The sequence below is a fragment of the Synechococcus sp. CS-1333 genome (genome assembly GCF_025128015.1).
Lineage (GTDB): Bacteria > Cyanobacteriota > Cyanobacteriia > PCC-6307 > Cyanobiaceae > MW101C3.
The window spans coordinates 109897-163055 of the sequence record NZ_JAHLYO010000027.1; the positions used below are offsets into that span (position 1 = coordinate 109897).

Below are 53159 nucleotides of genomic sequence, written 5' to 3' on the forward strand. Positions count from 1 at the left end.
GCTCCCGTCAGTGTGATGGCTCAGAACTTGCCCCGCAGCAGCAGCAGCGCGCCGAGGAAGAGCGGCACGTTGATCACCGCCGCGATCACCAACACGGCACTGGCCCAGCCTGGCTGGTGAATGGCGGCGGCAGCCAGCAGGAAGCTGCCGTCCACCACCACCAGCGAGCCCATCCAGGCGAGCGGAAACCGAATCGACCCCTGACGCTGCTGGGGCTCGGCGCCCATAGGAGGGGGCGTGAGCGGGGACAAAGGTGGAGATGGGGATGGAGCCAGCGGATCCTTGAACGAGGGGTTGTTGGAGGAAGCAGGAGCGGCCATGACGTTCCGGGGAAACTCCCAACTTCGAGAAAAACAATGGCAACGCTGGTCAAGTCTGGGCAGCCCGCCCAGCCGGCCCGCCCCAGGCGCCCCTACCCGATAGCGTCGGACGCGCCAAGGAGCGTTGGCTAACGATGCCGCTTCCAATCCTGCCGGGGCTGCAGCCGGCCCCAGGCCATCTCTCCGCTCATGCCTTCGCCCGCCGTTTCTCCCGCGGCTGCCGCTGATGGCGAACGGCTCCGGTGTGATGGTCAAACTGCAGCAGACCTTCTGGCTGCCGCTGTTGGTGGTGGCGGTGCCCTGGGGCCAGGAGCTGATCGACCAGATCTTCTTCGGCGGCCAGTGGAACCTGCCGATGCAGCCCGGTGGCTCGTTTATGGGCGTGCTCACGGCGCCGTTCAGCCACGGCGGCTTCGGCCACCTGATCGGCAACACCCTCTGGTTCCTGCCGCTGTCCTGGCTGGTGCTGCTGAAGAGCTGGCGCGACTACCTGGCGGTGTGGCTCGGGGTGTACGCCACCGCCATTCCGGTGTGGCTGCTCTGGCCCAATGGCAGCCATGGCCTTTCGGGGGTGGTGTTCGGCCTGCTGGGCTATCTGCTGGTGATCGGTTTTCTGGAGAAGCGCCCGCTGGTGTTGGCCCTGTCGCTGTTCAGCCTGGTGAGCTACGGCGGCCTGCTGCCGAGCCTGATACCCCTCTTCTCCCCACCGGGAGTGAGCTGGATCGGCCATGCGTCCGGATTCGCAGGCGGCATACTGGCGGCTGGGGCGATCTACCGGGAGCCCGCACCAGGACCGAGGCTTTAGGGCCTGTCCTTCGCAATGCCCTTTCCCCTTCGACTCTGCGCTTGTTCTGATGTCCTGCCCCCGCTGCGGCAGTTGGAGTGTGCGAAGGGACCGCAGCCTGGCCGGACGCATGGTGTGCGGTAACTGCAGCCTGCCGCTGGGCCCGAACGCCAGCCGCGGCGGTGCTCCCCGCTCCGGTCTGCCACGCCTGGGCGGGCTCTCCCGGCTGCGGTCGTGGCGCTGGACGCTGCCGCTCGGCCTGCTGCTGGTGAGTGCCTACCTGGCACAGGTGAGCGCCGATCGCCCCCAGGAGTGGCCACCCGCCACTCAGGTCCGCTGACCGTTCGTTGAACCGCTTACCCGCCCCAACCCGGCGCAGCCGCGACGTGCCAGCAGCTCTGGTTCGTGAGCGGCCGCTTAGCCGAGGATGAAGCTGCGCAGGCGGCGGGCATCGGCGCCAGCCCGCTGCTGCAGTTCAGCGGCGCTGCATTGCGACTCATCGCGTTCGCGCGCGGCGAGCACGTCGCGCTCCTCCACCGCGTAACCCTCCTGAGAGGCCAGGGCGAGGAACGCCTCCAGCTCCAGCGGTTCAGCCAGGCGCGCCTGCAGGGCCGGAGTGCGGCGGGCGTGAGCCAGGAAGGCATCGAGTTGGGCGAGGCTCACGGTGTCCGGGCGGATCGGCTCTGTCCTAACGGATCGCTGCCAAAAGAATCGGCCGACCGAGGCACTCAGGCCTCCGGCAAGCGGCCAGCCGGGAACCTTCAGTTCGATGGCGAGCGGCAAGCCCGCAACCCTCAGGGCGACGGCGGGCGACCGGCCTTGAGCTGCCTGAGCGCTTCCGCCACCTCCTGCGCCTCGGCGGAATTGGAGGGGTTGATCAGCAAGCCCAGCACCAGGACCATGTAGGTGGGGCCGATCACGCAGAAGCTGATCGTGAGCATCTGCGCCTGCGGGGTTTGGGGGGCGATGTCCCCGAAGCCCACGGTGGTGAGGCAGACGAAGGCGAAATAGTTGAGCCGCACGAAATCGAGCTGCCAGATGAGCTTCTGCATCTCGGCCGAGGTGATCGGCCCGAGCAGCTCCGTCGAGGCATCCAGCGCCGTGAAGCTGCCGGGCACGATCGTCTCGAGGATCGTCATCAGCAGACCGGCGGTGAGGCCCAGCAGCAGGTAGCCGGCCACGGCGCCCATCAGCACCCGCCGCTCCACCGTGGGCTCCAGTGCCAGCAGCGCCAGCAGCCGCAGCACGCTCCAGGTGATGAACACCGTGACCATCACCAGCAGCGGCAGCCCGCTGCGCTGCTCGCCGGCGGGGGCAAACGACCACAGCCCCTGCACCATCAGGACCGAGAGGCCCAGCAGGCGGTAAAGCAGATTGCTGAGGCAGGGCCGCCCCGCGAGCCGGATCGGTCCGCCCAGGGCCACCACGAGCAGCAGCAGGGTGAGGCCGTAGCCGAGGGCGCCGAGCGGGCGCCATTCCATCGGCAGGGCGAAGCTCGCCATCACCAGCACGGTGAGCAGCAGCAAGGCGGGGTAGAAGCGCAGGCGACGTTCCAGGCGCAGCAGCGCGCTGGGGTCATGCCGGAAGGCCGGAGCGAACAAGGGCGCAACCGCAGCGGGCCACCCATTGTGTCGACGGCAGCAGCGAAACCAGCAGCAGCAGCCCCGGCCAGCGCTCAGCCGAACAGATCCAGCTGCGCTGCCGCTCTGCCGGTCTCCCTGGTGTCAGTCCCGAGCGGATCCGCCTGCCAGGCCTCCGGCTCCCAGCCGCGCAGCAGCGGCTCCAGGGCCCGCAGCCCCGCGCCATCGCTGGGCGCCAGCCACGCTTCCTCCAGGCCGTCGGGAAGGATCACCGGCATGCGGTCGTGGATCGGCGCCATCAGCGCATTGGGCGCGGTGGTGAGCACGCAGCAGCTCTCCACCTCGCTGCCGTCAGGGCCGATCCAGCGGTCCCACACCCCCGCCAGCCAGAACAGCTGCTGATCGCGGCGGTGGATCCGCCAGGGCCGGCGCCGTCCCTTCGGGCCGCTCCATTCGTAGAACGCGTCGGCGGGCAACAGGCAGCGGCGGTGGCGCCAGGCGCCGCGGAAGGAGGCCTTCTCCGCCACCGTCTCGGCGCGGGCGTTGATCGGCCGCGGCGCCCCGAGCGGGTCCTTGGCCCATTCCGGCAGCAGGCCCCAGAGCAGCAGGGCGGCGCCGATCACGCCGTGCTCCTGTCGCAGGGCCAGCACCGGCTCGCCCGGGCGCACCTCGGGCCGGGCGGCGTGATGGGCCGCCAGATCCGCCGGCAGGCGACCGCCGAGCCTTGGCAGCAGGCGGTCGAGATCGCTGGTGAGGGAGTAGCGGCCACACATGGCGTTACACGTCGAGGCGGGTCAGGTCACGTTCGGTTGTCACCCCCCGGTGCAGGGGCCGTTGCCTCAGGAGGGCCGCTTAGCTTGGCTCCACTGCATCTTCAGGCGATGGCCCTCCGTCAGGACGAGAACAAGCCGAACCGCCGTTTCAGCATCATCAACCTGGTGCTGATCGGCTTCGGCATGTTGCTGCTGTTCAGCAACTTCCTGCCGAACCCGGCCACCCAGGTGCCGCGCGTCCCCTATTCCCTGTTCATCGACCAGGTCAATGACGGCAATGTCAAACGTGCCTTCATCACCCAGGATCAGATCCGCTATGAGCTGAGCAACGCCCCTGAGGGATCGCCGTCGGTGCTGGCCACCACGCCGATCTTCGACATGGACCTGCCCCAGCGCCTGGAGCAGAAAGGGGTGGAATTCGCCGCTGCGCCACCCAAGCGCCCCAGCTTCTTCACCACCCTGTTGAGCTGGGTGGTGCCGCCATTGATCTTCATCGTGGTGCTGCAGTTCTTTGCCCGCCGTTCGATGGGCGGTGGCGGTGCCCAGGGCGCGCTCAGCTTCACAAAATCCAAGGCCCGCGTTTACGTGCCGGATGAGGAATCCCGCGTCACTTTCGCGGATGTGGCCGGCGTGGATGAAGCCAAGGCCGAGCTCTCCGAGATCGTCGACTTCCTCAAGACCCCTGAGCGCTATGTGGAGATCGGCGCCCGCATCCCCAAAGGGGTGCTGCTGGTGGGCCCTCCGGGTACCGGCAAAACCCTCCTGGCCAAGGCAGTGGCGGGTGAATCCGGCGTGCCGTTCTTCATCATCTCCGGCTCGGAATTCGTGGAGCTGTTCGTGGGTGCCGGTGCCGCCCGCGTGCGTGATCTGTTCGAGCAGGCCAAGCAGAAGGCGCCCTGCATCATCTTCATCGACGAACTCGATGCCATCGGCAAGAGCCGGGGTGGCTCGATGGGCGTGGTGGGGGGCAACGACGAACGCGAGCAGACCCTCAACCAGCTGCTCACCGAAATGGATGGCTTCACCTCCAAGGACAAGCCGGTGATCGTGGTGGGAGCCACCAACCAGCCGGAAACTCTGGATGCGGCCCTGCTGCGGCCCGGCCGCTTCGACCGCCAGGTGCTGGTCGACCGCCCCGACCTCTCCGGCCGCAAGACGATCCTGGAGATCTACGCCGACAAGGTGAAGCTGGCCCCTGGCGTCGATCTCGACAAGATCGCCCAGGCCACCAGCGGCTTCGCCGGTGCCGACCTGGCCAACCTGGTGAATGAAGCGGCCCTGCTGGCGGCACGGGTCAAGCGGACCTCGGTGGAACAGGGCGACCTCAACGAAGCCATCGAACGGGTGGTGGCGGGCCTCGAGAAGCGCAGCCGCGTCCTGCAGGACGACGAGAAGCGGGTGGTGGCCTACCACGAAGTGGGCCACGCCATCGTGGGGCACCTGATGCCCGGCGGCGCCAAGGTGGCCAAGATCTCGATCGTGCCGCGCGGCATGTCGGCACTCGGCTACACCCTGCAGCTGCCGCAGGAAGAGCGCTTCCTCAATTCCAAGGAAGACCTCGAAGGCCAGATCGCCACCCTGCTGGGCGGCCGTTCCGCCGAGGAGGTGGTGTTCGGTGAAATCACCACCGGCGCCGCCAACGACCTGCAGCGCGCCACCGATATCGCCGAGCAGATGGTGGGCACCTACGGCATGAGCGACACGCTCGGCCCCCTGGCCTACGACAAGCAGGGCGGCAACCGCTTCCTCGGCAACGGCAGCAACCCCCGCCGGGTGGTGAGCGATTCCACGGCGGTGGCGATCGACCGCGAGGTGCGCAGCCTGGTGGACCGGGCCCATGAACGGGCGCTGGCGATCCTCAAGGGGAACCGCGGCCTGCTGGAGGACATCGCCGCCAAGATCCTCGAGAAAGAGGTGATCGAAGGCGACGAGCTCAAGCAGCTGCTTTCCTCCAGCGTGATGCCTGAGGACGCCGCCTTCGCCGAGCCGGTGCCGGTTCCCGCCTGAGCCCGGCCAGTAGCCGCACCAGCACCGGCGCACCCACCACCAGCGGGATCTCCCCCCTTGACGTCAGGGGGGTTGATCTCGCATAAGTGTTGTTTGCCGTGGGCCGATGGCGTTCTCCTTCGCCGCCCTGAACCCGCTCCAAGGCCACGACCTGCTCTCCTCAGCCGACCTCAACGGGGACCAGACGCTGGAGCTGCTGCGGCTGGCGGCGGCGCTCAAGCGCGGTGAGCAACGCATCGATCTCGGCGGCAAAGTGCTGGGGCTGATCTTCCAGAAGGCCTCCACCCGCACGCGGGTGAGTTTTTCAGTGGCGATGGCCCGCCTCGGCGGCCAGACCCTCGACCTCAACCCGGCTGTCACCCAGGTGGGGCGCGGCGAACCGATCGCCGACACCGCCCGCGTGCTGAGCCGCTACGTGGACGCCCTGGCCATCCGCACCTTTGCCCAGAGCGAGCTGGAGGAGTACGCGCACTGGGCCTCGATTCCGGTGATCAATGCCCTCACCGATCTGGAGCACCCCTGCCAGGCCCTCGCCGACTACCTGACGCTGCAGGAGGCCTTCTGCGGCAGTGGCTCTAGCAGCCGTGCGGCGGCGGATGGCCTTGCCGGCCTCACCCTGGCCTACGTGGGCGATGGCAACAACGTGGCCCACTCGCTGCTGCTCTGCGGCGCGCTGCTGGGGGTGAACGTGCGGATCGGCTGCCCGCCGGGCTTCGAGCCGTCGGCGCAGGTGCTCGACCATGCCCGGCAGCTGGCGGGCAGCCGCAGCAGCATTGAGGTGAGCCACGATCCGGTGGCGGCGGTACGCGGCGCCCATGGCCTCTACACCGATGTGTGGGCCTCGATGGGGCAGGAGCAGGAGCAGCGCCAGCGCGAGCAGGCCTTCGCCGGCTTCTGCCTTGATGAAAACCTGCTGGCGGAAGCCGATCCGCGCGCGATCGTGCTCCACTGCCTGCCGGCCCACCGGGGCGAGGAGATCAGCGCCGGTGTGATTGAAGGCAGCGCCAGCCGCGTGTTCGACCAGGCGGAGAACCGCCTGCATGTGCAGCAGGCGCTGCTGGCGGCGCTGCTGGGGGGCGTGGCGGGCTGATCGCAGGCCGGCGAACCGCACCAAAACCAGGCCAGGGACTGGACAAGTGCGCCGATCGATGGCACAAATGTACTGACCGGCAACTGTGACCTTGCCCATGGTGCCCCGCTCCGCCCCGTCCCGTTCTGGCCCATCGCGCTCCAACCCCTCGCGCGCCCCGTTCGGCGCCCCGCTGCCGCTGGCCCCTGCCGGCTCCGGCGGCGAGAACGGCCCCCAGGGCGAGCTCACCAGCGCCCAGCAGGAACTGTTCGACTGGCTCGCCGGCTACATCGGTGAACACCGCCACAGCCCCTCGATCCGCCAGATGATGGAGGCCATGGGGCTGCGCTCCCCGGCGCCGATCCAGAGCCGCCTGCGGCACCTGCAGCAGAAAGGCTGGATCACCTGGCAGGAGGGCCAGGCCCGCACCCTGCAGTTGCTGGGCGGCCAGCGTCCGGGGATTCCGGTGCTGGGCTCGGTGGCGGCGGGCGGGCTGGTGGAGCCCTTCCACGACAACGAGGAGCGGCTCGACCTGCAGCCCGTGCTCGACACCCGCGGCCTGTTCGCCCTCACCGTGAACGGCGACAGCATGGTGGACGCCCACATCGACCACGGCGATGTGGTGCTGATGGAGCCGGTGGCCGACCCGGCCCGGCTGAAGCCGGGCACGATCGTGGCGGCGCTGGTGCCAGGCAGCGGCACCACCCTCAAGCACTTCCAGCGGGTGGGGCACCAGGTGCGGCTGGAGGCGGCCAACCCGGCCTACGCTCCGATCGTGCTGGACGCCGATCAGGTCACGGTTCAGGGCCGGCTGGTGGCCGTCTGGCGCCAGGTGTGAGGCCGCTGCCGGGGGCCAGTCAGCCTGCGGTGTAAGCTTTTCGAGGCAAAACGGCGGGGCTTTCGAGCATCGGCGTGAGCCCAATGGGGCCATAGCTCAGCTGGTAGAGCACCTGCATGGCATGCAGGGGGTCAGCGGTTCGAGTCCGCTTGGCTCCATCCCCTGAAAACCCCGGCCTAGTCTGGGGTTTTCTTGTTTCTAGAGCTGCCCAGCGAAGGGCGCTGAAGCCACAACGTGTGTAAAAGCGTGTGTAAAGCGCACCCGGTCGTCGCGCCATCACCAGCAGCTACACGCCAAGTACCAGATCCTTCAGCCGAACTAGGCCATGGGGCTCAGGCTTGCCCTCAATGCCAGCAGCTACAGGCGGGTATCAGAGGCCACTACTTCAGCACTCTATTCAGCCTTTGCCCGCTGATCGCCAACAAAATGCCCCGGCGGAACGGTGACTTTCAGGGAAGATGTCACTCCTTGGCTGCCACTCAGGCGGCCTGAATTAAGGATAGAGCCTGGATTGGTTTCGGCTCTTCTGGTGGCTTGTTGATCCACACTTCCTCGGTTTGGTGCCAGCAGCGCGTGTTTCGGCCCCAGCATGTTGGATTTGCTCGCCGGGCTTTCTCGTAGACCTCGACTCGCTGCTGGCAAATGTCCTTGGCGGCTCCACTGTGGCGCTGGTGGGGCGGCACGAATTTGATGCCGCTTGGCGGTGCCGGAGGCTGTACCAGTCGACAAACGCCGCTACCCACTCGCATGCCTCGTCTTTGCTGGCGAATGGCCGGCCTGGATTGTCGGGCCGGTATTTGACCGTTCGGAACAGGGACTCTGAGTAGGTGTTGTCGTTGGAGACCCTTGGCCTGGAAAACGACCGGAGGACTCCCATCTCCTCCAACCGTGATTCCAAGGTGCCTCCACGCATGGCATTGCCGTTGTAGGCATGGAGGATCACTGGCGCCTGTTGGCACTGCCGGCTGCCAAAGCCGCTGCAGCGTGCGCAGATGCGGCGTCCAGTCCTGTGCAGGCCTCTGCTCCTGGGGATGCTCCAGCAGCGTGGTCGGTGTCAGGGATGGATGGCGTTCCAGCAACGGCAGCAGCAACGCCTTCCACACCGGCTTGAAGGGATCAGGTCGGCGCCAGCCGCGCGGTGACGCAGCCCTGGTTTGGAGATCGCCACGCTCGATCCGGCGGCCACTGCTCACCGAGATGCCCGCCGTCGCGGCAGCCGCCTGCTGGCGATCGCCTGTTCGTCGTTTGCTCATGTGCAGCGCAATCTGTTGGCTGGTCAAAGGGGCGGGCATCGCCGGGGTGCTGCGCAAGGCACCCGGTTCTGCAGTTCCCCTCAGCGGCGGTCTACCTGCTGGTCGACAAGATCGAGGCGCACGGACTCACCGAGACAGAGCTGGTCAACTTCGTGCATGATGAACTGATCCTGTTCAGAAGTGCGGAGGAGGCTCTGATGGCCGCCAGGCTCCTCGAAGAGGCAATGGCTGAAGGCGGCGGCGCTTCCTTGAAGAGGGTGCCTGTGCTGGCCGAGGCAGGCAGAGGCCGCAGTTGGGTGGAGGCCAAACCGTAATGCCTCCTCGCCGTGTTGACCACACTGGCAAGCACTTTGGCCGGCTTGTCGTGATTGAGTTCGATCGAAGCTCAAACAAGTGGCTCTGCCGCTGTGAGTGCGGCACTAAAAAGCTGATTCGTGCTGATGCTCTGGTCAGTGGAGATACTAAGTCCTGCGGATGTCTTTTCGAAAGCAAGAAGAATAATCTTGAAGGTCAGAGATTCGGCATGCTCGCCGTCGTGGAGCGTGCTCCTGGAAGTTCCTGGATCTGCAAGTGCGACTGCGGAACGCTGACCCGTCCTGTCTATGTAACGGACCTCACCCAAGGCAAGCAGCAATCCTGTGGCTGCGACGCCAGAGCGAAAGCCAGTCGGAGGGCTCGTAAGCACATCGATGGAAAGCGCTTCGGGAGGCTGGTCGCCACTCGGTTCAGTCACATCGACAATAACGGGAAATCTGTCTGGTTCTTTGACTGCGATTGCGGAACTAAGAACTTCACCGCGACAGTCTCTCGCGTAATGCACATCAACGGCCCCACACGCAGCTGCGGGTGTCTGAAGTCTGTTCCTGGTAGTGCCACGATTGTCGAGACAGGGAATGTCCACAACAAGTTGACTGTCCTCCGCGAGTGGGGCAAGGACAAACATGGAAAAGTGAAATGGTTATCTCAGTGTGAGTGCGGTAAAACAGCTATCTGCACAGGCGCACAGCTGCGTAGTGGTGCGGTAAAGAGCTGTGGTTGCCATCGACGAGAAGTTGGTCGGATACTTGGGACCTCGATCGGAAAATATAACCGCCGGCAAGAGGGCCACAAGCACTATGCCGATGACCCACAATACGCACAACGCCCCTCATGCCTGTACCTTGTCGAAGTCCGAGGGGTTTGCGAAAAGATCGGAATCGCGTTCGACATTCCCAACCGAGGACGGAAAGACTACACCGAAGTCTGGTATAGTCGGAAGTTGCCTCGTGCGTGCTGTTGGGCCGTTGAACAAGTAGCTCTTGCTCTGACCAAGGAGTTCGAGCTGCCGAGATTTATCCCTGAACTCGAAGGCATTGACAAGGGTTTCACTGAGATGCGTTTTGAGCTGCCAATCGATGAGACAATCGATCTGCTAAACGAGCTCTCGGAGGAATGCCTTCTCCTTGGTTGGGAAGAGTTCTACGAGAAGTATTCCGTTGCTATCCCATCAGCCTTGTCATCGCTTCCTTAACGTACCCCTCCCTTTCGTAAGGCAGGAGGCTGGAGCTCTGCATGCGGCCAGGGGTCTTGGAGGGATCCATGGCCGCATGCAGAGCTACAGCCTCCTGCCTTCCTGAAGAGGTTGCCTCTGCCGGTCGAGGCAGGTGTTGGCCGCAGCCGGGCGGAGGCAAAGCCCCTGACCTGCTTGGCTGTTGGATCCTCAAACCCGCTGCAGCAACTGGCTTCTGTCGGCTTTGCTACGAATCAAGGACACGCTGAGCACTTGCGGTCGCCCAGCCGTTACGCTTATTTCACTTGCAACAGGCGCTCGTCAGCGCTGCTGGTCCCCCCGGGCCAGTCCCTGTCCTTTCATCACGCCGCAAAGCGGTGGCTTGCCGTGGCCACTCAAACCCCTGCAGAGAAAACTCTTGTCCAAGGCCGAGGCGTTGTTGCTCGGTTCTCCACAACCCCTGAAGAACGGCTTCGACTGGCTGCGTTCTACGTACGACACTTTTCTTTAAGAACGCCAGCTGGCTCGCTTCGTTTAATCGGTCCGACTGGTCAGGCCGAAGAAGTCCCGGCTGAGCTGTATTCAGTGCTCCGGGCAGTCCTGCAACACCTTAAAGAGGGACAAGAGATTTCACTGATCCCCAATGACACCTTGTTGACGACTCAACAAGCCGCTCAACTCCTCAACATCTCTAGGCCATACCTTTATAAACTGATTGATGCCGGTGAGATCCCATTCAGCAAAATTGGATCACACCGTAGGCTTAAACTCTGTGATGTAGAGGATCTTCGCGAGCGCCGTCGTGTCGAGAGCAGAAAAGCTCTGGAAGCGATCGCAGCCCTTGAGGACGACAACTACGACTACTTCGAAGACTACGGAGAAACAACACGAGAGTGACGCCTTCTCTCTTCATCAATGTCGTTGGTGCATCGGGCGTCTTCCCTGTCGTGTTAGACACATGTGCTTTGTTTGGGCCTGTCCTACGTGACGTTCTCCTTGAAGCTGCCTGGGATGGTATGTACCGTCCGCATTGGTCCAATGAGATCTTGGCGGAATTAGGGAGGAACCTTCGAAAGTTGGGAAAAGATGATGCCTACATCAATCACTTGGGAGCAGAGCTGCGTAAAGCCTTTCCCGAGGCCATCATCAGCTTGCCTTCAGGGCTTGAGCTGGGATTGACCTGCGACTACAAAGACCGACATGTTCTCGCAGCCGCGATCGCAGGTCAATGCAGTCTCATAGTGACCCAGAACACGAGAGATTTTCCTGGGGCATCAACAGAGCCCTTCGGAATCACAGTTGTCAGTCCCAGTAGGTTCCTTTGTGAGTTGTTTGACCTTGATCGTGGTCAGATGGTTGAGTGTCTGAATCGAATTGCTGTAAGACGCACATCCACGGTGGAGCAGTTGCTCAACTCCAGAGGCCTCACATCTCAGGCTCCTACTTTCACGCAGGAGTGTCGCACATTCCTGGGACTGCCTAACCCAACCGCGCCATAGCTTCGCTGAGCGACTCGGAGCCAGGGGGCCGATGGCTCGGGCTTGCCGCCGAGGAAGCTTCCGCCGCTGCAGCTCAACCTCGATGCCCTCGCTGAGCTGCTTCTGCGCCCGGGGGCTCCGGGTATGACCTGTGGCCCAGCCTCCCTGGGGGGTCCAGCGGCAAAGCCGATCGATGGCCTGCCGGCCCTGGCGCTCTTCAGGACGCGAACGACCCCGTTGACCTCAGCGCATAGTGAAGTGGTCTGGATTTCTGGACAGGCCCCATCGCTAACCTCTGCGGCGGGGCACCGCCCTTGAGAAGGGACTCCCACCGATGAGCAAACGACGCACCCACAGCCCCTTTTGGGCCGGAACAACCTGGTGGCAATACGCACTTAAGGCTTCGCAGTAGTGGTGAGCGCTCGGGGTCGGACCACCTTCAAGGGAAGCCGCGTCATCCGGCGCCGGGGATAGTGCCAACCCGTCACAGCAGGGCGCAGACGGCCAATTAGGCGGCGGCGGTAGTCGGGAACGGTCAGGGTCTGGAGCTGCATACCCTGATGGAACGCCAGCGGTTTGAAGTTGTGGGTCAGGCGTGACCCGAGCCTGAGCGCTTGGACCAAGCGGAAGCCGTCCTGGGGGCGGGCATCAGCAAACCAACCAAGGTCCACATCCTGCGCCATTCATTCGCCAGCCACCTTCTCGAACGCGGCTAGGACGTCCGCACGATCCAGGAGCTACTTGGGCACAGCGACGGCAATACCACGATTATCGACACACATGTGCTGACTCAGGGCACGCTCGGCGTGCGCAGCCCAGCAGACTTTCTGTAGCCTGAAGGAGAGTTGGTTCACGGACTCACCTAAAAATCCGATCTAGCTGCTCAAGACGCAGTGATCTATTGCCCTGAAATCGATATAGGGTTCCATCAGACAGGGCACTTGGGTCTTATGCGGTTAGATGGTGGACTTGAGAGAGGATTCTCGAACCCGCCGAATCAGCGTTAGCCATGCCATAAAAAATTCATTCAAACCCTTTTTTAACACTCCATGGATGAAGACTGCAAAAGCTTTCGCGATTACTTCTTCAAAAGAGCGGAGGTCTCAGATGGCCTCACGCAGGAAGGGGCAACCACTGATTCATTGATTCTGTCTACAACATCACTTGATGCACTGGGAAAGGTGTGGGCGCATCACTTTGCCGAAGAAGCAAATCAGCTGGCGTCAGCTTTTGGAGGCGGGCTTAGCGATTCTCAGAGACTTGCCTATATGTTAAATGAGTTCACTGGGCCTGAAGGCAATGCGAAAAAAATAGCGGTTGTTTGCTTTGCGGAAGACTGGAAGAGGGCAGCTCCTCAGAGGTCGTCATTTATTGATTCCACATTGCTTTCGAATAGGATATTAGCATGTGAGCCACGCGAATCACCTAGAGAATATCTGGATGTCTCCCTCGATGATCTATTGGAACAACATCCGGAGATCGCAGAGGAGCCAGGCTTGGTGAGAGTAGCTAAAGAGTATCAATATGGTGCGATCCTCTACAGGATGTATAGATGCCCACTGGTGCACAGTTCTTTGCACTCATCTCATACACATGGCTTCGTCCCAAGCTATAAGGTAAGCTACTGGAGGCAATCTGGGGAAGCGACTAGAATAGGCTATTGCTCCCTGCTTGTGACATGTTGGCTAAGACAAGTAGCCGCAGGCCTCACTCAAAAATGCTTCCAGTCTAGTATCAACCCATGCTCTGGGGTAGATCCTGATGCTGAGCAAAGACGCAGGCTTTCAGCCCTCTGGGAGAAAATTGATGACAATATATCTTAGAGTAACCCATGCGAACCAAGTTCGCCCATGAACAAGCGATGCTTCAGCAATATCACTGATCTGCGATGATTTAGTAAGGCAATTGCTCTAAAGGCATTACCTATAAAGTGAGCAGACTCTGTCATATATTGAAGTTGCATCCCAATACGGATTGGCGCAATCGATAGTTGATGACCAAGGCTTCCCGCCGTTCATTGAAGTGACTACACGCTTCAAGGAGGTTCCTGGTACTCCATAAACAGAATGTATGCATAAAAAGTTCCCGCTGGAGTTCGTCATGCAATCATATGCATAGACCGGCTTGAATGATGCCACAAACATGTCAAGACCCGCGGAGAAGGCCGCGACAAGTAAGCCTGTCAATGGCGCAACAACAAGTACACTCGCATAGACGTCATGTTTGTCGTGCATTGGCTTTCTTCGGAAGATCATAGGGGGTTCATCATCGCAGTACTGCTATAGCAGTCCTCGCCAGAATCGTCAACTAAACACAATAGAGAATGGCTAATATCCAGGTACAGAAGACGGGAGTATCGTTTGGATTCTAGACCGTATCCCCCTCCCCGCTTCTGATCTGGGGCGTTAGCCAGACAAGTGCGCCCGTATCTTTTTAGACCGGGGCTGAAGTGGACTTGTTTTTTTGCACAGGCCCCATCGCTAACCATTGCGGCGGGGCACTGCCCAATCAAGCGAGCCTGGCCCAGGTTGCTGGGGCGCCCGACATCGCTGACCGCTAGGTCGACCGTTTCAACGCGAAGGTGTCCGTTTGAACACCTGTTGGCCAGGCAGGTGTGCCGGGTTCGCTGTGCCAGTTGGGCCTGATCACGCGAGGGATTCTCAACAAGCAAAACGCCAATCCAGCCGGACGGACTGGGATGCACTGTCAATTGACGGGGTTCGGCTGTGTCCAATCGAACCGAGGCCTGGCAGGTGTGCAAGTTTGCACTATTGAGAAGGAATGACGCCACGAAAACCAAGTGCTCCATTGCGGGCGGTCTGCTGCGCCATCTCTAGTTGACGGCTGCGCTGCCAATCCTCATCCGGTAGAGGCGTCAACGAACCCCTGCGGCGGTCTGCTGTTCCAGCCGCTCAAGGCCCAAGGTCAACGCATAGCGGGCCAGGGCTGCGCGGCTGCCGTTGATCGATGCGGCCTTGGCCTCCAGCCGCTCCAGCACCGGGGCCGGAACCCGCAGGTTCAGCATCTTGAGCGGGGCGGCGGTGTCGGCCAGGTGGCCGATGGGAACGATGGGATGCGTCATAAGAACAATGCAGTTACAGCTCCAGCTTTCCAACGCGATCGTTTCGGGGAGTGCTCCAGTCACAAGTAGGAGCCAGATTTATGACCGCCTTAAAAGGGCTCAGGCCAAGGTGGCTCAGGCCAGCCCCAGGCGCTGCAATTGCAAGGCGACGGTGCTGGCGCTCAGCGGCTTGCCGTTGCGGGTGGTGGTGCCGGCGCCGGCCAGGGCCTCGGCCATGGTCCGTAGGCTCGCCCCCTGGGCCTTGAGCGCAGCCAGCAGCGGGCGCAGTTGCTCGGCGCCGGCGGTGGCCTTCGCCTTGGCGGAATCGTTGCGGGTGATGGTGCCGGGCCTGATCCCTCCCAGCCGCTTCCCCTGGGCCTTCGCAGCGGCAAGTCCGGCCTTCGTGCGGGCGCCGATGAACTCCCTCTCCTGTTCAGCCAGGGCGGCGTAGATGTGCAACTGGAACTTGTCAGCGTTGGGCATGTTCGCCACCCGGAAACTCAGGCGGCGATCGTCCAGCAGGCCGGCGATGAACGAGACGCGGCGGCTCAGGCGGTCCAGCTTGGCCACCAGCAGCTCGGCCCCTTCCCGCTTGGCGTGCTCGATCGCCTTGGCCAGCTCGGGGCGGTCATCGTCGGCGCCGCTCTGGATCTCGACATAGCTGGCGATCTCGGCGCAGCCGTCCGCTTCGGGACAGAGCTGGCCCAGAAACAGATCCAGGTCCCGGCGCTGGGCGTCTAGGCCGTAGTTGCGACCGCCACGGGATTCCCGACTCAGGCGTTGGTAGGTGACGTACTTGGCCATGGCTTAGGCGCCCCGTAGCTGGCCTGTGTACGAAGAGACTACGCACGTTGTGCTTAGTACGGATGGCAGCGGGACGGTTGGTTACGTGGCGTCACTGCCGTCAGTGGGTGCTGTCAGTGATGGGTCTAGGCCTCACCCGCAGCAAGGGGCCTCGCAGCAGTGACAGCCGGCGTCAGGGATGGGGCATTCCAAGCAACCGGGGCCGAAGCCGACCGATCAGGCGGCGGTGTTGGCGTTCATCGTGGAGGGTCAGCCACAGCCGGCCCAGTGGGACATCATCCATCAGTCACAGGGCGCACCCCTGGGGGATTCCCTGCGACAGTCACCAGCTGGGTCAGGAGGATACAGCTGAGATCATCGTCCAAGCGAGATGCTTAAACTTAAAACTGCTTCGCAGAAATCGTGAATCTGCAATTCACTCAACGACCTCGCTTTTAGTATATATAGACCCTCATCCCCTACCGCTGTGAGGCCGGTTGTATCCAATGTATCAACGATGGTTTGCAGCAGCTCAGCATCGGAGTCATCGAGGCTTGCTTTTATTTTCTCTGGATCTATGCCAACAAGCGCGAGACTAATCTCGAAGAATGCACTGCTTAATGCCTGGTCATACTGCTTGCCATCAGGCAGCATCAGGATGCTTGCAGCCGTATAAAGCTTTTCGCGTGCATATACAGGGTCGAAGGCCATTTGTTTGAAATTGATTGTCGCCTCTCAAGTTTAGCATGTTCATGTAATGTTAGAATAAATCTAGTCGCATTTCGTCGTTCACGACCTGATCTAGGACCATAAAATCAGCGAGGGTATCACTGCCGTCAGTGGATGCCATCACTGCCGGGCCACCTTCCACCAGACCGAGGCGCCATCCTTTCGGCGCTCCAGTTCGAAGCCAGGCCGAGGGCTGTGGCGGGGCTCCCAATTGCGGGGCGTTCCAGCCGCCACCCCCAGCTGGGACGCCAGCTCGGCGGTGCTCAGCCAGGCGCACAGCTCAGCGGCCTCAGCCAGACCAAGGGCGACGACCAGGGGATCGGCTGGGGTCTTCGGCTGGAAGGCAACGGCCAGGGCTGCCAGGGCGGTGAGGGTGTCACAGCTTGCAGCGGGTGCCGTCAGTGCCGACCGCTTGCCCCTGCCACTGCTGGCAGCCGGTGGCAGCACTGATAGGCCGTCACCCCCCGTCACTGCCGTCAGCCGCTGCCGGCACTGATCCGGGGAAGTTGGCGAGCGTGGCCCCCTTTGCTTTCAGGTGCTCCGCCAGCCCATCACCCAGGGGAACGAACTCAGCGGGCCAGACCTTCCAGGTACTCGATTCCTGCACCAGCTCCACCCCCAGGGCAGAGGCGCGGGCCTTGACGCTGTTCCGGCTCGCCACCCCACAGCGGTCGCAGCAGTCGGCCAGAGTCAGATCCGGGGCTGTGTTGGCTGTCACTGCTGGCAGTGGCTGGCGGCACTGACGGGCACCCCAGCTCCAAGCTGGGCCGGCGGGCAGCGATGGACATTCCAGCCGCCTACAGGGTCACCACCACGGGCCTGGGGGTCGGGTGCTCTGCTGTTGGCGGGGTGGGCCAATGTTTTTGCGCACTTAAAAGGGCGGTCGCTGAGGCCGCTGGCAAGGCGATTGGGTCGGCGCCTGGAGGAAAGACTAACTATTGCCCCGCCGCAGCCTTACATGTAGCCAACGCCGGGTAAAAGGGAGTACCACGATCACGCTCGGCCTCAAGACACGTGGTCGATGGCAGTGAGTGGGTCTTTTCTAAAGTCTTCACCGCTTGATCGATGGCCCCTAGTTTGCGAAATTCTTCGGCACCATCCATGGCAATTCTAAGTCGCGCAGTAACATATTCGATTTCACGCTGATATAGTTGACTATCTGGATTAGCTAGTTTCGCTGCAGGGGCTGGGCTGGGCGGTGTTGCCTTGCTTTCAGTGGCTTGCGGTGATGCCCCTCCACTTGTTCGCACCACCACTTCACCTATCATAAGGATTGCAGTAGCAATTACGCCTAGACCGATAAGAAAGATCACCAGCACTCGGTTAGACGGCTTTGACAACTGCCAAGGGGCTCATCCCTATTATGTCAAACATTCGATTCTGCGCATCATATCTATAGAAATCAACGAAGAAATCAGGGCGGTCAGCCCCCCAACCTTGGGGTTATGAACCCCAAGATCTCCCAGGCGGTGGAAGCGGAATCCCCCGGTTGGGGGAGACGGAGCCGATCACAGCTGCCACCCGCTCGAAAGCTGCGACGGGTTGGCCGGTTCCCGATGGGCCGGTTCCGCCCAGCTGCTCCCGCCATGCGGTTTCCAGCTGCTCCAGGCTCCCCGGCACCAGCCCCCGAAGCTCGACGCCGACCACCTCCAGCTGGGCGCGCAGCTCCACCAGGCGGGCAGAGCTGGGAGCCGGTTCGGGCACCGATCAGCCCTTCTCCTCGGCGCGGCTCAGCTGCCACAGGTTGTAGCCCAGCTTCCGGGCCTCGGTCCCGGAGCGGGTGACGCGATCACCCCCAGGGCGGGCACCCAGCAGTAGGCGCACCTGCCGAGTCCGTGAGGGGGGCGCCAAGCGCCACGGCATCGCCTAGGGCCTACAGCTGCAGGGCCAAGGTCTCCAGCTGCTCCCGGTCATCGTCCGCGGAGTCCGCGGAGGACTCTGACGGCTCAGGGGCCGCGGCTGACCAGCGCCACGAGGGCTGAAGCTCACCCCTCCAGCAGCGCCGGGGCGATCGTGGGGCGGGGTTTTGGCACCGCCCATAAAACGGCTTCGCTGAGGACTCAGACCAGCCCCGCCAGCCGCGCCTTGGCGTTGATGCAGTTCAGTGCCACCCGAAGGTTGCCCTTCTCGAATGATTCGAGCTGGAGGGTGCTGAGCTGGGAGAGCAACTCGGCGGTGAAATCAGGCCGCTCGATGTTCCAGTCGGCGCGGATTTGTGCGCGGGCCTTAGCCAGCAGGCGATCAGTCTGCCTGGGGGACAGGGACCAGGTCGTGGCTGCGTGATCGAGAACATCCCGGCGGGTGCTTCCTGTCACCAGCAGCAGCACCACCTCGGCGGTGCGCTGCTCAAGGGTGCCACCGGTCGCTCGGTTGCGGGTCAAGGTTCCTCGCCCTGTTGGATGTATGGGATGCCATGAAACGCGCAGAACCGTCGCAGGAAGTCCGGTTCTCCGGGCCGTGGCTCACCGGGGAGTGGCTCGCGGCCAGTGCCCGATCCAAAGGCCGGTGGACTGGTGAAGCGATCGTCGCGGGCGGGCGTGTCGCGGGTCATCACCTGATGTTGCCGTAAATCGCCCTAGAGGGCACCTCGATCAGTTGGGGGAGTGGATGGCTTCGCTTCGCTCCCTCCGGTGGGGGAGGCTTGATCCCCCGAAAGCGGTCTCGAAGGTCCGCTCAAACTGCTCCCGCTTCAGGTCCAGCAGTGCGGCGCGGAGCAGGGCCAGGAAGGTGGGGTCCGTCTGGCAGGGGGTGGGAATGGTGCTGGGGATGCTGCAGGCGCGGATGCGACGGCGGGCCATGGGGGAGCAGGGCGTATGCCCCCAGGATTCCCAGCTCTGGCGGGGTTGGTCACGCCATAACAGCAGCCTGCAGCTCAACCTTGCGCAGCTTCCTGCGGTTGCCGCCGAGGACCTCGATCACCAGGCGATGAGACATGCCCAGCAGGGCAGATCCCAGGAGGGGCGGTGGGGCAGTCTCAGCGGGAGGGCTCAAGTGCCCATGTGTACCTGTGGAGATGGCAGGGGGGCGGCTACCAAACACTCGGGCAGACCAGGGCCATAGCAGCGGCTTGCCCTGCATCCGTTGCTTGTATGGCAGCCTGGCTATAACCTTGGGCTCTCATTTTTGCCTGTACCCCGGCAACAAAATCCGGGTCCCAAAAGCTCTGCCCAACGGAGTTGACCTTTCTGCCATTAGAGCAGCTCTGCATCAGGAGGTTCCGATATTGCCCCAGATAACTATCCCGGACCGTTTTCCAGTCCGACGATTGAGCCAACCCAGGCCCAGCGGCCAGGGGTAACGCAGCGGCGGCGGCAGCAGTGGTGGTGAGGGTGTGCTTCACGCCTCCAATAATGGCGCAGAGTGAAGCTGGGTTGTCAGCGGTGGCGCTGGCTGGCCAGGTAGGCGGCCAGCAACAGGCGGGCGTACCTGCTCTCCTCAATCAAGAACGCGGATCACATCAGCCAGGGGGCAGCAGTGGCAATGTCACCTACCGCCCGCCCCCGCCTGAGCGGATCATCTACTGAGCCTTTCAGAGGCGCGGCAGCTGCCTTTCCAGCCCATCGGCCAGACAAGGATCAGGAAGGTAGGAAAACCGGGGATCCCCTACCCGGATCCGCTCAATCAATTCGGGGTTTGATGTGCTTCCCGGCAAGGCTAGAGCAGCCATCGGATGCAGATTCTCGAACGAAGTAATGATTTTTGGTGCGTGCTTAAGAAGCTACGGCAGCAGGGAAATCTGCGGCTTAAATTGTGGCTAAACCGTCGACCGGCAAATCCATTGCTACACCTCCCCCACGTGTATGCTTTTCGCCCCGCTGTGGGCTAACCAGGCATAGCTGGGGCTGTTCAGTCGTCGGCGGAGCCCTGGCGGGTGATCAGGCGGCGATGGGAGCAGCTGAGGGGGTGGCGGGCCTGTCTCCGGTGGATCGGGGCTTTTTCTTCCTTACGGGATTCATCCGTAGGGGAACTTCAGCCCCAAGGTGAAGCGCAGGCGATCGGGTGCAAAGGGCCGGCGACGGAGCCGATCACAGCTGCCACCCGCTCGAAGGCTGCGACGGGTTGGGCGGGGCGAACGGGCTCATGCGGCGGCCTGATCCGGAAGGGCCAACAGACCGGTCTTTTGGGTCCCTCGTGCGCGGGGGGGCTTGGTCTGTTGGCCTTTTGGGTCTTTTGGGTCTTTTGGCTCTGCTGCAAGGGAAGTAATGGTGTTGTTCTGCTCTGGGTCCTCATGCGAGAGGGGGCCAACAGACCCAACAGGCCCAAAAGACAACGTTTCTGGCAAGCCCCCCGCGCACGTGCGCGATCCTCCAAGCGGGTCCGTCGGCCAGAACTCGTACAGGCGACCGCCCAGGCCAGGCCTGATCCGGGAGAACGATTGCAGCAGCCCCTTCTTCTCCAGTGCCGCCAGGGTCTTCCGTGCCACCTGCTCTGGGTACTTCCCTTCGAGCCCTAAGGCCTCCACCAGGGCGGCGGCGGTGGTCTTCTCCAGCAGGTCCTCCCAGCGGTCGCGCACCTCGCGGAGCACCTCGAACTGGCGATCGGTCAGCTTCCCTTCTGCGTCGGCGTGTGACTGCTCCTGTTCGAGGATTTCAGCACCACCCAGAAGGCCCCAGGAGATCCCCTCGCGCTGAATCACCAGGGCCTGGGTGGGGCCGCCCCTTCCCTGGGTCGTCAGTAGCCGCCGTGGGTCGGATTCGTTCGCCGAGGCCGGCGCAAGCTTCAGGATCTGTGACGCGGCAGCCGGGAGGGCAGTGCTTCCCCGGCTGGCGGCTGCGGCACCTTCCCCGGCCCGGCCCTTGCTGGCGTGGTGGATCACTACGACGGTGGCGCCGTGAGGCGCGACCTGTTCCATCAGGTCGAGGATCGGATCAACTACCTGGGGGCTTTCCTCTTTCAACCCCAGGGGGGCGATGCAGGCAGAGAGCGAGTCGATCAACACGATCAGCCCTGGGTGCTTCTGTGCGATCTCGGCAATCCTGTCGATCCCCTCTCCGTCGAGATGCAGAGGCTTCCCGGCGTGAGCGAGACCCAACAAGGGGCCGCCGATCGTGCCGGCAGCATCCACCCATCCGATCTCCTGCAACATCCGGCCCCAGTCGGCGGGGCCTTGATCAGTGCCAACGATCAGAACGGGCGGGCAGGGGCCATGGAGGGTGCGGTCAAGGAAGGTCGGTTCGTTCCGATACCAGGCGTCCAGCCAGGCGAGGGCCAGGGACGTTTTCCCGACCTTGGGCAGGGCGATCAGGAGGTTGAACGTGCCGCGAAGGATCAGGCCATCCCAAGCCCATTTCTCGGGCGTGAGGTTCAGTCGATCACCTGGGCTCAGCAGGTCCGGTTCCCCACCGTTCGCCCGTCGGCGCCGTGCGGCCCGTAGGAGGGCTTCAAGCTCCTGATCCCGAACGGTGATCCCCATACCCTCAGCGGAGGCCCGCAGCAGAGGGAGACGCTGGGCGTAGGGGGCCTTGCCGGTCAGCAGATCAGCGGCAATAACCTCTAGGCCCGCAAGCTTTTGTTCAGGCGCCAGGGTGACGGGCTGATCCTTCGCCTTGTTGCTGTCCAGCAGGTCGTGATCCTTGAGCCAGCCCTTGAGCTGGGTTGTATAGGCCCCCTCTCGGGCGGTTGCGGGGCTGTAAGGGGAGTCGCTCGGGATGGCCCCCAGCAGTCCCAGCCGCACCCATGCGTCCTTCTCTGAGCTGACCATCACGCCACCTCAGTCCATAGGGCCTTCTCAGCGGTCAGGGCGGCCTCAAGTGCACCCGGGTCGACGGTGGTGCCGCTAGCGGAGCGGATCGTTGCCAGGTTTCCCGTGCGGGGGTGGACTCCCCCGGCCAGCAGCAGCACCTGCGCTGGCTTCGCCAGGCTGGCGTAGATCGAATACTCCGGGGCCAGGTGCCGGTAGGCGGCGATCACCAGCCTCTGGAACTCGGTGAACCGCTCGGGGGTAATAGGCTCAGCCAGGCGGAAGTAGACGTGCAGCGACTTCCCCCCGGTGGCAACGATGAAGCTCGACGCAGCGCCGAACACTCGCCCCACCAGGGCCGGGTCTGATCCGAGAATCTGCCCAACCGTGGCAAGGTAGTAGCGGTTCCTGGCCCTCATCTCTCCGGGCTGGGCCTTCGGAGGAAACAGGGTCAGATGCACCAGGGCATCGGGCCGATGGGAACCGCGCAGGATTGCGACGTGGCTACGAACCGAAGGCCAGGCCACAGCGGTGGCCAAAAGGTGGGGAATGGTTTCGTTTGCTTCGCTCCGCTCTCCCCTGCCGGGGAGTGTGGGGTTTTTCATGCGCCAGCCCCCGCGCTGATGACAACGGGCAGCCGATCACCAGGGCAGGCTTCAACGTCCCAGCGGGCGGGGCTGTAGCCCTTCAACTGCTGAGCCTCTTCCCGCCTCACCCTGCGGTAATGAAGAATTGCCCGATGCTCAGGACCAATAGCGGATTGCGCCAGCTCGGCGACAAGCTCACGGTCGCCTGGGATTACGTGAGCGGAGACTATGTTGTGTTCTCCCCGCTCGCCCGGGCAAGGGCTCGCGGGGTTTTTCATTGCGCTACCTTCAGGCGCAGCTCGGGCCGGATCTCCTTACGGGCTTGGATGCCACGGTGATGAAGAACTGCTCGACAGGCAGCCACATCCCAGGTGCTTGGTGAGTTGGCGAAGGGACCAGCGGCCCAATGCACTCCAGGAATCAGGAAACCCGAATCAGGATGCCCGTAACGCTTGAGAGTGCGGGGGCTCACGCCAAGGGCACGAGCAGCTGACGTGGTTGGAATCCACTCTCTGGCACTGAGACAAGACGCTTCATTCCACTGCGCCCGGATAGGGCGGGAATTGATGGTGGACATCGCTCAGGGCTCCTGCCGAGCATCCAGAGCCCGCTGCAGAACATCCAGAGCCTGCTGCTGCAGAGCATCCAGATCCCGCAGAAGCTCCTCGGTTCTAGCTTTGCTTTTGGCGAGCATTGCCGTCATCGACTCCGGGGCTTGGCCAAGAGATGCCCAAACGCGGGATTTCCTATAGGGATTGTCCGCCCACCATTTAGGGCCGATGGTGCTGGGATCCACGCCTTTAGGGGCGTACTTTCGGGCTTTTGTGGTGCTGAGGGTCCACTTGGTAAGCGTGACCATGCCACGGCTCATCAAGCGCCCGCGATACCGCACCAGCCCCGTTGCTGCTCCTTTCATGTGAAAGAGGGGGTTATGGGTTGGTTCGCGTTGCCCCGGTCGCAGCAGGCCCCCCGAACAAGGGGATCCAGCCAAAATCACCGTGGGGCGGGTTGGTTAAGCCCGCTTCCTTGAGGCAGGTTTCCTGCCCTGGCGGGAGCCGGAGGTGAGGCCCGACACCCTGGCCCCTAAGGGCTCGCAACTTGAAAAAACCCTACCTGTGGTGCTGCGCAGTGTCAACTCCCCCCCACAACTGGTGGTGTGGCGAAGCTGGCGATCAGATCGGCTTCAGCAGTCCACCGCCCGTAGTGCCGCAGGTGGGTGGCGGGGCTGTGACCCATCACGGCTGCTAGGTCGCGCAACGGGATCTGTGGTTGCCGGTGGGCACCACGCCAGGCGAAGCCATGCCGCAACCCGTAAGGGGTCAAGCCGAGGCACCGACCCACCAGGGCCTGCCAGTAGGGCAGCCGGTCGAGCAGTTGCCGGAAGGCATCGCCCACGGCCTTGTGCTCCCCGGTGTTGATGGCGGTGCGGATCGCCCTCGGCAGCTCCAGCAGCCCCGGCTCCAGCAGCGCCAGGGCGCGGGCACCATCGTCGCGCCCCTCCAGTTCCAGCGGAAGGGCCAGCCGGTCGGGCTTTGAGGTCTGCGCCGTTGCCCTGTTGCGCTTCACGGTGCCTACATACAAACGCCCGTCCCTTGGGTGGAGCACCCCCAACTCGGCGGGCCGCAGCCCGTAGCAACCCACCAGCGCCACCGATAGCCACAGCTCCGGGCGGCTGGCCTCCAGGTGATCGAGCAACCCTGCCAGGGCCTCGGGGCTGATCGGGATGGTGGGTTCAGTATGCGTGGCGCTCACCCCGATCAGTTCTGCCAGGTGGTCAGGGGGTGGCGGCAGCCAACAGACCGGCGCTCCCCTGCGCTCCACCGCCCACCGCAGGAAGCGGGCGCAGTCGAGAATCTGACGCTTCCTGCCCTGGCCTCCCGATGGGCAGCGGTCAAAATGTTGACGGGCGTAAGCCCGCAGCAGCTCGGGGCCATCCCGTGGGGTCGGGCGGGTGGCAAGGGTGACCAGCAACCGCTCCAGGCGCGTCTCCAGATCCCGGCGGGTGGTTGATCGCAGATCACTGCGGGCCTGAAGGTGCTCTGCCACCAGGGCAGGCCAGTTCACCGGGCCAACTGTGGGTGCGGTTGCCAGCAGTTCAGCTGCAGCAGTAAGGCCGATACCCCGCTCTACCATCCGCTCCCGTAATACTGAGACGGTGGTGATCACGGCAGAGACGCAGTCCCCCCGCCACGTGATCGGAAGGGTGAGAGTCGTGCGGGCGCCGTCCTGGTCACGGCGGGTGAGCCGCACCCGCCCGTGGGAAGGAGCCACGCTCCAACCTTGCCCATGTTCATTCTTGAGGGCGTCCCTGAGGGTGCCCACCCATTTGGGCTGGCGGCTGGTGGCGGGCACCTGGGAGTGTGCAAAAACGTGTGCAAAACAGTGTAAAGCGTGTCATGACACCCTGCGTCAAATCAGCACGAAAAGTGTCCAGACCCATTGCTATAGCTAGTATTTCCATAGACGTGTCAACGGCTTCAGAAAACCCGATTGCCCTGCATGGCATGCAGGGGGTCAGCGGTTCGAGTCCGCTTGGCTCCATTCACTTTCTGGATCACCACCAGACACCCTTGTTGCAGAAATGGGCGCACATCTGCTCCCCATCTCAGCACCATTTTTTGTGCGCAGAATCCACGGGTGGGTGACCAGACCGTCACCTTTTCGAGCGATCGAAAGCCAACGATCGGAACCCATTGCAGCCGGGGGCTGACGACACCCACCAATTCGTACTGCAGCCAACAGGGGTGAGACCACCAGGGCGGGGCGCCACTACCCCTGCCATGACCTCACACCGATCGCTGGTAGCTCCCCAATCAGCCTGCAGCGCCTGATGTGTCAGCGCCTCGTCGATGGCGTCCCGCTCCAGACCCTTGCGGAGGGAACCGGGCAGTGCTGCCGAGAAGCCTGACGGCTCACGCCTGGTAGCTCGTCCATGCGGTTGTGGTTGCGTAAGGCGGCGCTGGACCTGGGCTGGACCCGGGTTGGACGAGGGCCTGGGATCGGCGGCAGCCGCTCAGCGGTCTGCATTGAGGTGCTCTCCATTGACGAAGGTGTGGTGACGAAGGTGTGGGGGAGCGCAGGTGCCTCATCGGCCTGGAGGGTTCCCCTGGCAGTGGCCCGCCCAGCTGGGGTTTGAGCAAGCTGGTGGGTAAACACGAGGGACAGGTGCGTCCATCCCCCCATCCCCTCCTCCATCACCTCGCCCAGGGCTCGGCCATGCATCTGGACCGTCAGCGACCCATGCCGCTGTTGCAGGAGATCAGCGCGTGATCAACGTCTCCATGCTGCTGGTGGGCGTGCTGCTGCTGGTGGGCATCGGCTCCAGCAAATTCTCCGCCCGCCTCGGTGTGCCGGTGCTGGTGCTGTTTCTCGGCGTGGGCATGCTGGCGGGTTCGGAGGGCCTCGGGCGCATCCCCTTCGAGGACTACGCCCTGGCCAGCAACGCCGGCAGCGCGGCGCTGGCTTTGATCCTGTTCGACGGCGGCCTGCGCACGTCCCTGAGCGCGGTGCGATCCGTCTGGCGCCAGGCGTTGGCGCTCTCCACCGTGGGGGTGCTGATCACCTCGCTGCTCACGGGCCTGACAGCCGCCTGGGTGCTGCAACTGCCATTGCTGCAGGGGCTGCTGCTGGGCAGCATCGTCGGCTCCACGGATGCGGCGGCGGTGTTTTCGGTGCTGCGCACCAGCGGGCTGAAGTTGCCAGAGCGCCTCACCGACACCCTTGAAGTGGAAAGCGGGTCGAACGACCCGATGGCCATCTTCCTCACCGTTGGGCTGATCAGCCTGATCACCGGCAGCAGCGATTCCTTCCAGGGTCTGGTGGGGTTGTTTTTCAGCCAGTTCGGCGTGGGCAGCCTGGTGGGCATCGCCGTGGGCCGGCTGGCGGCCTGGGCGGTGAACCGGATCCATCTCCATTACCCGGGCCTCTATCCGCTGCTGGCACTGGCCTTTGGGCTGGTGGCCTTCGGGTTGGCGGCGGTGCTGGGGGGCAGCGGCTTTCTGGCGGTGTACGTCGCCGGCATCGTGCTCGGCAACAGTTCGATCGTGTTCCGGCGCGGCATCTTCTCCTTTCACGATGCGCTGGCCTGGCTGGGCCAGATCGTGCTGTTCGTGATGCTCGGCCTGCTCAGCTTTCCCAGTCGGCTGCTGGCCGTTGCCGGCGAGGGGCTGCTGATCGCCCTGGTGCTGATCCTGTTGGCGCGACCCGTGGCGGTGGTGGTGTCCCTGCTGCCGTTCCGTTTTCGACGGCGCGAGCTCACCTTTCTTTCCTGGGTGGGCCTGAAGGGGGCGGTGCCGATCACCCTGGCCACCTTTCCGCTGCTGGCCGGAGTTCCCCAGAGCCAGCTGATCTTCAATGCGGTGTTTTTTGTGGTGCTGATCTCGGCGATCACCCAGGGCTGGTCGTTGCCGTTGGTGGCGCGCTGGCTGCGCATCGGCCGCCCGGCGGATCCGGCACCGGCCCTGTCGGTGGAGATCCACGCCTTGCGCCATGTCGATGGCGAGATCGTGGATTACACCGTGAAACCCGGCGCCCAGGTGGCCGGCCAGCACCTGCGCGATCTGGCCCTGCCCGATGGCGTGCTGGTCACGTTGATCCTGCGGGGCAAGCAGGTGGTGATGCCACGGGGCTCCACGCCGCTGGAGCCGGGCGATCACGTGTTCGTGGCCCTGCGCACCCGGCTGCAACCCCTGATCGATCGGCTGTTCGATCCCCAGCCGGAGCCACCCTCACCGCCGGCGGATCTCTCGCTCAGCTTCAACGCTGCCACCACGGTGGAGCAGCTGCATCGTTTTTTCGGCTTCCCCCTGCCGGCTCCAGGGCCCGCCTCCAGCCCTGGTCAGAGCCTCGCGTCCTTGCTGCCAGAAGACACCCCCAAGGCAATGACTCGCCTTGGCGTCTTCCGCCTGGAGGCTGGAGCGGACGGTGACTACGTCTCTGTCCGGATGGCCCGCAGCGATCACGACTGAACAGGTGCCTGGAAGGCTTGAACCGGTGGCTGACTGCGCCCTGAAATGTCTACCGCTAGGCGAGAGAGGGCAGGAATTGTCTCTCTGTTGAGCCCTGTTGAGCCTCACGGGGCTGCGATGGAAGGCCCAAAACGTTGGCCAGCAGCCTCCTAAGCGTTGCAATCACAGGTAGGCGGTGATCGGCGGCCGGGGGGTCGCGTTCTCGGCAGGGCGGTTCATCTGTCGGCAGCGTTGTGCATCCCCAAGAACTGCTGCATCGCCACCGCCCGGGTTGCGCCATGGCCGCCTGTGCCGGAACGCCTTCATCGTGGGAGCAGCCTTGTGGAGCTGCCGTGTCGCCCTTTCCGCTGCTCGTGATCGTTCATGCCCTGGCGGCCACGGTCTGGACCGGTGGCCATCTGGTGCTGGATCTGGGGGTGCTGCCCAAGGCGCTGCGGGAGCGGGAGGCAGCACAGATCCGCGCGTTTGAGGACACGTTCGAGCCGCTGGGGCTCAGCGCTCTGGCCATTCAGGTGGTCACCGGCGCCTGGATGGGCTGGATCTACCTGCCCGGCTTCCGCGGGCTGCTCAACCCGGCGAACCCGATCGGAATGCTGGTGGGGGTGAAACTGCTGCTGCTGGCCGGTACGGCCGCCCTGGCCCTGCACGCCCGGCTGCAGCTGATCCCCACCCTCAACGATGACAATCTCAACGGCCTGGCCTGGCACATCCGCGCCATCACCGCCCTGGCGATCGCCTTCGTGGTGGTGGGCGCCTTGATCCGTCTGGGCGGGCTGGGGTGATCCGTGGCTAGGCCGTTGCCGCAGGCTGGTCTGGATCGAATGCTCCAGCTCTTGTGATGCCTTCAGCATTGGGATAGCTCCTTGATCACCAACAAGTAGCCATCCCATCACCTTGCCCTCGTGAGCCGTTGGGCATCACAGCAATGATTGACCCACAGCCCTGTGGTCTCGGATTCCAGTAAGCCCGGCCTGCTGGTGCTGGTGCTCAACGCTGCTGAAAGCCCTGCAGATGCGCCGGCACCTGGCGGCTGAACAGCACGCCCAGTGGCGGGGCGGCGAGGCCGGCGTCGCTGAGCCGCTGCAGCGTCCACCAGTTGCAGTTGCGCGTCCAGAGGTAGGCGCCGTGGGCGGGGAGGAAACGGGCGGTGCGGCCCGCGGGCAACGGCAGGGGATCGGGCCGGCCGCCGGCGGGACGGCGGGGGAGCGAACGCTCCAGGCTGGTGAGCAGGGCGTGCAGGGTGGGGGCATCCACCCGGCGCTCATGCACGCGGACGGCTCCCTTCAGCAGCGGCGGATCGGGGTGGCCAGCGAGGAACAGCGCCGCCTCAGTGGGCAGGAACAGAGCGGCCGCCACCGCCTGGGGGCGGCGATCGCCGGCGGCGTAGTAGCGCCGGTCACCCCAAGCGATCTCCAGGAAGGGAGCCGCCTCAGCGCCGGGAGGGCCAAGCCGCCAGCCCGGTGGCTGCTCCACCACGATCGCGGAGTGCAGCCCCCAGTCGGCGACCAGCACCGCATAGCTGCCGGGCGGCGGCAGGGGCAGCGGCGCCGGCAAGCGGGCGCGGGGTTCGGACTGCACCGCAGCGTGCAGCAGCGGCCAACCCACCAGCGCCAGCAGGATCAGGATTTCGATGCCACCCCCACAGAAACGGACCCCGGCCGACAACGGAATGCAGCCCCGGCCCGCGCAGCGCAGCCGCAACAGTGGCGTCAGGGCAGCCGCCTGGAGGGTCGGCGTCACGGACGTGCGCGGATGCTGTTCCTGAAGCCTGGAGGCAGGCAGCGCTCAAGCTGGGGTGCTGAGGGGAAGCCTAGGCATCGGTTCCGGCGGAATGGTCAGGCCTGCAGGGGATGGATTGCAGGCAACGGTGAGGCCATCCCGGCCGAATCGTGCGCCAGATCATGCTCGTGAACCACAGGGAAGGAAACGACAGGCCGTTGGCCCCAGCAGAGGAAAACACCAGTGAAAATGAAGGTCAATCGATGCCGGGCGATGGCCGATCTTTCCACCTTCACCCAGGCGGGACTGGCCGCCGGTGCCGCCGCCACCGAGAAGCTGCGTCATGGCCTGTCTCGCAGCAGCGAGGTGCTGGCCATGGCGAGCGGCGCGGTTGCTGCGTCATTGAGTGAGCTCCACAACATCGCCGTCGATCCCCAGCTGATCAGCCGGATCAGCTCCGCCACCACCAATCACGGCGTGGCAGCGGCGGATCTGCTGGCCAGGTTGCCAGGCGAACTGGAGCACTACGGTACCGCTGCCGTTGACGCGTTCCTCAAAGGCGGTGATGCCCTCGGCAAGCACTGGTCTCACCTGGAGAGCCAGGCCAATGCGCCCCACCGGGCGGCGGAGGCCGCTAATGCCATCTGGGAAGACGGCACGGTCAACATCGCCCGGGGCAGCGCCAACATGACCGGGCTGGAGCGCCTTCGCGCCAGCGGCGACAACCATCTCGATGGTCTGATCGCCGCAGCTCAGACGCCGGAGTTCTGGCAGCGCACCCTCGGCAATGCCGTCGAGGCAGGCGCCTATTCAGCGGCGATCGCCGCCGTGGATCAACTGCTGGTGCACCGCGATCAACTGATCAACGGCAGCGCAGCGGCGCGTCAGGAGCGGCTGCTGCAGATCCTGCAGAACAGCGGCCTGGTGGCGGCAGGCGCCCTGCCGATGTCGGTGGTGCTGGCGGTGGCGCTGATGCTGGTGCCAGGCCTGGCCGTGGTGATGGGCCCTCTGGGGGTGATCGGCAGCGCCGGTCTGGGCCTGCGGCTGCTCCATTCAGCCGTACGCCACCCCAGCCGCCAGGAGCAACAAGCCGTGCAGCAACTGCAGGGGCTGATGCAGCAACAGCTCTACGCCCTGCAACGCGACAGCGACGGCCATATGACCATCACCGTGAAGGCTCAGCCCGCTGGCTGAACACTGCCCTCACTCTCACTGGGGGAGTCAGGGTGAGTCATAGTAACGCCTGTACCACTGCCTCATCTGCTCAATCTCCTGGCTCTGGGCCTTCACCATGGCCTGCTGCAGCAGGCGCAGCTCCTGGTGCTGACTGTTGGCCTGGGCCATCGTGGCCATTCGCACGCCCATCTGGTGGTGGGGAATCATCTGCTCGATGAAGGCACGATCAAAGTCCGTGGCTTTGCTCAGGGCAGTGAGATCCGTGCCCCCGCCCATCTGCCCCATCCCCATGCCGCCACCTGCGCCCCCGGTCCTGCCCAGGCCTGTGCCTTGGTTCCAGTTGGGCACGGGTTGGCCGAACCACTGCCGGTACCAGGCACGCATCTGAGCGTTCTCGCTCGTCTGGCTGTTCTTGATGCTCCGGGCCAGCTCTTTGATTTCGGGACGGGTGGCACGGCTGAGGGCAAGATCGGCCATGGCGATCGCGCCGTCGTGGTGAGGAATCATCATCACGATGAAGTGTTGATCCATCGACTGGGCACCCATCCGGCCCATCCCCCCCGGACCTCCCATCCCTGCTCCCGGCCCTGGCCCCGGTGAGCTGGATGGCGCTGGGGGCTGGGAAAACGCTGGAACTCCCAGCATCAGAACGAACGCCCCCAGCCCTGCTGTGGCAGTGCATCGGAACACCACGGCCCATCGGAACGCCATCGGATGGAAGCGGCCGGTTACGAGTCGGTGCCTCTTCATCAACTCTTCTCCATCGCATCTGCCTCTGCTCAGCATGGAGACGCTGTGAAAAGTTGGCCGCGGCTGCGGGTCATTGCTTCATTGGATCGGTCGACTCGCTCGGTACCGGCTTAGGCGCTCGATCTGACGTCCCAACTGGATGGCGATGTCGCTGCAGGGCAGGGCGCCGGCATCGTGCACGGCCAGGCAGCCCTGGATCACCTCCAGGCTGAGCCCGCGGGTCTTGAGCCGGCGCATGAACTCCAGGCGCTGCAGGCTCTGGTCGGCGAACAGGCGGTAACCGCCTTCGCTGCGGCCGATCGCCGGCAGCAGGCCCAAGTCCTCGTAGTAGCGGAGGGTCTTGACCGGCATGCAACTGCGGCCAGCCAGGGCCACGATCTTCATGCCGACGGCTGCCACGGGGCTTGACTCTCCACCTACGGGGAGACTCTAAGGTGGGGGTCAGTCCTTTCTCTCTCCACCGGAATTCCGTGAACCCCATCGCTCTGGCTCTCCTCCTCTCGGCAGGTGTTGCCCTGGCACCCAGCGCCGCCCGCGCCCAGGCCTACGACATGTTCCCGAGCAAGGCCGCTGCAGAGCAGCGAGCCAAGGAACTCAAGTGCAGCGGCGCCTTTGCGATGGGCAAGGAGTGGATGCCCTGCCAGAACTTCGATGTCTATGAGAGGGCCGTCTCCAAGGAGAAGTGACCCCAACGCCCCCGTTCTTTGACCCTCCCAGCTCTGATTCTTGCTCTCAGCATCGCCGCGAGTACCCGATGATCCCGCACCCCACCAGTCCCCTCCAGCAGCCCTGCCGGTGGGCACTGCTGGCTGCCCTTGCAGCGACGACCTTCTCCCCGCTCTTCATCACTCCGCCCGCCGCCGCGCACATGAAGGGCATGTTCAAAACAAAGCAGGAGGCGGAGCAGCGCGCTGCTGAGCTCAAGTGCAAAGGAACTTTTGCGATGGGCTCCTTGTGGATGCCCTGTGCCAATGAACAGCAACTGCACAAGGCGCTTCAGAACGAGTGAGCCGCCTTCCCCTGCTACGTCGGGTGCACCGCAGCCTGGTGCCCCTGGCCGCCCTGCCACTGCTGCTCACTGCGCTCTCCGGCTCGCTCTACGGCGCCCTCTCGGCCCAGGGGATCGAGGCCTTCTGGCTGATGAAGCTGCACACGGGCAACTTCGGCCTTCTCAATCTGCAGCCCTGGTACTCCTCGATCCTGGCGCTGCTCACCCTGTTCGTCATCGGCTCCGGCCTGGGACTGCTGCTGGGTCGCCGCAGGGGGACGCCCGCCAGCCCACCGTTCTGAGCAGGCGGGCGATCAGCGGGGGACAGGCAACCCGGGGGAGTTCGCGGCCAGAGGCAGGGTCACCGTGAAACGGCTGCCGGAGTGCCCATCCGAGCGCACCGTGATCGCCCCCCGGTGGCGACGCACGATCGCCGCCACGATCGAGAGGCCAAGGCCGGTGCCGCCCTGTCGGCGGGAACGACCGGGATCACTGCGGAAGAAGCGATCGAAGATGCGTTGTTGATCGGCCGGAGTGATGCCGATGCCGCTGTCCTGCACCTCCAGCAGCCCATGACTTCCCTCGCGCTTCAGGCTCAGCACCACCTCCCCTCCTGACGGTGTGTACTGAATCGCGTTCAAGAGCAAGTTGGATACGAGCCGATAGAGCTCTGATTCCACGCCCAACACGTTGAGATCGTCATCACCACCCTGCAGGCGGAGCTGCACCTCGGCAATCGACGCCCCCTCGCTGGTCTCCTCCAGCAGATCGCGCGCGATCTGTGTCAAGGAGCAGGACTGCAGGCCTGCTCCGGCCTCGGGACCATCCAGTCGGGCCAGCAGCAGCAGGTCACTGATCAAGCGGCTCAGCCGCTGACCCTGCCCGTAGACCACCGCCAGCGCGCGCTCCCCAGCGAGGGGGTCAGCTGACAGTTGCGTCTTGTGGGCCTCCACCACAGCCAGCAGGTTGGCCAGAGGTGCACGCAGTTCGTGGGCTGCATCGGCGGTGAACTGCTCCTGCTGCCGGTACGCCGCCAGCAGTGGCCGCATCGCCAGACCCGACAGCCACCAGCTGGCCAGGCCCGCCACCAGCAGGGCGAGCACAACAATCGTCTGGGTGGCCCACCAGAGCCGTTGCCGCTCTGCGTCGAGCCCGCTCAAGCTGCGTCCGATTTGCAGATACCCCCAATCCAGCTCCTGCGCATTCGCGCCAGGGTGCGCTGGCGTGTGGGAATGGTGCAGGTGGATCGAATACTGCAGGAAGCGTTCGCCTCCCGGCGCAGCCACCACCGTCCAGGCGGGGCCGGGGCGTTCAGCCTTGACCTTTGGCGATCCCGGGGAGTGGGCGATCAGCACACCACGGGGATCCAGCAGGCGCAGGTAGAACCGCTCCGGGTCCGTGATGCTCACGGCATGGCGAGGGACCAGTGAGGGGGCTGGCTGACAGGGGGATCCCACCAGACAAAGGCCAGGCAGCACCGCGGCCAGCTGGGGAGAAGGCTTGGCTTCCGCCGGCAGCAACGGCTTGAGGCTGTCATGCAAGGTTCCGGCCAGGGTTTCCACCTCGCGCTCGAGGGCCGACCAGTTGGAGCGCATCAACAGGCCAAACATCCCAAGGCCAGCGCCATAGAGAATCACCCCGATCACCAGCAGGTAGACAGCCGCCAGCCGCAGGCGGCTGCGGGACAGGGGACCAGGCCTGGCCATGGCGAGCCGTTCTATTGCTCTTCCTCAGGCTCCGGATCAAAGCGATAACCCTTTGATGGGACCGTGGCAATCGGACAGGCCAGCCCGTAACTGGCGATCTTGCGCCGCAGCAGACGCACCTGGGCCGCCACCACATTGCTGATCGGATCCTCATCCAGCGACCAGAGCTGGGACCGCAGCCGCGCTCCTGGGATGATCTCCCGCGGATGCTCCATGAAATAGGCCATCAGCTGCAGTTCCTTGGCGGACAGTGTGACCCTGGTGCTCCCCTTCGCCTCCTGAATGGTGAGACATCCCTCCGCTGGATCCAGCAGATAGGGACCAGCGCTTAGGACAGGATCGCGATAGTTGGGCTGCCGGCGCTGCAGTGCCCGGATCCTCGCCAGCAGTTCCTCCATGGCGAACGGCTTGCTCAGGTAGTCGTCGGCGCCGGCATCAAGCCCTTGCACCCGGTGGCTGGTGTCGGCCAGCGCCGTAAGCATCAGCACCGGCAGGGACAGACCGGCCCCGCGCACCCGACGGCAGAGTTCCGGGCCTGAAAGACCCGGCAGCATCCAATCGACGATCAGCAGGTTGTAGGTGGCCAGCTCGCTGCGCAGCAGGCTCCAGGCCCCCAGGCCCTCCGCCACGTGATCGACGACATGCTGCTCGGCCCTGAGCACCGCCTGAATCGCCCCGGCCAGCTCCGCTTCGTCCTCCACCAACAGGATGCGCAGGGGCATGGGCCTGGGCCAGGGGTGCGAATGGGGCTGATCCTAGGCAGCGCAGGCGGTTTCACCTGTTTTTCATCCCCCCTGCGGCATCCTCTGCGGGTCCTTGTTCTGCCCTTGCGGCAGCAGCAGCATGCGCGCCTTTCTTTTGGCCACCAGCTTCAGCCTCGGAACCCTGGCCCTCGGTGGCCTCAGCCCCGCCATGGCCCACGTGGGCCATGGCGATGAGTTTCAGCAGAAAGGGAATGTGCGCCAGGTGAAGGCCAGCGCGGAGATCGATTCCCTGCTGGGCATCACCACCGCCCCCGCCGCTGAAGCCGGTGGTGTGGTCACCATTCCGGTGGCGGCGGTGGTGGATGCGGACGGCAAGCCCCTGGCGTTCGTGAAGAGCGGCGCCACGTACGACCCGGTCTTCCTCCAGACCGGGGCCAGCCAGGGCGATCAGATCGAAATCACCGACGGCAGCATCTCGCCCGGGGACAACGTGGTGACCCAGGGGGCCCTCTCGCTCTACGCCGAATCGAAGAAGAGCCAGAGCGCCGCCGCACCCAGCGGAGAAGGATCCACACCGGAACCGGCAACCCCAGTGGCCGCCGCTTCAGGTGAAGCAGGCGGCCTCAACTCCCTTGTGATCGGTGCCGGCGCTGCGGTGCTTGTGGTGGGCGGGGTGCTCGTGGCCTCACGCATGGGCAAGAAGAACTGACCTCCGACCCCTTCGCCCTTTGCATCCCCACCTCCCGATCCCATGTTCGAACGCCTTCTCAATCAGACGTTGCGCACGTCCATCGCCAAGCGCTGGCTGGTTGTTGTTGCCGCCATCCTGATCACCCTCTGGGGTCTGTCGATCATCAGCCGGATGCCCCTGGATGTCTTTCCCCAGTTCGCCCCTCCCCAGGTGGATGTGCAGACCACCGCTGATGGCCTGGCACCAGAAGAGGTGGAACAACGCATCACCGTGCCGATCGAGTCAGCCGTCAACGGGCTGCCGGGAGTGGAAACCGTGCGCTCCTCCTCCAAAGTGGGGCTCTCGATGGTGCAGGTGGTCTTTAATCAGAACGCCGACATCAACCGGGCCCGTCAATCGGTGGCGGAACGACTGCAGCAGATTGAGGCTGAGCTGCCTGCCAATGCCAGCGCCCCAGCGATCTCGCCGCTCGTGTCGCCGCTGGGCACAATCCTGCAGTACGCCTTCACGCTGAAGGGCGGCGGACCAACCTCAGCGATGGAGCTGCGCCGGATCGTCGCCACCACCTTCAACAACCAGATTCTGGCGGTGCCCGGTGTCTCCCAAGTGACCCTCTACGGCGGTGAGGAGGCCCAGCAGCAGATCCAGATCGACCCCCAGCAACTTCAGGCCCGCAATGTGTCGCTGCAGGCCGTGGCCGAGGCGGCCGCTGCCGCCAGTGCCAACGCCCCCGGCGGCTTTCTGATCGCCGGCGGGCAGGAGAAGCTGATCCGCGCCAGCGGCCAGGCGAGCAGCAGCGAGGATCTTGCCGATTCTGTGGTGACAGGCAGCAAAGGGCAATCGCTCCGGCTCGGTGATGTCGCCGAGGTGCGGCTGGCCAGCGCCCTCAAGCGCGGCGATGGCAGCTTCAACGGCAAGCCCGCGGTGGTGCTGATGATCAACAAACAGCCCGACATCGACACCCCCAGAGTCACCCGTGAGGTGGAGGAGCGGATCGCCGCCCTCAGCAAGAGCCTGCCGAGCGACATCCAGGTGAAGCGCACCTTCCGGCAGGCCAATTTCATTGACACAGCGATCAAGAACGTCAGCGCTTCCTTGATCGAAGGGATCGTGATCGTCTCGGTGGTGATGGTGCTGTTTCTGATGAACTGGCGCACCGCCGTGATCACCCTCAGTGCCATCCCTCTGTCGCTGGTGATCGGCCTGATGCTGATGAGCGCCTTTGGGCTGGAGATCAACACCATGACCCTCGGTGGTCTGGTGGTCGCCATCGGCTCGGTGGTCGACGACGCCATCGTCGACATGGAGAACGTCTACACGGGGCTGCGCCAGAACCAGGTGGTCGCCCATCCCAGGAATCCGCTGCAGGTGGTGTTCGAAGCGTCGGTGGAGGTGCGCCAACCGGTGCTCCTCTCCTCCCTGATCATCGTGGTGGTCTTCGCGCCGATCTTCAGCCTCACGGGGGTGGAAGGGCGGATCTTCGCGCCGATGGGCCTTGCCTACCTGTTCTCGATCGCGGCCTCCAGCCTGGTGGCGCTCACGCTCACGCCAGCGCTCTGCGCGATCCTGCTGGCCAACACGCGTCTCCCCGCCGAGAACACCTGGATTGCCACCTGGGCGGAGCGGAGCTACCGGCCCCTGCTGGAGATGGCGCTGATCTCCCCCAAACGGGTGCTGGCCGCAGCGTTGGCGCTCGTGGTGGTGGCCTGCGCCATCCTGCCCAGCCTCGGGCGGGTGTTTCTGCCGGAGTTCCGCGAGAAATCCCTGGTGAACTCGATGGTGCTCTACCCCGGCGTGGCGCTGGAGATGACCAACCGCGCCGGCCTGGCCCTCTCCAAAACCCTGATGGCCAGCCCCCTGTTCGAGTGGGTGCAGATCCGCGCCGGGCGGGCCCCTGGAGATGCCGATGGAGCAGGCGTCAACCTGGCCCATGTGGATGTGGAGTTGAGTGATCAGGCGATGAAGGATCGCCCTGCTGCCATCGCCCAGCTACGAGAGGCCTTCCTGAAGTTGCCCGGGGTGGCCCCGAACATTGGCGGCTTCATCTCCCACCGCATGGATGAGGTGCTCTCGGGGGTTCGCAGCGCGATCGCGATCAAGATCTACGGGCCTGATCTGGTGGAGCTGCGCAGGATCGGTGAGCAGGTGCGTGATGCGATCGAGCCGATCCAGGGGGTGGTGGATCTGCAGCTCGAACCCCAGTTGCCGATCCAGCAGGTGCAGATCGCCTTCGATCGCCAGGCCGCCACGGCCAACGGGCTGTCGATGCAGCAGCTTGCCGATGCGGTGGAGGTCGCCCTCAACGGCAAGACCGTGGGCCAGGTGGTGAGCGACGGCACCGATCGCACCGATGTGGTGGTGATGCTGCCTGAACGATCCCGCAACAGCCTCGATGCCCTGGGGGCGGTTCCGATCGCCACCCCCGCCGGCACCATGCTGCCGCTGGGAAGCCTGGCCCGCATCGACTACGGCCTGGGCGCCAATGTTGTGAATCGGGAGGATGTCTCCCGCTTGATCGTGGTGTCCACCAACGTCAGCGGCCGGGCGCTTGGAACGGTCGTCGGCGACATCCAGAAGACCATCGACAGCAAGATCAAACTGCCAAGTGGCTATCTGATCCGCTACGGCGGTCAGTTCGAATCGGAGGAGCGGGCCACCGCCAACCTGTTGATCTACAGCCTTTTGGCCATGGTGGTGATCGCCGTGTTGATGTTCGTGTCCGTGAAATCACTTCCGGCCACGATCGCCATCCTGCTCAACCTGCCCCTGGCCCTGGTCGGTGGCTTGGTGGCGATCTTGCTTACCGGAGGGGTGCTCTCCGTGGCCTCCCTGATCGGGTTCATCACCCTGTTCGGGGTGGCGGTCCGCAACGGCCTGCTGCTGGTGGACAACTACAACCGCCGCCACGCGGAAGGGATGGAGCTCAAGGAGGTGATCCGCGCTGGCAGCCTTCAGCGCCTCAACGCGATCCTGATGACGGCCCTCACCTCGGCCCTGGGCACGCTGCCGCTGGCCTTGGCCTTCGGAGCGGGCAACGAGATCCTGCAACCCCTGGCGATTGTGGTGCTCGGTGGCTTGATCACCTCCACCATCCTCACCTTGCTGGTGTTGCCGGCCCTTTACGCCCGTTTCGGTGGCTGGTTGCTTCCCCGCCAAAAGCCAGCTGTGAGCGAGGCTTGATCCCATGATCCGAGGTTCTGCCTCGAGTGCCATGGCGAACCCCCAGCGGCGGGGGCTGGTCGCCGGCCTGCTGGCCGCTGTGTTCTTCGGGCTCAGCGCTCCGTTGATCAGCGTGATCAGCGGCGAAGCCTCGCCGTTGATGATCGCGGCCCTGCTCTACGCCGGAGCCGCCCTGGCGCTGCTGGTGGTGCGGGCCGCCGTGGGACGCCAGCAGGCGGAGTCGCCGGTGCAGCGGCGCGATCTGGCCCCCCTGGTGGGGCTCACGGTGCTGGGGGGCATCGTCGGCCCCCTGTGCCTGGTGCAGGGGCTCACCTTGCTGTCCGCCGGGTCGGCCTCGCTGCTGCTGAATCTGGAGGCGGTGTTCACGATGCTGATTGCGGTGCTGATCGGCCGGGAGCACCTCAGCCGCAACGGGTTGATCGCCGCGGCCCTGATCGTGGCAGGTGCCGTGTTTCTTTCGGAGGGATCGCTGGGCGGGACGACGGTCCAGGGGGGATTGCTGATCGGTGCGGCCTGCTTGGCCTGGGGGATCGACAACAACCTCAGCCAACGGCTGAGCCTGCGCAATCCCCTCCAGATCTCCCTGCTCAAGGCGCTCGGTGCCTCGGTGCCGATGCTGTTGCTGGCCATGGGCCTCGGCCAGCGGTTCCCCGCCGGGCCCGGGCTGCTGACCACCCTGGCGATCGGGGCCGTGGGCTATGGGCTCTCGATCTGGCTCGATCTGCTGGCCCTCCGGGAGCTGGGTGCGGCCCGCGAGGCGGTGGTGTTCGCCACCGCACCGTTCGTGGGGGTGGTGTTCTCGGTGCTGGTGTTGCGCGAAGCCTTCACCATCCACCAGGCGCTCGCTGCACTGTTGATGATGGTTGGAGTGGGCGCGCTGCTCAAGGAGAACCACACCCACCGGCACCGCCACGCGGCCCTGCGGCATGCGCACCGGCATCAGCACGACCCGGCCGGCGGCGATCCCCATCACGCCCACGACCACCGGTTGGAGGATCTACCGCCGCCGGGGTCCCGGGGGCCCTACTGGCATGCCCACGACCATCTGCATGAACCGATCGACCATGACCATCCCCACGTGAGCGATGCCCACCACCGCCATCGCCACGGGTAGGCAGCGGGAGGAGGCAGGCGCTACGGCCTGATCAAGCCGCTCGGTACCGCCGCAACAGCGACGAGTTGACGATCACCGACAGCGAACTCATGGCCATGGCCGCACCGGCGATCATCGGGTTCAGCAATCCGAGCGCAGCAATCGGGATGCCGATCCCGTTGTAGATGAAGGCCCAGAAGAGGTTCTGGCGGATCTTGCGCATGGTGGCCCGCGACAGGCCGATGGCGGTCACGACCAGCCGCACGTCGTTGCCCATCAGGATGATGTCACCGGCCTCCTTGGCCACATCCGAACCGGAGCCGATGGCGATGCCGATGTTGGCGGTGGCCAGGGCCGGGGCGTCATTGACGCCATCACCCACCATGGCCACGTTCTGCCCCGCCAACTGCAGGGACTTGATCGTTCCAGCCTTGTCAGCTGGCCGGACCTCGGCGATCACCTCGGTGATCCCCACCTGGGCGGCAATCGCCTCTGCGGTGGTGCGGTTGTCGCCGCTGAGCATGATCACCCGCACCCCACGGCGCCGCAGCAGGGCCACGGCCTGCTCGGCCTCGGGCCTGACCGTATCGGCCACGGCGATCACCCCAAGGATCTGATCGGCGCGCCCCAGCACCATGGCCGTTTTCCCCTGGGCCTCGAGCCCAGCGAGCTGGCCCTCCACAGGTTCGGGAAGCCGGGGCAGGAAGCGGCTCGCCAGGGAACGGTTGCCGAACCAGACGACGTCCCCGCCCTCTTTGGCGGTGATGCCCTCACCCACCTGGGCCGCAAACTGCTCCAGCGGCAACAGCTCCAGATGGCGCTCTGCAACGGCCTCGGCAATCGCCGCCGCCAGGGGATGTTCTGAGCCATGCTCCAGGGAACCTGCGAGCTGAAGCACTTCCTGCTCCGAATGGCTTGCCAGGGGCTCCAGATCGGTGAGCACCGGCTTGCCCAAGGTGAGCGTGCCGGTCTTGTCGAAGACCACCGTGGTGAGCTTCTCGGCCCGCTCCAGCACCTCGCCGCTGCGGATCAGGATGCCCTGCTCGGCGCCCTTGCCCACCCCCACCATCAGCGCCGCGGGGGTGGCGATGCCCAGGGCACAGGGGCAGGAGATCACCAGCACGGCAATGAAGGCCAGCAGGCCACTGCTGAACTGGCCCGCCAGGGTCCAGAAGGCAAACGCCGCGAAGGCGATCAACACCACGGCTGGAACAAACCAGCCGGTGACCTGATCGGCCAGGCGTTGCACGCTGGCGGTGCTGGCCTGGGCCTCCTCCACGATGCGCACGATCTGGGCCAGGGCGGTGTCGGATCCCACCCGGCTGGCCTGGAAGCGCAACAGGCCCATTCCATTCACGGTGCCGCCGATGAGTTCGGCACCAGCCTGTTTGGCCACCGGCAAGGATTCACCGGTGAGCAAGGATTCGTCCACAGAGGAGCTGCCATCCAGCACCACCCCATCGGCGGGGATCTTCTCGCCCGGGCGCACCAGAACAGTTTCGCCTGTGTCGATGGCATCGGCGGGCACGGTCATCTCCATGCCGTCGCGGATCACCGTGGCCGTGGCGGGCTGAAGATCGAGCAACTTGCGCACGGCGGCTGAGGAGCGTTTCTTGATGATCTCCTCCATGTACTTGCCCATCAAGACGAAGGCGATCACCACCGCCGAGACTTCGAAATAGACATCCCGTTCACTGACGCCGACCGGCAGCCAGGTGGGCGCAAAGACCACCACCACGCTGTAGAAGTAGGCGACGGAGGTGCCGAGGGCGATCAGCACATCCATGTTGAGGGCGCGGCGCTTCAAGGCAGCCCAGGCGCCGGTATAAAACGACCAGCCACCGATGAACTGCACGGGGGTGGCGAGCGCAAACAGCCACTTCCCCCAGCTCATCCAGGGCAGGAAAGACACAGGAGCCCAGGACACCAGGCTGACTCCCGCCGCCAGGGCAATGAAGGCCCCGGCCCGCAACAGAGCCAGCGCCAGCACACCGCCCATAACGAAGCCCACCCGCCTGCGCATGACGCGCAGTTCACGGTCGGGATTCTGGAAGGTCTGCAGACAACTCTGGCTGCAGAAGTAGTAGCTGCGGCCGCCGCGCTGGGTCGTGAGGGCTGTGGCCTTGGGAACCACCATGCCGCAGATGGGATCCTTGGCCATGCCCTTTTTGCCAACGCCGGTGGGCGGCGGGCCGTGTCTGCCGGGCGGCATGTGGTGATGGCCTTGGACGTGGCAGGCCGGTGAGTCAGTCAAGGCAGGTGGCCCAATGCTTTCAGGATGAAGTCGCCGGTGATCAAAGGCTGAACAGTGCGTCGTATCTGCTGTACTCAGGCTTGCGCAGACCCTCCACCGCCAGCATCCGCCGCAGTTCGATGATCTCCGCCCGCTGGGCCACGATCACGCCGCGAGCAAAGCGCCGGATCGTGGGGTTGGTGCTCTTAGCCAGGGCGTCGTGGGCCATGATCAGCGCCCCGCCGTGGTGATCGAGCATCCCTTCGAGGAACCACACCACCCGGTTGTCCCTGGTGGGGAGCTCTCCCATCATCCGCATGCCGTCGATCTGGGCCTGGCTCATGCGCGTTAGGCCCGCCAGGCTGTTGGGATCACCGCCGCTCGCCAGCGCCACGGGATAGACGGGCGCCTGGGGGTACCAGGCCTTGCGCCACAGCCCCATGGCCCGGATTTCGTTGGCCTGGTCCCGCCAGATCGTTTTGCCCAGAGCACCGACACCAGGGGAACCGATGCCGAAGACGAATTCGCTCATCCGCAGCGCACCGGTGTGGTGCTGCACCATCCCATCGATGAAACGCAGGTCGTAGGTGGCTCCGGCGGGGCCCACGTTATGGGCGTGGCCGGCATGGGCCGGGGCGGATCCGGCAGGGGCAGACATCCCAGGCATGTTCATCATCCCTGGCATGCCTTGGTGCCCTTCGTGATTCATGCCGCCTGGCATCTGGGCCAGGGCCGGAGCCACCATCGAGAGAGCAGAGGCGAGCCCGATCAAGGTGGCGGTGAAGCGGGACGGGCGCATGGCGGCAGGGTAAGGACACTTCACCGTATGGTCTCCCCTTGACAGGAGAGTCAAGGGCCAAGGGCGTAGCAAATCTGCGCCGGTCGATGCAGGTCATCACGGGCTTGACTCTCCACTTAAGTGGAGGCTCTACGGTTAAGGCATCCCCGCATCAGAGGCCATGAACTCGACAGCTTTACGCGGTCCTGCGCGGTTCCTTGGGCTGCTGCTGGGGGTCGGCGCTGTTGCAGCCGTTGTCTCAGCGGGCGGGACGCTCCCGGCACGCGCCAGTGCTCTAGCCCTGATGCCGGTCACCTCCTACCGATCCGCGAGCTGCGGCTGCTGCAAGGGCTGGGTGCAGCACATGCGCGCCAATGGCTTCGCTGTGCGCGATGTCGTGGTGGCGGATGTCGCCGTGATCAAGCGACGCCTGGGGGTCCCCGCCCCCCTGGCCTCGTGCCACACCGCCGAAGTGGCTGGATTTGCCCTTGAGGGTCACGTCCCTGCCGCCGATGTGAAACGGCTGCTGCAGAAAAGGCCGCCGGTGGCGGGTATCGCCGTTCCGGGGATGCCCCTGGGCTCCCCAGGCATGGAATCGGCCTACGGCAAGGAGGCGTTCACGGTGATGGCCTTCACGCGGACCGGAGCCATCAGCAACTTCTCCCATCACGCCAAGTAAGGACCCAACCATGAACACTCCCCTTCGGCGACGGCAGATGCTGGGACTGGGGCTCGCCGGCCTCGGCACAGCCGTGGTCAGCCCTGTTCTCTGGGACCGGGTTCAGCGCAAAGCCGCCCGGGCCCAGCCCGCCGGTGCGGCGCACCTGGTCTCCCGTGGCGGCGTGGCCGATCTGGAGCTGGTGGCCCGCGCCACGCCGGGCCTGCTTCCCGGTGGCCCCGCCACGCTGCTCACCTACAACGGCCGCTCGCCCGGTCCACTGCTGGAGGTGAATGCAGGCGATCAGGTGCGGCTGCGGCTGCGCAACGACCTCCAGGAGCCCACCAACCTGCACTTCCACGGGTTTCACATCCCGCCCACCGGTACGGCCGACAACGTGTTCCTGACCGTGCCGCCCGGTGGGTCCACCACCTATGCCTTCAAGCTCGCCGCCGACCATCCGGCCGGCCTTTTCTACGTACACCCCCATCACCACGGCCACTCGGCCGATCAGGTGTTCGGCGGCCTCGGTGGCGCCCTGGTGGTGCGCGGTGATCTCGACCGAATCCCTGAGGTGGCGGCGGCCAGCGAAACCGTGCTGGTGCTCAAGGATTTCGCCAGCGCCGCCGGCACAGGTGAGGCCGGCATGGGCATGGGCATGGGGCGCATGCTCGGCCGGGAAGGTCCACTGCTGACGGTGAACGGGGAGCTCAATCCCGGCCTGGCGATCCCCAGCGGCGGCCTGCTGCGGCTCCGCCTGCTCAATGCCTCCAATGCCCGCATCTACCGCCTCGCCCTGGAGGGCCACCGGCTGGTGCTGATCGCCACCGATGGCGGCGGGATCGCGACCCCTGAGGCCCTCGACGAACTGCTGCTGGCCCCTGGCGAGCGGGCTGATGTGCTGGTGCAAGGGAACCAGACCCCCGGCACCTATCGGTTGCTCAATCTGCCCTACCAGCGCAGTGGCCACATGGGCATGACCGCCGCTGAGGAGGGTCCCCGAACCCTGGCCACCCTCAACTACGCCGGATCAATGGCGACGCTGCCACTCCCAAAAACCCTGATTCCCGTGCCGGCCCTGCCGCAGCCGGAGCGCACGCGGCGCTTCTCCCTAGCCCATGCCATGGGGATGGGAATGGGCGGCATGCAACACGGCATGGGGGGCATGGGCGCCGGAGGCATGGGCATGGGCGGCGGCGGGATGGGCGTGGGTGGCATGGGCTTCGTGATCAATGGCCAGCCCTTCGATCCCGATCGCATTGACACCCGGGTGTCGCTGGGCAGCACGGAAGACTGGCTGATCGTCAATGACGACGTGATGGATCACCCCTTCCACTTGCACGTCAATCCCTTCCAGGTGATCAGCCGCGCCGGCCGCCCCGAAGCCCAGCGCCGCTGGAAAGACACGGTGCTGGTAAAGGCGGGCGAGGAGGTGCGCCTTCGCGTGAGCTTCCGGGATTTTCCGGGCCGCACCGTCTACCACTGCCACAACCTCGACCACGAGGATCTGGGGCTGATGGGGGTGCTGCAGATCGATGCTCAGGCAGGTTGAGCCGTGGCACCCCAACCATCAGCGCCGCCGGGGTGGGGATGCCGAGGGCACAGGGGCAGGAGATCACCAGTACGGCAACGAAGTCCAGCAGCCCTGTGCTGAAAGGGGCCCGCCAGTATCCAGAGGCCGAACGCCGCGAAGGCGATCAGCATCACTGCAGGCACGAAACTGCCGGTGGCCTGATCGGCCAGGCGCTCCACGCTGGCGCCGCTGGTCTGGGCCTCTTCCACGAGGCGCACCGTCTGGGCCAGGGCGGTGTCTCCGCCCATCAGCTTGGCCGGCGGCAGGGATTCGCCGGTGAGCGACGACTCCTCCACCGAGCTGCTGCTTTCGGTCACGACCCCATCGGTGGGAATCTTCTCGCCCTGGCGCACCAGCACCCGCTAATCCATGGCGATGGTGTCGGCAGGAACGATCATCTCCATGCCGGCCCGGATCACCGTGGCGGTGGCGGGCTGGACTTGCCGGGCTCGAGGGATTTGCGGTGGTTGTTGTCGTTGTGGTGTGGCCCGGGCGGATCGCTGGGTTGTGGCCTGAGCGTTGGCGAGTTCATCCTGGCCGCTTCAGATCCGTGGGGATGGCTATGGGTGGTCTAGGCAGAATGTCGCGCAACGACCAACCCCGGCATCGCCATGGCGGTGCGAAAAACTCAGCCGTTGCATAGCCACCTGCAGCGGATGTGCAGCAGCAGGATCAGGTGATTCCGCCCTCAATCGCAGCAGGGCCTGAGGCCCAACGGGTGTGGCCGCCCTGGAGCTGGCTGGCGTGATGGCGTCGCGCCGCTTTCAGCTGACTGCCAGCCTGGGCACCGCTTGGATCCGGTCGCTTGCCCCTCGATTCCGCCACCCTTCAGCCCCTGCCGTGCACGCCAGCCGTGAGCGGCGTGCTCGAAACCCTCGCCTTCTTCCGTGATCCCGATTTCGCCCGCAAGCGCTTCGAGCGCTACGGGGATGTGTACGAAACCAGCCTGCTGGGGCAGCGCACCGTGTTCATCCGCGGCGACCAGGCGATCAGCGATCTGTTCGCCCAGGGTGACGCGGTCCAGGGCTGGTGGCCGGACAGTGTGCGGGAGCTGCTGGGGCCGTTGTCGCTGGCCAATCGCAATGGTGCGGATCACAAGGCTCGCCGGCGGGTGGTGGGGCAGCTGTTCGCTTCCGCCGCCCTGAAGCGCTACAGCCCGGCGATCGTGGCGCAGGTGGAGGTGCTCCACCAGGGCCTGCTGGGTGCCCAAGCGCCGTTGGCCCTGGTGCCGCAGCTGCGGCGCTTCGCCTTCAGCGTGATCGCCAGCACCGTGCTGGGGCTCGATGCGGTCGATCGCGAGGCCCTGTTCATGGATTTCGAGATCTGGTGCCAGGGCCTCTTCTCCCTGCCGTTCGCCCTGCCCGGCAGCCCGTTCGCCCGCGCCCGTCAGGCCCGCAAGCGCCTGTTGCAGCGCCTGGGCGCCGTGCTGCAGAACGCCCAGGCCGCCTCCGCTGCCGGAGCGCCCCTCAGCGCCGGCGGCCTCGATCTGCTGGCCGGAGGCCTCGATGAAGCCGGCCTCCCCCTGGCCGACGACGACGTGGCGGAGCAGTTGCTGCTACTGCTGTTCGCCGGCTACGAAACCACCGCCTCCGCGCTCAGCTGCCTGCTGCTCACCCTGCTGCAGCACCCGGCCGAGCTGACCTGGCTGCTGGAGGAACTCGACGGCTTGCCCTGGCCGCCGGCCGAAGCAGAGGCCGTGAGCGCCTACGACGCCGTGCGGGCGCCGCGGCTGGAGGCGGTGGTGAAGGAGGTGATGCGGCTGACGCCGCCGGTGGGGGGCTTCTTTCGCCGCACCCGGGAGCCGATCGCCCTGGCGGGTGTGCTGGTGCCGGCGGAGCGGGTGGTGCAGGTGAGCATCAGCTCCAGCCAGCGCCACGGCGCTGACCCTGAGGACCTGGCGGCCTTTCGGCCCCAGCGGCATCTGGAAGGGGCGGAACCGGTGACTCTGCTGCCCTTCGGCGGCGGTGAACGGGTGTGCCTGGGCAAGGCGCTGGCGGAACTGGAGATCCGGCTGCTGGCGGTGGGGCTGCTCAAGCAGCTGAGCCTTGCGCTGGAGCCCGACCAGGACCTCACACTCGTGGTGATCCCCTGCCCCACCCCGAAGCAGGGCCTGCGGGTGCGCGCCAGCCGCCGGGGAGCGACAGGCCAGGCCGCAGCGGGGTCTCCATGCGCTGCGGACGCGCAGTCCTGAGGAGCAACGTCCCCGGAAAGGGCACCGCGGCAGGACAGGCGGAGGAGGTCGGCGGAAGGGGTGAGCGACGCAGGATCTCGGCCGGCTGGGCACCCGCTCTGGTTCCGCAAGGCCGCCCGGGCGCAAAGGAGCTGGCGGAACAACCAGCAGCGCCCTTGAGGTACAACCTGCGGGGCCCCATCGCCGCCCAGAAGCGACATCTGTTCAAAATCCGAAATAGTCTGTTACAGTTCTCTCATCCCAAGCGAGAGCCCCATGGCCCAAGCCACCGCCACCGCCACCGCCCCGAGCGCCCTTGACCGCGCCACCATTCGCGGCGCCACCGTCACCACCGAAGACGGCGGCCGCCTCAATGCCTTCGCCACCGAGCCCCGCATGGAAGTGGTGAGCGCCGAGAGCGGCTGGGGCTTCCATGAGCGCGCCGAGAAGCTCAACGGCCGTATGGCCATGCTCGGCTTCATCGCCCTGCTCGCCACTGAATTCGCCCTCGGCGGTGAGGCCTTCACCCGCGGCCTGCTCGGCATCGGCTGAACCCATTGCCCCGATCAGCTCCTCCCCCTCCAACAGGCATCGCCATGAGCCAGTCCCTTTCGGTCAGCAGAGAGTTCTTCGTGGAAGCCCACTCCCGTGCCATCGACAACTGCACGGAGTTGGAAGACCTGCGCAAGGTGTCCAAAACGCTCCTGAGGGCCTGGCAGATCCAGGCCATGTTCAGCGAGCAGTACGGCGCCCAGGCGCTCGGCATCAAGCGGCCCTGAGCGTCCCTCGTCACTGGCCTGGCACTCCTGTACCAAACGCTGTACAGGAGTGCCTTTGCCGTAGATCTCTCTGGCAAGGCGCTCCCTGGAACTGCAGAGGAGATGCTGATCCTTAAGGATCGACTTGCCTGCCTGGCCATTGCTGAACGAAGGACCTGCACCTTCGCCCTCTGGGTCTTGGGGGCGCAGGTCCATCCCGCCACCTAGCCAAGCTGGTCAGGGGCGCGTTGTGCCTGGAGTATCCAGCTGGTCGGTGTCTGCCCAGGCCCCCAGGCCTCGAAAGCGGTTGGCAAGGAAGGCGAGTAGGCCGGGCGGCTGGGCCAGCTCCTGCTCCGCCGCCCATTCGGCTTCGAGAATCTCTCGGTCGTCGATCTTCAGACCCTCAACCAGCCGCCGGTACGCCAACTTCTCATCGGTATTGATGCTCGAGGTGTCTTCCGGTCGCCGGCTGATGCGAAGCACCTGATACGCAAGCTTCACGGCCAGCTGCCGGTCATCGGCCGTGGTGATCCTTGGCAGAAGGGTCTCGAGTGCCTCCGGCCCCAGCGTCTCGGCCGCAAGGGCATCCACAGCGGTGGAAGCGGCTTCTGGGCCGGCCTCTGCCGCCGCCGTGCGCTCCGCCAGCTTCTTGAGCAGCCTTCGCTCCTGCTCAGACATCTCCCCATCGGACCAGGCGACACAGCAGAGGATGCGTAGTAGATCGAGGTCGCCGGCCGGCTGTTCTGCGCTGAGATCCGGCATGGTCATGGCGCCAAGGATGAGTATCGATCCCATTGTGAGGCTCCGGCGCCCACTGCGGCCTACCGCTAACCCGTTACCCAAAGCCACGCCCAGCGCGGCGGCAAGCGCAGTCTCCGGGGAATCGGGAGAAGCGTTAGTGATGTCCAAGGCCTTTGGTCCAGGGCTCATGCCCGAGCGGGGTCCTTCAGTGAGCTGCCGGATCGAGCTGCCGGATCTTGAACCTGAAGATCGATCAGCGGCACGCCTCCATACGGATTGAACCGTCGTGACTTCCTGCACCTTCTCCCAGGTGAATCAGGGCGTGCTGCTGACGATCCTTGATCCCACCGGGAACGGCCGCACCATCCATCATGTCGAGCGAAGCGGCTTAACACGGCAGCCTGATGCGTTCGTGGCTCTGCCCGATGCTGAGATGGCGCAAGGGATGTCTTGCCTGGATGAGTGTCATCCCCAAGGTTTCTTCACAGCCTCTTCATCATCTCTTCGAAGCCGCACGTCGCCGCTTGCTGCTACTGCGCACCGCAAGTGCGTATCCTGCCCATGTTCCTGAAGATTGTCTTCGGGCCTTTCCCGGTGAGATTCCCGCATAATTGGCATGCGCAACCTTCGTGGCTTGATTCGATTGACAGCTGTATTGATGATGACTGTGCCGATCGCCTCGCATGCGGCAGGTGGGCCGCCAGCTTCTCCGTTGACGATGAAGTTTGCTGATCAGACTTATCTCCTTCGATGGTCGTCAAAGCATCAGCATGAGTTCACTCCATCTGATCAGGCTGACCTGAGTCGCTGGACGGACATGATAACCATCAACACGTACCCAGGTGTCAGCGATGGGGATGGGCTGGCCAATGTTGCCAATAGGGTGCTCGATAACTACAAGCAGAACAAGGCCGTGGTGGTTCGCACTTTATCGGTTCCCCGCACTGCCGTGAAGCCCGCCGAACATCTGATCGTCGTTCTTTTCCCTGTTCGTAACTTTATCGAGGCTGTCTTTGCGCGATTCAGGCTGGCTGATGGTCGTGGCACTGCGGTGATCTACAGCCATCGCATCTATGGACAAAAAGTGGGAGATACCACGGCGGCCTGGATGAAGGCCAATGGAGCCACCATTGAGCGTCGCTTGATGGCTCTCCATGAGGTTCCCTCCCACCGCATCCTGGAGCCGGCCAGCCGGTGACCGGGAGCCTCTCTGCACCATGGTGGGTGGAGATCAGCGACAACGGGCGTAGCGGGGTTGTCGTTTACCACGAAGGGATCAATACCATCTCCTGTTACTGGGAGTTCTGCGGTGGCGACACCGTTGCATCCATCTTCATCGGCGACATCAGTGAATGGAACACCTGCTATCCATGGGCGGTCGGGCGGAGAATGGACGTTCTCATGCGCATCGCCGCAGAGGTGGTGCGCCAGAAGGCTCCCACCTGCAGCGCCTTGATTGAGGATCAGCTGGGCTTCATCAGCATCAAGTAGCTCCTGGAGTGCAATGCAAGGCCTTGGTTGACGTCTGACCCGATGTCACAGTCATACGACACCGGCCAGGGAGAACGGCATGTTCAGACACATCGGCAGGCTCGTGTTGCGTCGATTGTCATACCGCGAACCAGGTCCCCCCTGATCAGTGCAGAACCCTGTTGGGACGCGCACAATTGATCACCGCCTGCGCAGCATGGTGACGACGTCTTTCCCTGGCATCGGCTTTGCCGATGAAGTGAATGAACTGATGCATGCGGGCGCTTTAGCGTTGTCAGCGAGTGGCGATCCGCTTGATGCGTGAGCACGACGCTGTGGATGGCACAGTGCTGGGAGTGACTTCTGGCCCATCTGAACCGAACTGCCGAAGTGTGCGTGCCCGCTGGGTGGCTTCCCTTCCCAGCAGCGTCATGATCACCTCCTGGCATGAACAGCATGGTGGCGACTCAAAGCAGCCCCGATGCCATCTCCGACGATGTGCTCGCCTGCAGCCCTTGCTAACGGTTCGATTCAGTAGCGACGGCTCTCCCTGGCTCAAGCAAAGAACATCCCGCCATCTTCGGCTTGGATGATGTGGCGCATCCAGATCGCATACCAATAACTGACCTTTTTGATCGGCCTTGGATTGGGGCGGAAGAATAGATGTTAGCAATACGATGACCCAGTGAAGCAATATCGGAGATAGCCATATGCAAGAGAAGCTGTCATGAAGATGTAAATGCCACTCATCGTCCATGCAAAGAATCTGGGTTTCATTCTCATCACCCATCGGTATCCAAATGTGCTTGCAGTCAGTCCGCCAATTAGCCCTCCCAAGGCAATGAAAGCCAGGCTTACGAGTACTGACAATGATCCCAGCCCTCCCCCCGCTCCCCATGACTCCAGGGAGCCAGGGGTGCAAATCAGTGGGCTGCTGCAAGCCAGGATACAGCCTAAAAAAGCACCCCTTATGCTCACTGCTAATGTGCTTGAAATTGATCGCCGAAGTGCTCCAGCAACAACACCAATGGCAGCACCCAAAATCGCTCCCAGGATCCCACTGAGAAGCGTATGAGTGAATAGCCGGGACAAAACAAAGGCAAGCATTTCATTGACCCCAGGACTTGCGAAGAGAATGGATGCTTGGCAATGATAAATTAGCTGCAGCCGCCTGACTTCGCCGGTGGGGGCTGTTTGCCGCGCCCGGGAGCCCATCGCCCTAGAGGCCCTTGGCGGCAGTGAACGTGTGGACGTGGGCAAGGCGCAGGTGGAGCTGGCACTCCGGCTGCTGCGATGCCCTGAGCAGACAGCTGAGCTTTGCATTGGAGCCTGATCAAGGCCCCACGCTCGTGGTTATCCCAGGCCCCTCCCCGAAGCATGGGCTGCTGCTCCGCCAGGCACCTTGGAACCTCAACGCGGACGGGCAGCAAGACTTCGACATCCCATTGGGGCCCGGCCTCGATCGTCTGCGACTGATCGCCGCAGGTGCGAGGTCAAGAAGCTGCAAGCTCAAGAGTTCACTCGAGGTGGATCCAGTTGAGGTGCTCGTAGAACTCTTTCCATGAGGATGCTGCTAGCCACGGATGGAGCATCGTCGTGACACCGTCCCGCTGGCTTCGCGCATGGTTCAGTCATGCCAGGCGGGCCTGCCTGGTTCACCCTGCCTGGCGAGAGGCTGCCTTTCTGAAGGGAAACTGTTGCCCTGCCGCCGCCGGTATGGCCTTCGCTCTGTGTCTGGTGCTTTCACCAGGTGAGGCTCCAGCCCGGCCCGACAAGGTCGTGGCGCTGCAGGGTCTCTGCTTCCGTTCCCCACGCGCCCTCTCTAGCCCCTTATCGGTGGGTCTCGATGCTGTGTCTGTGGTGCATCCGCCGGCAGCCGACGCGCAGAGCGAGCGCTTCAGCCTCACCGGCGTTCGCTTTCCGCTTGACGTCACCGATGCCAAGGCCGGCATGACCCCGGCCGAACTGCGTGCCTACGTGGCAACGGTGTTCCTCGCCGGCCAGGCCCATCAGGGAAGGCCGATTCAGCGCCGCCTGCTGGAGCGCAGTGTTGAAGGGCTGGCCTTCTCCACCTCGATTCCCGCTCCTTCCTTCGCCGAGGTCTACGCCCTGCGGCTTCAGAATCGAGAAACGGTGGTGCTGGGCTTTAAGTTCCGCAGCGACTGGCGCAATGAGGCTGAGAACCTGATCACTGCGATCGCTGGGAGCCTGCGGGAGTGCAACGTCAACCAGCCCTGAAGCTGGCTCAGCGCGTCTCACACCGCACCCGAAGCACTTCACCCTCCACCCCCGTGCTGACCAGCCGCAGGCGGTCTCCGCCCGGATCCAGGCTCAGCAGGCCGAGGTACAGCCAGGTACTGCCTTCCCCGGAGAGCGCGATGATCACGCCGATCCGCTCGGGCCCCTCTCCCGCCACCGCCAGCACCGGCCCACTGCTCTCGTAGAAGCTGAGGCGATCGGCCTCGATGCGAAGCCACGACTCGTCGCTCTGCGTGGCAGTGCAGTGCCGCGCCTCTGCCATCCAGAGGCCCCGGAAGACTGCGGGGATGGCCCCGAGCCGCTCGGCGGCTTGCGCCGGAGGAGCGAGGGTGAGCCCCGCAGCCAGTCCGGCGATGAGTCCATTGAGAAGGTGCTGGGCGGTGGTCGTCACGGCTGTAGCCGGTGATCGAGCTTCTCAACAATGGCTGGATCACACCGCTCCAATGGCTGGTGCTGCCAATCTCCACATCAAGGCTGTGGAGGGTGCCTCGACACAAGCCGGGTGCTCCGCAACCGATGCATCTCTGAGATCTCCGTGCCTGGTTTGGTTGAGGCCGCACGAGCTTCACGCCCAGGCACTTGAACGGATGCTGTGGGTGCGGCGTTTGCTCAACGCCTTCGGAACAGCTCTGCCATCGCTGCCAGCCCTCGGTCAGCAGGGGTGCTGCCCTGCCGCACGGATCAACGAGGAACCCCGCACGACGCCCTCTGCCCACCCGGCGTCGCCATCATTCGTGCATGCCCTCTCAGGACAAGCCGAGGCGATGCCGAGCCTGAACTCCCTGAGCTGCAGGGAACGGATACCTGAAGTGATGGATCAGCCGGGCATCGACCCCGCCGATCACGCCCGGGCCCTGGCGGGTCTCCGCCGCATCAATGCCCTGAGCCGTTGTTCCGCCTCCCTGTTCGCGCCGATCGCGGCGCTGGCGGCGCGGCAGCCAGACCAGCCGCTGCGTGTGCTCGATCTGGCCTGCGGCGGCGGTGACACCGTGATTGATCTGGTCCTGCTGGCCCGGCGCAGCAAGCTGCCGCTGATCCTGGAGGGCTGCGACATCAGCGCCAGCGCTGTGGCGATCGCCCGCGCCAATGCGGAACGCCGCGGCGCCGCGGCGCG

At 64.5% G+C, this 53159-nt stretch carries 55 protein-coding genes, 1 tRNA gene and 1 pseudogene; 30 read left to right on the forward strand and 27 right to left on the reverse strand.

Translation table 11 applies throughout. From position 1 onward, the window contains the following. Nucleotides 1–20: 20 nt before the first annotated feature. Nucleotides 21–227, reverse strand: a complete 207-nt coding sequence (locus KQ303_RS10655; protein WP_094512635.1) for a hypothetical protein — start codon at nucleotides 225–227, stop codon at nucleotides 21–23. Nucleotides 228–546: 319 nt separating this feature from the next. Between KQ303_RS10655 and KQ303_RS10660 the strand changes: the two genes are divergently transcribed. Together KQ303_RS10660 and KQ303_RS10665 are read left to right on the forward strand one after the other, a co-directional pair. Continuing rightward, a complete protein-coding gene (locus tag KQ303_RS10660; RefSeq protein WP_259730256.1) occupies nucleotides 547–1125 on the forward strand; it encodes a rhomboid family intramembrane serine protease in 579 nt (192 codons plus the stop codon). 49 nt (nucleotides 1126–1174) lie between these two features. Continuing rightward, on the forward strand, nucleotides 1175–1444 hold the full coding sequence (locus KQ303_RS10665) for a hypothetical protein (RefSeq protein WP_144036995.1): 270 nt from the start codon (nucleotides 1175–1177) through the stop codon (nucleotides 1442–1444). 77 nt (nucleotides 1445–1521) lie between these two features. On the opposite strand, the gene KQ303_RS10670 is transcribed toward KQ303_RS10665, so the two are convergent. From KQ303_RS10670 to KQ303_RS10680, 3 genes are all read right to left on the reverse strand, one after another. Beyond that, nucleotides 1522–1767, reverse strand: a complete 246-nt coding sequence (locus tag KQ303_RS10670; RefSeq protein WP_259730257.1) for a Nif11-like leader peptide family natural product precursor — start codon at nucleotides 1765–1767, stop codon at nucleotides 1522–1524. 131 nt (nucleotides 1768–1898) lie between these two features. Continuing rightward, on the reverse strand, nucleotides 1899–2705 hold the full coding sequence (locus tag KQ303_RS10675) for a potassium channel family protein (protein ID WP_259730258.1): 807 nt from the start codon (nucleotides 2703–2705) through the stop codon (nucleotides 1899–1901). Between the two features lie 74 nt (nucleotides 2706–2779). Further along, nucleotides 2780–3457, reverse strand: a complete 678-nt coding sequence (locus KQ303_RS10680; RefSeq protein ID WP_094512638.1) for an SOS response-associated peptidase — start codon at nucleotides 3455–3457, stop codon at nucleotides 2780–2782. A 108-nt stretch (nucleotides 3458–3565) separates the two neighbouring features. Here KQ303_RS10680 and ftsH point away from each other — a divergent pair, with 108 nt between their 5' ends. The 4 genes from ftsH to KQ303_RS10700 all read left to right on the forward strand — a co-directional run bounded on the left by ftsH (nucleotide 3566) and on the right by KQ303_RS10700 (nucleotide 7529). Next, nucleotides 3566–5464 carry an ATP-dependent zinc metalloprotease FtsH gene (gene ftsH / locus KQ303_RS10685; protein ID WP_259730259.1) on the forward strand — a complete coding sequence of 633 codons (1899 nt, stop codon included), beginning with the start codon at nucleotides 3566–3568 and terminating at the stop codon, nucleotides 5462–5464. Between the two features lie 106 nt (nucleotides 5465–5570). Further along, complete coding sequence (gene argF, locus KQ303_RS10690; RefSeq protein ID WP_259730260.1) at nucleotides 5571–6554, forward strand: ornithine carbamoyltransferase; 984 nt, start codon at nucleotides 5571–5573, stop codon at nucleotides 6552–6554. Between the two features lie 172 nt (nucleotides 6555–6726). Then, nucleotides 6727–7371, forward strand: a complete 645-nt coding sequence (gene lexA / locus KQ303_RS10695) for a transcriptional repressor LexA (RefSeq protein ID WP_259730307.1) — start codon at nucleotides 6727–6729, stop codon at nucleotides 7369–7371. An 85-nt stretch (nucleotides 7372–7456) separates the two neighbouring features. Further along, a tRNA-Ala gene (locus tag KQ303_RS10700) sits at nucleotides 7457–7529 on the forward strand. Nucleotides 7530–7864: 335 nt separating this feature from the next. Here the strand turns inward: KQ303_RS10700 and KQ303_RS10705 are convergent. Next, entirely contained in the window at nucleotides 7865–8284 is a 420-nt protein-coding gene (locus KQ303_RS10705; protein WP_311134149.1) for an integrase core domain-containing protein, read from the reverse strand. Nucleotides 8285–8937: 653 nt separating this feature from the next. On the opposite strand from KQ303_RS10705, the gene KQ303_RS10710 reads away from it, so the two are divergent. From KQ303_RS10710 to KQ303_RS10725, 5 genes and pseudogenes are all read left to right on the forward strand, one after another. Then, the gene (locus tag KQ303_RS10710; RefSeq protein WP_259730261.1) at nucleotides 8938–10134 is read left to right on the forward strand and encodes a hypothetical protein; all 1197 of its coding nucleotides are present in this window, start codon (nucleotides 8938–8940) and stop codon (nucleotides 10132–10134) included. Between the two features lie 174 nt (nucleotides 10135–10308). Next, nucleotides 10309–11010 carry a helix-turn-helix domain-containing protein gene (locus tag KQ303_RS10715; RefSeq protein WP_259730262.1) on the forward strand — a complete coding sequence of 234 codons (702 nt, stop codon included), beginning with the start codon at nucleotides 10309–10311 and terminating at the stop codon, nucleotides 11008–11010. Nucleotides 11011–11060: 50 nt separating this feature from the next. Then, complete coding sequence (locus tag KQ303_RS14790; RefSeq protein WP_399233534.1) at nucleotides 11061–11612, forward strand: PIN domain-containing protein; 552 nt, start codon at nucleotides 11061–11063, stop codon at nucleotides 11610–11612. A gap of 608 nt (nucleotides 11613–12220) precedes the next feature. After that, nucleotides 12221–12424 (forward strand): annotated as a pseudogene (locus tag KQ303_RS10720) (tyrosine-type recombinase/integrase); the annotation flags it as partial. A gap of 216 nt (nucleotides 12425–12640) precedes the next feature. Continuing rightward, complete coding sequence (locus KQ303_RS10725) at nucleotides 12641–13414, forward strand: hypothetical protein (RefSeq protein WP_259730263.1); 774 nt, start codon at nucleotides 12641–12643, stop codon at nucleotides 13412–13414. A gap of 1052 nt (nucleotides 13415–14466) precedes the next feature. On the opposite strand, the gene KQ303_RS10730 is transcribed toward KQ303_RS10725, so the two are convergent. From KQ303_RS10730 to KQ303_RS10785, 12 genes are all read right to left on the reverse strand, one after another. Then, entirely contained in the window at nucleotides 14467–14673 is a 207-nt protein-coding gene (locus KQ303_RS10730; RefSeq protein ID WP_259730264.1) for a hypothetical protein, read from the reverse strand. A gap of 114 nt (nucleotides 14674–14787) precedes the next feature. Further along, the gene (locus KQ303_RS10735; protein WP_259730265.1) at nucleotides 14788–15456 is read right to left on the reverse strand and encodes a recombinase family protein; all 669 of its coding nucleotides are present in this window, start codon (nucleotides 15454–15456) and stop codon (nucleotides 14788–14790) included. A 354-nt stretch (nucleotides 15457–15810) separates the two neighbouring features. Next, nucleotides 15811–16146, reverse strand: a complete 336-nt coding sequence (locus tag KQ303_RS10740) for a hypothetical protein (protein WP_259730266.1) — start codon at nucleotides 16144–16146, stop codon at nucleotides 15811–15813. Between the two features lie 138 nt (nucleotides 16147–16284). Beyond that, nucleotides 16285–16611 (reverse strand): hypothetical protein, encoded by a 327-nt coding sequence (locus tag KQ303_RS10745; protein WP_259730267.1) that lies wholly within the window; start codon nucleotides 16609–16611, stop codon nucleotides 16285–16287. A gap of 10 nt (nucleotides 16612–16621) precedes the next feature. Then, nucleotides 16622–16825 (reverse strand): hypothetical protein, encoded by a 204-nt coding sequence (locus KQ303_RS10750; protein ID WP_259730268.1) that lies wholly within the window; start codon nucleotides 16823–16825, stop codon nucleotides 16622–16624. Nucleotides 16826–17607: 782 nt separating this feature from the next. Beyond that, a complete protein-coding gene (locus KQ303_RS10755; protein ID WP_259730269.1) occupies nucleotides 17608–17868 on the reverse strand; it encodes a hypothetical protein in 261 nt (86 codons plus the stop codon). A 356-nt stretch (nucleotides 17869–18224) separates the two neighbouring features. Beyond that, nucleotides 18225–18545, reverse strand: a complete 321-nt coding sequence (locus KQ303_RS10760) for a hypothetical protein (RefSeq protein ID WP_259730270.1) — start codon at nucleotides 18543–18545, stop codon at nucleotides 18225–18227. A gap of 210 nt (nucleotides 18546–18755) precedes the next feature. Continuing rightward, nucleotides 18756–18962 carry a hypothetical protein gene (locus KQ303_RS10765; RefSeq protein ID WP_259730271.1) on the reverse strand — a complete coding sequence of 69 codons (207 nt, stop codon included), beginning with the start codon at nucleotides 18960–18962 and terminating at the stop codon, nucleotides 18756–18758. A 1280-nt stretch (nucleotides 18963–20242) separates the two neighbouring features. Beyond that, the gene (locus tag KQ303_RS10770) at nucleotides 20243–21865 is read right to left on the reverse strand and encodes an AAA family ATPase (RefSeq protein WP_259730272.1); all 1623 of its coding nucleotides are present in this window, start codon (nucleotides 21863–21865) and stop codon (nucleotides 20243–20245) included. Continuing rightward, the gene (locus KQ303_RS10775; protein WP_259730273.1) at nucleotides 21865–22371 is read right to left on the reverse strand and encodes a hypothetical protein; all 507 of its coding nucleotides are present in this window, start codon (nucleotides 22369–22371) and stop codon (nucleotides 21865–21867) included. The genes KQ303_RS10770 and KQ303_RS10775 overlap by 1 nt, the downstream gene beginning before the upstream one ends. A gap of 640 nt (nucleotides 22372–23011) precedes the next feature. After that, nucleotides 23012–23290: a hypothetical protein gene (locus tag KQ303_RS10780; RefSeq protein ID WP_259730274.1), complete on the reverse strand. Its 279-nt coding sequence runs from the start codon at nucleotides 23288–23290 to the stop codon at nucleotides 23012–23014. A 272-nt stretch (nucleotides 23291–23562) separates the two neighbouring features. Next, on the reverse strand, nucleotides 23563–24783 hold the full coding sequence (locus tag KQ303_RS10785) for a site-specific integrase (RefSeq protein WP_259730275.1): 1221 nt from the start codon (nucleotides 24781–24783) through the stop codon (nucleotides 23563–23565). 914 nt (nucleotides 24784–25697) lie between these two features. On the opposite strand from KQ303_RS10785, the gene KQ303_RS10790 reads away from it, so the two are divergent. Both KQ303_RS10790 and KQ303_RS10795 read left to right on the forward strand, forming a co-directional pair. Further along, a complete protein-coding gene (locus tag KQ303_RS10790) occupies nucleotides 25698–27398 on the forward strand; it encodes a potassium/proton antiporter (protein WP_259730276.1) in 1701 nt (566 codons plus the stop codon). A gap of 332 nt (nucleotides 27399–27730) precedes the next feature. Next, nucleotides 27731–28180: a CopD family protein gene (locus tag KQ303_RS10795; RefSeq protein WP_233132936.1), complete on the forward strand. Its 450-nt coding sequence runs from the start codon at nucleotides 27731–27733 to the stop codon at nucleotides 28178–28180. 205 nt (nucleotides 28181–28385) lie between these two features. On the opposite strand, the gene KQ303_RS10800 is transcribed toward KQ303_RS10795, so the two are convergent. Then, nucleotides 28386–29138 (reverse strand): DUF2459 domain-containing protein, encoded by a 753-nt coding sequence (locus KQ303_RS10800; protein WP_259730277.1) that lies wholly within the window; start codon nucleotides 29136–29138, stop codon nucleotides 28386–28388. 252 nt (nucleotides 29139–29390) lie between these two features. Here KQ303_RS10800 and KQ303_RS10805 point away from each other — a divergent pair, with 252 nt between their 5' ends. Continuing rightward, nucleotides 29391–30311, forward strand: coding sequence for a hypothetical protein (locus KQ303_RS10805; RefSeq protein ID WP_259730278.1), 921 nt, complete (start codon nucleotides 29391–29393; stop codon nucleotides 30309–30311). Nucleotides 30312–30338: 27 nt separating this feature from the next. Here the strand turns inward: KQ303_RS10805 and KQ303_RS10810 are convergent, their stop codons facing one another. Beyond that, nucleotides 30339–30839 (reverse strand): DUF305 domain-containing protein, encoded by a 501-nt coding sequence (locus KQ303_RS10810; protein ID WP_259730279.1) that lies wholly within the window; start codon nucleotides 30837–30839, stop codon nucleotides 30339–30341. Nucleotides 30840–31121: 282 nt separating this feature from the next. Continuing rightward, nucleotides 31122–31442: a MerR family transcriptional regulator gene (locus KQ303_RS10815; protein ID WP_259730280.1), complete on the reverse strand. Its 321-nt coding sequence runs from the start codon at nucleotides 31440–31442 to the stop codon at nucleotides 31122–31124. Nucleotides 31443–31513: 71 nt separating this feature from the next. Between KQ303_RS10815 and KQ303_RS10820 the strand changes: the two genes are divergently transcribed. The 3 genes from KQ303_RS10820 (at nucleotide 31514) to KQ303_RS10830 (ending at nucleotide 32333) form a co-directional block, all read left to right on the forward strand. Beyond that, the gene (locus KQ303_RS10820) at nucleotides 31514–31729 is read left to right on the forward strand and encodes a DUF3721 domain-containing protein (RefSeq protein ID WP_259730281.1); all 216 of its coding nucleotides are present in this window, start codon (nucleotides 31514–31516) and stop codon (nucleotides 31727–31729) included. Between the two features lie 68 nt (nucleotides 31730–31797). Next, nucleotides 31798–32052: a DUF3721 domain-containing protein gene (locus KQ303_RS10825; protein WP_259730282.1), complete on the forward strand. Its 255-nt coding sequence runs from the start codon at nucleotides 31798–31800 to the stop codon at nucleotides 32050–32052. Next, nucleotides 32049–32333, forward strand: a complete 285-nt coding sequence (locus KQ303_RS10830) for a hypothetical protein (protein ID WP_094510547.1) — start codon at nucleotides 32049–32051, stop codon at nucleotides 32331–32333. The genes KQ303_RS10825 and KQ303_RS10830 overlap by 4 nt, the downstream gene beginning before the upstream one ends. A gap of 12 nt (nucleotides 32334–32345) precedes the next feature. Here KQ303_RS10830 and rppB read toward each other — a convergent pair whose 3' ends face one another. Both rppB and rppA read right to left on the reverse strand, forming a co-directional pair. Next, entirely contained in the window at nucleotides 32346–33737 is a 1392-nt protein-coding gene (gene rppB, locus KQ303_RS10835; protein ID WP_259730283.1) for a two-component system sensor histidine kinase RppB, read from the reverse strand. 11 nt (nucleotides 33738–33748) lie between these two features. After that, nucleotides 33749–34453: a two-component system response regulator RppA gene (rppA, locus tag KQ303_RS10840; RefSeq protein WP_399233537.1), complete on the reverse strand. Its 705-nt coding sequence runs from the start codon at nucleotides 34451–34453 to the stop codon at nucleotides 33749–33751. 127 nt (nucleotides 34454–34580) lie between these two features. Between rppA and KQ303_RS10845 the strand changes: the two genes are divergently transcribed. From KQ303_RS10845 to KQ303_RS10855, 3 genes are read left to right on the forward strand one after another with little or no spacing between them, the layout of a single operon-like run. Further along, a complete protein-coding gene (locus KQ303_RS10845; RefSeq protein WP_259730285.1) occupies nucleotides 34581–35150 on the forward strand; it encodes a hypothetical protein in 570 nt (189 codons plus the stop codon). A 42-nt stretch (nucleotides 35151–35192) separates the two neighbouring features. Then, complete coding sequence (locus KQ303_RS10850; RefSeq protein ID WP_259730286.1) at nucleotides 35193–38312, forward strand: efflux RND transporter permease subunit; 3120 nt, start codon at nucleotides 35193–35195, stop codon at nucleotides 38310–38312. 31 nt (nucleotides 38313–38343) lie between these two features. Further along, a complete protein-coding gene (locus tag KQ303_RS10855; protein ID WP_259730287.1) occupies nucleotides 38344–39426 on the forward strand; it encodes a DMT family transporter in 1083 nt (360 codons plus the stop codon). Nucleotides 39427–39457: 31 nt separating this feature from the next. Here KQ303_RS10855 and KQ303_RS10860 read toward each other — a convergent pair whose 3' ends face one another. Further along, nucleotides 39458–41617: a heavy metal translocating P-type ATPase gene (locus tag KQ303_RS10860; protein WP_259730288.1), complete on the reverse strand. Its 2160-nt coding sequence runs from the start codon at nucleotides 41615–41617 to the stop codon at nucleotides 39458–39460. 82 nt (nucleotides 41618–41699) lie between these two features. Beyond that, nucleotides 41700–42437, reverse strand: coding sequence for a DUF305 domain-containing protein (locus KQ303_RS10865; protein ID WP_259730289.1), 738 nt, complete (start codon nucleotides 42435–42437; stop codon nucleotides 41700–41702). Between the two features lie 283 nt (nucleotides 42438–42720). Between KQ303_RS10865 and KQ303_RS10870 the strand changes: the two genes are divergently transcribed. After that, the gene (locus KQ303_RS10870) at nucleotides 42721–43095 is read left to right on the forward strand and encodes a DUF411 domain-containing protein (RefSeq protein WP_259730290.1); all 375 of its coding nucleotides are present in this window, start codon (nucleotides 42721–42723) and stop codon (nucleotides 43093–43095) included. Between the two features lie 10 nt (nucleotides 43096–43105). After that, the gene (locus KQ303_RS10875; RefSeq protein WP_259730291.1) at nucleotides 43106–44626 is read left to right on the forward strand and encodes a multicopper oxidase family protein; all 1521 of its coding nucleotides are present in this window, start codon (nucleotides 43106–43108) and stop codon (nucleotides 44624–44626) included. Here KQ303_RS10875 and KQ303_RS10880 read toward each other — a convergent pair. After that, nucleotides 44614–45006: a hypothetical protein gene (locus KQ303_RS10880; protein ID WP_259730292.1), complete on the reverse strand. Its 393-nt coding sequence runs from the start codon at nucleotides 45004–45006 to the stop codon at nucleotides 44614–44616. The genes KQ303_RS10875 and KQ303_RS10880 overlap by 13 nt on opposite strands. 446 nt (nucleotides 45007–45452) lie before the next feature. On the opposite strand from KQ303_RS10880, the gene KQ303_RS10885 reads away from it, so the two are divergent. From KQ303_RS10885 to KQ303_RS10895, 3 genes are all read left to right on the forward strand, one after another. Beyond that, the gene (locus tag KQ303_RS10885; RefSeq protein ID WP_259730293.1) at nucleotides 45453–46838 is read left to right on the forward strand and encodes a cytochrome P450; all 1386 of its coding nucleotides are present in this window, start codon (nucleotides 45453–45455) and stop codon (nucleotides 46836–46838) included. Nucleotides 46839–47093: 255 nt separating this feature from the next. Next, nucleotides 47094–47369, forward strand: coding sequence for a high light inducible protein (locus KQ303_RS10890; protein WP_259730294.1), 276 nt, complete (start codon nucleotides 47094–47096; stop codon nucleotides 47367–47369). A gap of 44 nt (nucleotides 47370–47413) precedes the next feature. Then, nucleotides 47414–47596 (forward strand): hypothetical protein, encoded by a 183-nt coding sequence (locus KQ303_RS10895; RefSeq protein ID WP_094512647.1) that lies wholly within the window; start codon nucleotides 47414–47416, stop codon nucleotides 47594–47596. A 216-nt stretch (nucleotides 47597–47812) separates the two neighbouring features. On the opposite strand, the gene KQ303_RS10900 is transcribed toward KQ303_RS10895, so the two are convergent. After that, a complete protein-coding gene (locus KQ303_RS10900) occupies nucleotides 47813–48343 on the reverse strand; it encodes a TerB family tellurite resistance protein (RefSeq protein ID WP_259730295.1) in 531 nt (176 codons plus the stop codon). A gap of 589 nt (nucleotides 48344–48932) precedes the next feature. Between KQ303_RS10900 and KQ303_RS10905 the strand changes: the two genes are divergently transcribed. The 4 genes from KQ303_RS10905 (at nucleotide 48933) to KQ303_RS10920 (ending at nucleotide 52024) form a co-directional block, all read left to right on the forward strand. After that, nucleotides 48933–49514 (forward strand): hypothetical protein, encoded by a 582-nt coding sequence (locus tag KQ303_RS10905; protein WP_259730296.1) that lies wholly within the window; start codon nucleotides 48933–48935, stop codon nucleotides 49512–49514. After that, entirely contained in the window at nucleotides 49511–49807 is a 297-nt protein-coding gene (locus KQ303_RS10910) for a hypothetical protein (protein WP_259730297.1), read from the forward strand. The genes KQ303_RS10905 and KQ303_RS10910 overlap by 4 nt, the downstream gene beginning before the upstream one ends. Before the next feature lie 148 nt (nucleotides 49808–49955). After that, entirely contained in the window at nucleotides 49956–50111 is a 156-nt protein-coding gene (locus tag KQ303_RS10915; RefSeq protein ID WP_259730298.1) for a hypothetical protein, read from the forward strand. 1391 nt (nucleotides 50112–51502) lie between these two features. After that, nucleotides 51503–52024, forward strand: a complete 522-nt coding sequence (locus KQ303_RS10920; RefSeq protein WP_259730299.1) for a hypothetical protein — start codon at nucleotides 51503–51505, stop codon at nucleotides 52022–52024. Between the two features lie 7 nt (nucleotides 52025–52031). Here KQ303_RS10920 and KQ303_RS10925 read toward each other — a convergent pair whose 3' ends face one another. Continuing rightward, nucleotides 52032–52436, reverse strand: coding sequence for a hypothetical protein (locus tag KQ303_RS10925; protein ID WP_259730300.1), 405 nt, complete (start codon nucleotides 52434–52436; stop codon nucleotides 52032–52034). Nucleotides 52437–52857: 421 nt separating this feature from the next. Between KQ303_RS10925 and KQ303_RS10930 the strand changes: the two genes are divergently transcribed. Further along, nucleotides 52858–53159 (forward strand): class I SAM-dependent methyltransferase (locus KQ303_RS10930; RefSeq protein WP_259730301.1); only part of this gene is annotated, 302 nt, incomplete at its 3' end.

Coding starts and splice junctions, on each gene's coding strand:
- KQ303_RS10655 (WP_094512635.1), bottom strand. CDS start 227: ATGGGCGCCGAGCCCCAGCAGCGTCAGGGGTCGATTCGGTTTCCGCTC.
- KQ303_RS10660 (WP_259730256.1), top strand. CDS start 547: ATGGCGAACGGCTCCGGTGTGATGGTCAAACTGCAGCAGACCTTCTGG.
- KQ303_RS10665 (WP_144036995.1), top strand. CDS start 1,175: ATGTCCTGCCCCCGCTGCGGCAGTTGGAGTGTGCGAAGGGACCGCAGC.
- KQ303_RS10680 (WP_094512638.1), bottom strand. CDS start 3,457: ATGTGTGGCCGCTACTCCCTCACCAGCGATCTCGACCGCCTGCTGCCA.
- ftsH (WP_259730259.1), top strand. CDS start 3,566: ATGGCCCTCCGTCAGGACGAGAACAAGCCGAACCGCCGTTTCAGCATC.
- argF (WP_259730260.1), top strand. CDS start 5,571: ATGGCGTTCTCCTTCGCCGCCCTGAACCCGCTCCAAGGCCACGACCTG.
- KQ303_RS10705 (WP_311134149.1), bottom strand. CDS start 8,284: ATGCGTGGAGGCACCTTGGAATCACGGTTGGAGGAGATGGGAGTCCTC.
- KQ303_RS10710 (WP_259730261.1), top strand. CDS start 8,938: ATGCCTCCTCGCCGTGTTGACCACACTGGCAAGCACTTTGGCCGGCTT.
- KQ303_RS10725 (WP_259730263.1), top strand. CDS start 12,641: ATGGATGAAGACTGCAAAAGCTTTCGCGATTACTTCTTCAAAAGAGCG.
- KQ303_RS10730 (WP_259730264.1), bottom strand. CDS start 14,673: ATGACGCATCCCATCGTTCCCATCGGCCACCTGGCCGACACCGCCGCC.
- KQ303_RS10735 (WP_259730265.1), bottom strand. CDS start 15,456: ATGGCCAAGTACGTCACCTACCAACGCCTGAGTCGGGAATCCCGTGGC.
- KQ303_RS10740 (WP_259730266.1), bottom strand. CDS start 16,146: ATGGCCTTCGACCCTGTATATGCACGCGAAAAGCTTTATACGGCTGCA.
- KQ303_RS10765 (WP_259730271.1), bottom strand. CDS start 18,962: ATGGCCCGCCGTCGCATCCGCGCCTGCAGCATCCCCAGCACCATTCCC.
- KQ303_RS10770 (WP_259730272.1), bottom strand. CDS start 21,865: ATGGTCAGCTCAGAGAAGGACGCATGGGTGCGGCTGGGACTGCTGGGG.
- KQ303_RS10780 (WP_259730274.1), bottom strand. CDS start 23,290: ATGGTCACGCTTACCAAGTGGACCCTCAGCACCACAAAAGCCCGAAAG.
- KQ303_RS10805 (WP_259730278.1), top strand. CDS start 29,391: ATGGCCGATCTTTCCACCTTCACCCAGGCGGGACTGGCCGCCGGTGCC.
- KQ303_RS10810 (WP_259730279.1), bottom strand. CDS start 30,839: ATGGGTGCCCAGTCGATGGATCAACACTTCATCGTGATGATGATTCCT.
- KQ303_RS10825 (WP_259730282.1), top strand. CDS start 31,798: ATGATCCCGCACCCCACCAGTCCCCTCCAGCAGCCCTGCCGGTGGGCA.
- rppB (WP_259730283.1), bottom strand. CDS start 33,737: ATGGCCAGGCCTGGTCCCCTGTCCCGCAGCCGCCTGCGGCTGGCGGCT.
- KQ303_RS10845 (WP_259730285.1), top strand. CDS start 34,581: ATGCGCGCCTTTCTTTTGGCCACCAGCTTCAGCCTCGGAACCCTGGCC.
- KQ303_RS10850 (WP_259730286.1), top strand. CDS start 35,193: ATGTTCGAACGCCTTCTCAATCAGACGTTGCGCACGTCCATCGCCAAG.
- KQ303_RS10855 (WP_259730287.1), top strand. CDS start 38,344: ATGGCGAACCCCCAGCGGCGGGGGCTGGTCGCCGGCCTGCTGGCCGCT.
- KQ303_RS10860 (WP_259730288.1), bottom strand. CDS start 41,617: ATGCCGCCCGGCAGACACGGCCCGCCGCCCACCGGCGTTGGCAAAAAG.
- KQ303_RS10865 (WP_259730289.1), bottom strand. CDS start 42,437: ATGCGCCCGTCCCGCTTCACCGCCACCTTGATCGGGCTCGCCTCTGCT.
- KQ303_RS10870 (WP_259730290.1), top strand. CDS start 42,721: ATGCCGGTCACCTCCTACCGATCCGCGAGCTGCGGCTGCTGCAAGGGC.
- KQ303_RS10875 (WP_259730291.1), top strand. CDS start 43,106: ATGAACACTCCCCTTCGGCGACGGCAGATGCTGGGACTGGGGCTCGCC.
- KQ303_RS10890 (WP_259730294.1), top strand. CDS start 47,094: ATGGCCCAAGCCACCGCCACCGCCACCGCCCCGAGCGCCCTTGACCGC.
- KQ303_RS10895 (WP_094512647.1), top strand. CDS start 47,414: ATGAGCCAGTCCCTTTCGGTCAGCAGAGAGTTCTTCGTGGAAGCCCAC.
- KQ303_RS10900 (WP_259730295.1), bottom strand. CDS start 48,343: ATGACCATGCCGGATCTCAGCGCAGAACAGCCGGCCGGCGACCTCGAT.
- KQ303_RS10905 (WP_259730296.1), top strand. CDS start 48,933: ATGCGCAACCTTCGTGGCTTGATTCGATTGACAGCTGTATTGATGATG.
- KQ303_RS10920 (WP_259730299.1), top strand. CDS start 51,503: ATGGCCTTCGCTCTGTGTCTGGTGCTTTCACCAGGTGAGGCTCCAGCC.